The following is a 55,976-nucleotide window of genomic DNA, read 5'->3' on the forward strand; positions in this document are numbered from 1 at the left end:
GATCTTCAGTGCACTTAATTTTTGATCGAATTGAATGCGCTGTCGGTTTGCACCGGAGTCCGGACATGTCGCTGCGGTGAGCCGACCGACGCGATGGGTCAAAAGGGGCGGTTCGGCAGCTCGGCTGCAGACTTCCGTCTGCCCTTGTCGGCCGAAATGCAGCGGCACCGCGTCAAAGGAGGCGATGGGCCACTTCCAGACATCGCCGATGGGTATATAGGATCATCGTCCACCGCGGAGAACAGCAAGTGGCCCGAATAGAAACCTTCGTATGGATCGTAACGACTTTCATAGTCATTATGGCCGCCACTCCACCACGGGCTTTGGCAACACCAGAAGCGTCTGCATGCGGGTACCTCGCTGGTCTGATCGATAAGGCACCGCCAGGGCCGTTGTTCTTGCCCAGCTATCCGACCGTGGAATCGGGGCCTCTCCATGGCGCCGCATACCTTTATGACAATGCGGTGGCCGCCATCGCATTAGTCGGTTGCGGTGAGCGGGACAAAGCACGTCGGATCGGCGCGGCGATTCTCTGGGCCATCGATAACGACCGGACCTGGCATGATGGACGGCTCCGGAACGCTTACGCCGCGGGTGCGGTGGCGAGTGGCTCCGCAAAACTTCCGGGTTGGTGGGACAATACTCAGAACAAGTGGTTAGAAGATCGATATCAGGTGGGCAGCGATAATGGCAACGTTGCATGGGCAATGTTGGCTTTGCTGTCGATTGACGATGTGAGCGCCAGCTCTGGGTTCCGCGATGGTGCGGCACGGCTTGGCACCTGGGTCGCGCAATGGGCCGACACGCGCGGTACTGGCGGTTTCACGGGCGGTACTTTTGGGCACGAACCGACGCCCGACGTACGGACGTGGAAATCGACTGAACACAATACTGACCTCGCCGCCGCGTTTGGCCTTCTTGCAACCCGCACAGGCGATTCGCGCTGGCGTGATATGGCAACAGCTGCTGAGCACTTCGTAGATACGATGTGGGATCCGGCGTGCGCCTGTTTCGCCGCAGGCACCGCCGAAGACGGCGTCACGCGCAATCCGATTTTGGCGCTGGATGCTCAAGTCTGGCCCTTATTGGCGCTCCCCGGAGCGGCGAAGAAATTTGCATCGGCAATGACTACCGTCGAACGGCGAATGAGTGTCGACAAGGGCTTTTCTTACGGTGAAGACCGAGATGGTGTGTGGACCGAAGGGACGGGCCAAATGGCTCTCTTGCTGGAATTGCTCGGTAGGACTGGGGAAGCAAAATCGTTGGTCGCTGTAATCGAATCCCAGAGGTCGCCGGATGGCGGGTTCTATGCCACAAGTGTCCGAGGGCTACCGACCGGGTTCATGTTAGATACCGATCCGGCCAAGCCACGACTCTATTTCCGATTGCCACATCTTGGCGCAGCTTCGTGGGCTGCTCTTGCAGAACGGGGGTTCAATCCCTTTACGGCGACAAAAAGACTTCCGTAGTTAAAGGCCGCAGTGGCGCCCGTCTCAGCCCTTCAGTTTCATCCAGGCTAAGTGCTTTTTCGATTTCGATAAGTCCGAATTGGGTCAATAGCGTCGATTTGCCCGTCGGCCCGTGACTTCCGGTTTGCACCGGAGTCCGGACATGTCGTTGCGGTGAGCCGACCGACGCTCCGGGTCCACAGCGGAAGGGAGCGTGCTCACCCAATCACCTCGTCGGCAGTCGCCAAGAGGGAAGGCGGAACGGTGAGGCCGAGCGTCTTGGCGGTGTTCAGGTTAATCGCCAGTTTGAAGCGCGTGGGCTGTTCGACCGGGATATCAGCAGGCTTTGTGCCTCTCAGTATCTTGTCGACGTCGGCGGCGGCGCGGCGGAAAAAATCGGGGAAATCCTGCCCATAGGACAGCAGAAGACCGTGAGGGACCATCTCCGCGATAAACGACAACGCTGGGAGCCTGTGTGCCAGGGCCGATGAGCCAATACGGGCGCGCTCATTGAACAGCATCGATCCGGCTCCCAAGATCACCCCGTCGGCGCGGTCTTGAGCAATCTTGGAAAACGCGGGCTCAATGTCATTCGGCGTCGATACCTCGGCCGGCCACAACGAAATTCCCAGCGCCTCGGCGGCAGCCTGATTCGCCTTGACCGCGCGTTGCGTGAACGGATCTGTCGCATCGACCAGAAGTGCTACACGCGACAGGTTGGGAACCGCTTCCTTCAATAACGCCAAACGTTTCCCGCTCAGGTCAATTGCCATGAGTGATAGACCTGTGGCGTTGCCACCGGGCCGCGCAAGACTCTCGACAAGGCCGCTACCTACCGGGTCGGACACAATGACAAATACGATCGGAATAGTGCTGGTCGTCCGTTTCGCCTCCTTTGCACCCAAGGCTGTCACCGCGACAATCGCGTCGACTTTGTCCTCGACTAGCTCGCGTGCGAACATCTGAAACCGTTCTGGCTCCTCGGCGGGAAATCGATGGAAGAACCCGATGTTCCTGCCTTCGACATAGCCGAGATCGCTAAACGCCTTTGTTAGAACGTCTAAATAGATCTTCTCTTGATCCGCATTGCCGGCGTGCCAGAGGACACCAACCTTCGCAATCTTTGCGCGTATTGCATTTTGCTGCGCACGTACCATCAAAGGCCAGGCTGCCCCTGCTGTGGCAATCGCAATGAACTTCCGCCGTTCCATATCAGACTCCGAGGTGCCGCAGTCGCGACCACCAAAGCATGCTCAAATCTTCATTGCTCTTGCCGCCTGCTCTAAACTGGCCGGCACAATCACGCGATGAAACGGTGCTATCGTGCTGAGATAGATACGCCCAAGTCGGTTATGGCAATGCACGACGGTACCCGCGACCAGCTCGCGCCCATTTGCTGCATCGGCGCGAAGTTGGATGCTGACGCGGAAGTCGAGATGCCAGTCATCCGCGCCCAGCACCAACTCCGTCGCGCTCTTTGACAGCACCGGGAAGAAGCCGATAACCGGCCCACGCGCCGCTGCGGCAACACCGACGGCGCGCGACGATTTGACGGCGACGGTCGCCATCACCACATCGCGGACACGCGTGAGCGCACGAATCCACCACGCCTGTCGCTCGAGCGCGGCGCGTGCCAGCACCTCTACCTCATTGCTGGCCCCCGCCGGCAGTTGAATTGCAAACGCATCCAAAAGGTCCGCGCCAGCGTAGAGCGGCGCGAGCACGCTGTTGCTGGGCATGGGCACGGCGCGTGCTTTGGTCATGCGATCAGGTACCGGATGCGGGGGAGGTCGGCGGGATGATGCCATCGTGCGCCTGTTTTGCCCGACGTGTCAAACCTCGCGACCGCAGGGCCCGTGATTGCGCCAGGCAAGATTCCTCAATGATTTGTACTGTGCATGGGGTTGTTTTAAGGGTTTTGGTCTCCGCCCCCTGAGCGGGCGAATTTTTTTAGCCCCGCACGCGCCTGAGCATCTGCTCGACATGGGTGATCGGCGTCTCCGGCTGGATGCCGTGGCCGAGATTGAAGATGAAGCGGCCTTGCGCAAAATTCGCCAGCACGTTGTCGACCGCGCGGTCGAGTGCCGCGCCCCCCGTGATCAGCGCCAGCGGATCGAGGTTGCCCTGCACGGCGACGCGGCTCTGCACCCGCTCGCGGATGAAGGCGGGCTCGGCAGTCCAGTCGATGCTGACGGCGTTGACGCCGGTCGCCTCGACATAGCCGGGCAATTGCGCGCCGGCGCCGCGAGGGAAGCCGATGATCTTGGCATCCGGCACTTTTGCACGCACGCCTTCGACGATGCGACGCGTCGGCTCGACCGACCAGCGTGCGAACTCGGCGGGCGGCAGCACGCCGGCCCAGGTGTCGAAAATCTGCAAGGCGTTGGCGCCGGCTTCGAGCTGCGCGAGCAAATATTCGATCGAGCTCTCGACCAGCACGTCGATGATTTTCGAAAACGCATCCGGGTGCCGGTAGGCCATCATCCGCGCCGGCGCCTGGTCCGGCGTGCCGTGGCCCGCGACCATATAGGTCGCAACCGTCCACGGCGCACCGCAGAAGCCGATCAGTGCGATCTTGGGGTCGAGCGCGCCGCGCACCAGCTTGAGTGCCTCGAACACCGGCTTGAGCTTGCCGAAGTCGGCCTGCGCGGCGAGCGTTCCGACCTTCGCCGGATCATCCAGCGGCTCGAGCCGCGGGCCTTCGCCGACCTCGAAGCGCACCGAGCGGCCGAGCGCGTACGGGATCACCAGTATATCGGAGAAGATGATCGCCGCATCGAAGCCGAACCGGCGGATCGGTTGCAGCGTGACCTCGGCAGCCAGTTCCGGATTGAAGCAGAGATCGAGGAAGCCGCCGGCCTTGGCGCGCACCTCGCGGTACTCCGGCAAATAGCGGCCGGCCTGCCGCATCATCCACATGGGCGGGACGGCTTGCCGCTGGCCGGAGAGCACGTCGATGAAGGGCTTTGTCGCAGACTGGGGCACGAACGTTCCTGACGCAGAGTTGAGGTTCCTGATACACCGGGCGCGGCCCGAGCGGAACAGGGGAACCAGCGCAATTGCGCCGCGTTGACCGGGCAATGGAGGAGGAATCCCATGGCTCAGAGATTCAATCCCGCGCCACACGACAAGCACGCCGACAACCTTCACGAGGCGCTCGCGGCCGACCGCCACGCCAAGCTCGATACCGGGTTGGAAGATACCTTCCCCGCCTCCGATCCCGTAAGCGCCACGCAGCCGACGCCGTCGAAGGCCGACGCGGAGGCCGACCATCCCTCGCTCTGGAACAAGGTCAAGTCGATCTTCAGCTAGGGCCGCCGGTTTCCGATAGGCTTGATAAGACCTTGTTAGCGATCTGCGGAAGCCCCGGTCCGTAGGAGTACGGAAAAACCCGTAGATGAATGCGAATCCCGGCAAGCGCTTCAGGGTTCAATAAGAGAAGCGGCAGAGTTTCCGTCTATTGGAGATTACTGCCGCATGAACGTCATCTCACAGAGAGCCGGATGGAGCCGCCTGCCGCTGCGCGCGGCGGCTTTTGTCGCGCTCACCTGCGTGGCGATCCTCGGCGTCAGCGGCTGGCGTGAATGGGTCGCGCGGGACGCGGTGCTCAAGGGCGCCGAAACCGAGATGGCGAACGTCGCCCGCTCGCTTACGCAGCATGCCGAGGACAGCCTTGATTTGCTGGATTCCGGCGTCGTCGGCGTCGTCAGCCGGCTGGAGATGGATGGCGCCGATCCCGCCACGATCGCGAAGCTGCGCAACCTGCTGGAGGCGCGCAAGAAGGCGATGGAGCGCGTCCACAGCCTCGCCATCATCGACGACCAGGGCAACTGGCTGACCTCGCCCGGCACGATCGCCTCGACGCTGAGCGACGACACGTTCTTCCGTCACCACCAGCTCTCGCCCAAGCGCGAGGCCTATGTCGGCCGTCCCGTGAAGAGCCTCGTCGACGGCGAATGGGTCGTCACCCTGTCGCGCCGCTTCAACAAGCCCGACGGCAGCTTTGGCGGCGTGGTGCTCGCGGCCATCGGCTCCAAGTACCTGTCGCATTTCTACGAGCAGTTCGAGATCGGCCGCAACAGCTCCGTGACGCTGATGTACGGCGGCGGCATGATCATCGCGCGCAACCCGAACAACGAGAAGTTCGTCGGTCGCAGCGTCGCCGACACGGCGCTGTTCCGCGACGCCAGCCTGCAACAGCCGAGCGGCGCCCATCATTTCAAGTCGCCGCTGGACGGCGCCGAGCGCGTCAGCTTCTTCAAGCGCAGCGCCCGCTATCCGCTCGTGCTGCTCGCAACCGTCGACAAGGACGAGCTGCTCGCGCCGTGGCGGGCAGCCGCGATCTCCCGCATGCTCTACGTGGTCGCGCTGGTGATGCTGATCGCGGTGATCGGCGCGGTGCTGGTGCGGCAGCTGCAGCGCGGCCAGCGCATGGCCGCGGCCCTGATCGAGAAGGAGGCGCATTTCCGCCTGCTCGCGGAAGGCTCCAGCGACATGGTCACCCGCATCGGGCTCGACGAACGGCTGCGCTACGTCTCGCCGTCATCCAACCGCGTCGTCGGCTGGCGCCCCAATCAGCTCATGGGCACAGACGCGCTTGCTGGAATCCATCCGGAGGATCGGCCGCATGTGCAGGCCATCGTCGATGCCATGAAGCGCGGCGAAACGGACGAAGCGCGGCTCACCTACCGCAACGTGCACCGGCAGAAGACCGAGGTCTGGCTGGAATCGACCATGCGCGTCACGCGCAAGGACAACGGCAATGTCGACGGCGTCGTCGCGATCTCGCGCGACATCACCGAGCAGAAGAAGCTGGAGACCCGGCTCGAGACGCTCGCGATCGAGGACAGCCTCACCGGGCTTGCCAACCGCCGCCGTTTCGACGAGCGGCTCAAGGAGGAATGGGCGCGGGCCTATCGCGATCGCTCCAGCCTTGGCTTGCTGATGATCGACGTCGATCACTTCAAGTCCTACAACGATGAATATGGCCATCCCGCCGGCGACGCTTGCTTGCGCGTGGTCGCAAAGATCATCGCGGCCGAGATGCAGCGGGTCGGCGATCTCGCGGCCCGTTACGGCGGCGAGGAATTCGCCATGCTGCTGCCGAACACCGATGCCGCCGGCTGTGCCCGGATCGGCGAGCGGATCCGCAGCGCCGTCCACGATGCGGGCCTGATTCATGCTTCCAATCCGACCGCGCCATGCGTCACCGTCTCGGTCGGTGGTGCGGCCTGCCGGCCGGCCTTGGAGCGCACCGCGGGCACGGGATCGCTGGTGGAGGCCGCCGACCGTGCGCTCTACGCCGCCAAGGACGCAGGCCGCGATCGCCTGATGATGTCAGGCGAGGTGATGAATATGCTGAAGGCGTCTGGTCAGTAAAAGGGCTCAATAATGCGGCGGAGGCTCGTTGGCGGGGCCCGGCGCATTCGACTCGGCCTCCTGCAGCCGTTCGTTGAGCTGCGCGAGCTGTCGCGTCAGCACGTCGATCTGCTTCCACTGCGCGGTGATGGTCTGGTTCAGCGTCTCGATCGTGTCGTCCTGATAGGCCAGGCGCGTCTCCAGCGCGTCGATGCGCTCGGCGAGCGTCTTGATGTCATTCGTCACGTGCGTGCCCCAATTCTTGCTCGCGCAGGCCCCGTTCGCGCAATCCGTGACCAAGCGCCATGCGCTCGTCGAACACAAAACATTCGCCGCGCCAGCGGCTCTGCGCCTCCGGCACCTCTTCCAGATATTTCAGAATACCGCCTTTGAGGTGATAGACCTCTGCAAAGCCGCGCGCCAGCAGATGCGCGCTCGCCTTCTCGCAGCGGATGCCGCCGGTGCAGAACATCGCGATACGCCGGTGCTTTGACGGATCGAGCTTCTCGGCGGCGAAATCCTTGAACTGGCCAAAGCTCGTGATGTCAGGATCGACCGCGCCCTCGAACGTGCCCATCGCTACCTCGAAGGCGTTGCGGGTGTCGAGCACCAGCGTGTCGGGCGAAGAAATCAGCGCGTTCCATTCGGCGGCCTCGACATAGGTGCCGACCTGCCGGGTCGGGTCGGCGGCTGGATCGCCAAGCGTGACGATCTCCTTCTTCAGCCGCACCTTGAGCCGGCCGAACGGCATCGCTTTCGCGGTCGAGCATTTCAGTTCGAGATTGTCTAGCCGGCCGCCGAACATCGCCCCGTGCCCGAGCTCGTGCGCGAAGGCGTCGATCGCCGCAGGTGAGCCTGCGATCGTGCCGTTGATGCCCTCCTGGGCCAGCAGCACGCTGCCCCTCAGGGACAGGCCGGCACAGAGTGCGCGCAGCGGCTCGCGCAGCTCGCGGTAATCCGGCAGGGCAGCGAATTGGTAGAAGGCGCAGACCTTGTAAATCATGCGCCCGTTTAGCAGGCGGCCGGCGCCCAGAAAACCCGCAACCGATAGCTCTATTCCCAGCGAATGGCAGCCATTTCCCTGGTATGCCAGCATTGCCCGGGCGGGCTGGAATGTGTCATGTAGGCCCGGTTTTCCCGAGATCGCGGCGCACGCGCCCAGAGACTTAGCCCACACGCCCAAGAGAGCAAGAATTCGATGAGAAACTTCCATTTCCCCGGCAGGTCCACGGTCCACGCCACCAACGCGATGGTGGCGACCTCGCATCCGCAGGCATCTCTTGCCGCGATCGAGGTGCTGCGCGAGGGCGGCACGGCGGTGGACGCGGCGGTGGCGGGTTCTGCCCTGCTCGGAGTGATCGAGCCACAATCGACCGGCATCGGCGGCGATTGCTTTGCGCTGATCCAGCCGCGCGGCGAAGGCAAGATCATCGCCTATAACGGCTCCGGCCGGGCGCCGAAGGCGGCCAACGCCGACTGGTATATCGAGCGCAAGATCAAATCCGTGCCGCTGACCTCGGCCCATGCGGTTTCGATCCCCGGCGTGATCGACGCCTTCGACACCGTGCTGCGCGACCACGGCAAGTTCGGTTTCGACCGCCTGCTGCAGCCCGCGATCAAGGCGGCCGAGGAAGGCTATGTCGTTGCCCCCCGCATCGCGTTCGACTGGAAGAACCAGTTCGAGAAGCTGAAGGGCGGCACCAACACCGTTCGTTACCTGTTGCCTGGCGGCAAGCCGCCGGTGGCCGGCGACATCATCCGCCAGGCCGAACTCGGCAAGACGCTACGCGCAATCGCCAAGGACGGTCGCGATGCCTTCTACAAGGGCGAGATCGCTGAGGACATGGTCGAGACCTTACGCGGCATCGGTGGCCTGCACACGCTCGACGATTTCGCCGCGCACACGACCGAGACGACGACGCCGATCGGCACGATGTACAAGGGCTACGACGTCTGGCAGTGCCCGCCGAACGGGCCCGGCGTCACCGCGCTGCTGATGCTGAACATCCTGTCGCGCTTCGACTTGACCAAATACGCGCCGCTCAGCGTGGAACGCTTCCATCTCGAGGCGGAAGCCGCCCGCATCGCCTACATGAATCGCGAGATGCACGTCGCCTCTCCCGAGCACATGAAGATCAACGTCGCCGAGATGCTCGAAAAGGGCTTTGCCGACGAGTACATCAGCAAGATCCGCCTGGACGGAATGCTCGACCTGCCGAACGTCGCGCCGCCGATGAATCCCTCGACCATCTACATCACGGTCGTGGACAAGGATCGCAACGTCTGCTCGTTCATCAACTCGATCGCACATTCCTTCGGCTCGGCGATCGTCTCGAACAAGACCGGCGTGCTGTTCCAGAACCGCGCCGGCGGCTTCCGCATTCAGCCGGGCCATCCCAACTGCATCGAAGGCAGCAAGCGCCCGCTGCATACGATCATGCCGGGCCTGCTTACCAAGGGCGGCCGTTCCACGATGTCGTTCGCAGTGATGGGCGGCCAGTATCAGCCGACCGGCCATACCCATCTCTTGACCAACATCCTCGACTACGGGTGCGACGTGCAGGAGGCGATCGACATGCCGCGCGGCCTGCATTACGAGGGCCAGTATCAGCTTGAGGACAGCGTGCCGTCTGACATCGTCGAGGGCCTCAAGAAGCTCGGCCACAAGACCACGAATGTGGTGGGCCCGCTCGGCGGCGCCCAGGCGATCTGGATCGACTGGGACAAGGGCACGCTCACCGGCGGTTCCGATCCGCGCAAGGACGGCTGCGCGTTGGGCTATTGAGCCTTCGCGAGGTTCCGCACAAGATCAGGAAAAGTTGACGAAGGGGCGGCGCGACGCAGGCTGCGCCGCCCTTTCTTATTCGGAACTGAGCTCGTTACTCCAAGTTATGGGGCGATGAGCGGTGCAGGCGTGCGCTGCCTTGTTTTCGAAGCGGCGGAGGCCGTCCATGTCCGATACTTCAAGTTCCCGACCATCAGGATTCCACCGGCGCGCTTTCATCGCCGGCGCCGCAGGCAGCGCGCTTGTTCCGCTGACGGCGCGCGCGGCCGTGCAGGATGCGCAAGCGCCCGTGGCGCAGGATCCGGCGCTTCCCGTCGATGTCACGCTGCGGGTGAATGGCCAGGACAAGCGCCTCAACCTCGACGCCCGCACCACGGTGCTGGATGCGCTGCGCGAGCATCTCAAGCTCACCGGCAGCAAAAAAGGCTGCGATCACGGCCAGTGCGGCGCCTGCACAGTGCTGATCGGCGATCGGCGCGTGGTGTCGTGCCTGACGCTTGCGCTCGCGGCCGAAGGGCAAGAGATCACGACCATCGAAGGACTCGCGACCAACGACCGCCTGCATCCGATGCAGCAGGCCTTCGTCGACAACGATGCCTTTCAGTGCGGCTATTGCACGCCCGGCCAGATCATGTCCGCGATTGCATGCGTGAAGGAGGGGCATGCCGGCTCCGACGCCGACATCCGCGAATACATGAGCGGCAACATCTGCCGCTGCGCCGCCTATCCCAACATTGTTGCCGCCGTGAAGCAGGCCGCGACCGAAATCATGAAAGGCTAGGCGCATGCGATCGTTTTCATATCAGAGGGCGACAGACCCCGGCATGGCCGTGCAGGCGCTCAGCGCCGACGCGGCAGCCAACAATCCGCTAACGCAGGCCACAGCACAGCCACTCGCCGGCGGCACCACGCTGATCGATTTGATGAAGCTCGACGTGATGCGGCCCGCCGCGATCGTCGACATCAATCCGCTCGCGCAGGGCTGGTCGGCGATCGAGCCTGGGAGCGGGAACCTGTGGCTCGGTGCGCTCGCAAAAATGTCCGACGTCGCCGCGCATGAGGACATCCAGCGCAACTATCCAGTCATTGCAGATTCCCTGAAGCTCGCCGCCAGCGCGCAGCTGCGCAATATGGCGACGCTCGGCGGCAACGTGTTGCAGCGGACGCGTTGCAGCTATTTCCGCGACGTTTCCTACGAGAATTGCAACAAGCGCAATCCCGGCTCCGGTTGTGCCGCAATGGATGGCGTCAATCGCATGCATGCCGTGCTTGGCACCTCCGAGCAGTGCATTGCGACCTATCCCGGCGATTTCGCCCAGGCGCTGATCGCACTGGACGCCACGGTCGAGGTCACCGGCAGGTCCGGGACCCGCAGCATGCCTTTTGCGGAATTGCATAAGCCCCCCGGCAACACGCCCGAGATCGAGACCTCGCTCCAACCGGGCGAGCTGATTTCCGCCTTCGTCATTCCCGGCCGCTGGCCGCGCTCCGTCTACCTGAAGGCGCGTGACCGGCAATCCTATGAATTCGCGCTGTCCTCCGCCGCCGTCGCGCTCGATGTACAGGACGGCACGATCAGGGATGCGCGCATCGCGTTGGGTGGTGTCGCCACGGTACCTTGGCGCGCGCGAGAGACGGAGGCGCTGCTCAAGGGCCGGAAGTTCGATGACGGTCTGGCGCAGCGCGCTGCGGACGCCGCATTCGCCGACGCCAAGGGGCGTCGGCACAACAGCTTCAAGATCGCGCTCGGCAAGCGCGTGGTGGCGCACGCGCTCCAGCAGGCCGTAACGATGGAGATCTGACCATGACTGCTGCTGCTCCCGAGCCCAAGGCGACCATGGGCCAGCCCGTGCCGCGCTATGATGCAACGGCAAAAGTCACGGGGCGGGCGACCTACGGGTCCGATATGCCGCTGGACAATCCTGCCTATGCGTTCCTGGTCACCAGCGCGATTGCCAGGGGCCGCATCAACAGCTTTGATCTCGGCGATGCCAAGCGTGTCCGCGGCGTGATCGACATTGTCACGCACGAGAATGCGCCGAAGCTGAAGGAGTCAAAGCTCTTCAGCAATGGCGGCTATGCCGGGACCACGATCCAGCCGTTGAAATCGGCCGACATTGCGCATGACGGCGAGATCATCGCTGTGGTCGTTGCAGAGAGCTACGAGGCTGCGCGCGAGGCCGCCAATCGCGTCAAGGTCAGCTACTCGGCGGCCACCCCGAGCGCGAGCTTCGACTCGCCGGGAACCACGAAAGCTGCCGCGAAAGGCCAGAACGCGCAATTCAGGGAAGATCCGCAGGTCGGCGATTTCGCCAAGGCGTTTGAGGAGGCCGAGGTGAAGCTCACCGCTTCCTACGACACGCCGACCCAGCATCACAACCCGATGGAGCTATTCTCGACGAGCTGCGCCTGGATGGGCGACGACCTCGTCATCTATGAGCCGAGCCAATATGTCTACGGCTTGAAGAACGGCGTCGCCGAGCAGCTCAGCATCGATGCTGACAAGGTGAGGGTGGTCAATCCCTATGTCGGCGGCGGTTTTGGCTCGCGCGGCTCAATGACGCCGCGCACCGCGATCATCGCCGGCATCGCCAAGGGGCTGAACCGGCCGGTCAAGCTGGTCCCGACCCGCGACCAGGGTTTTACCATCGCAACTTATCGCGCCGAGACCCGCCACGAGATCAAGCTCGGCGCCAGCCGCGACGGCAAGCTGGTTGCGCTCAGGCACGAGGGCGCAGAAGTATCCTCGCGCGCTGACGCCTATTGCGTCGGTGGCACCAAGACCACGACGCGGCTCTATGCCTGCCCGAACGTCGACAGCCTCGTGTCGATCGTGCGTGCGGATCGAAACACGCCAGGCTTCATGCGCTCGCCGCCGGAGGTGCCGTATCTGTTCGCGCTGGAGAGCGCGATGGACGAGCTCGCGGTCAAGCTCAACATGGATCCGGTCGAGCTCCGCCGCGTCAACGACACCACCAATGAGCCGATCGGCGGCAAGCCCTATACCTCGCGATCGCTGATGGCGTGCTTCGACGCGGCGGCCAAAGCCTTTGGCTGGTCGCAGCGCTCGGCCGCACCCAGATCGATGTCGGATGGCGACTGGCTGGTCGGCTATGGCTGTGCCTCCACTTGCTATCCGACGCAGATGGGGCCGTCGGCGGCACGCGTGCGCCTCCAGCGCGACGGCCGTACCCGGGTCGAGATCGCCGGCCACGAGATCGGCACCGGCGCCTACACCATCATTGCCCAGACCGCGGCTGATCGGCTCGGCGTGCCCTTGGAGAAGGTCTCGGTCTTTATCGGCGACAGCGATCTGCCGCCGGCGCCGGTCGCGGGCGGCTCGAACTCGACCGCGAGCGCCTGCTCGGCGGTGATGATGGTGTGTGACCAGGTCCGCCAGAAATTGTTCAAGGCGGTGATGCCGAACGAGAGTCTCACGGACAAGGCCAAGGAAACGGTCGGCATCGGCCAGACGCCGACGACGCAGGCGGCGAAGAGTGACCGGCCGCTTGATCTGGAGAAGGCATTCGACGCGCTCGGTGCCAGCGTGGTCGAAGAATATGGCGAGTGGAAGCCGGACGGCGCGCCGCTGGATTCCTTCAAGGCAATGCATAGCGGCCACGTGCGCCTCGTCGGTGGTGCCGCCTTGAAGGACAAGATCGCCTACGCTTTCGGTGCGGAGTTCGTCGAGGTCAGGATCAACCGCCTCACACACGAGATCCGCGCGCCACGGCTGGTCGGTGCGTTCGCAGCAGGCCGCATCATGAATCCGCGGACAGCGCGCAGCCAGCTGATGGGCGGCCTGATCTGGGGCATGTCCTCGGCGCTGCTGGAAGCCACGGAGATCGACGAGCGCACCGCGCGCTACGTCAACGACAATTTTGCCGACTATCTTGTCCCCGTGAATGCGGATGTGCCCGGGGTCGAGGTGATCCTGCTCTCCGAGCAGGACGATCACATCAATCCGGCCGGCGCGAAAGGGCTCGGCGAGCTCGCCAATGTCGGCACCAATGCAGCGATCTGCAACGCGATCTATCACGCCACCGGCCAGCGCATCCGCAAGCTGCCGGTGCGGCTGGAAAATATCGAGGCCTGAGGGGTGGAAACCGCATGCTCGTTGCGCTAGACACCTCCCGCCTCAAACGGAAGGTGTTCTATGCAGCGTTTCCAGCGCATGCTCCTCGCCATCATGTCGGCCCTCGCGATCACTGTGATCGCCAGCGTGTCGACATTCGTCCCCACCACGGCATCGGCCCAGACCGCAGGAAAACCCATGACCACAGCTTCAGGCTTGCAGACTATCGACAGCGTCGCCGGCACCGGCGCTTCGCCGAAGCCCGGCCAGATTTGCGTGATGCACTACACCGGCTGGCTCTATGAGAACGGCCAGAAGGGCAAGAAATTCGACTCCTCGGTCGATCGCAACGAACCATTCGAATTTCCCATCGGCAAGGGCCGCGTCATCGCCGGCTGGGACGAGGGCGTTGCCACGATGAAGGTCGGCGGCAAGCGCACGCTGATCATCCCGCCGCAGCTCGGTTACGGCGCGCGCGGCGCCGGCGGCGTGATCCCGCCAAACGCGACCTTGATGTTCGATGTGGAATTGCTCGCGGTGAAGTGAAGACTTTCGCCGTCAGTGCGGATGGATAAAAAAAGACCAGCCTCGCGGCCGGTCTTTTTGCTTTCAGTCTCGATCGTGCGCGCGTTACTCCGCCGCGCGGCGTGCCGCCGCAGCGGCGCGATCGATCGCTTCCTTCGCGGCGTCCTTGGCATCGCCCGTGGCCTTCTGGCCCTTGCCCTTCACCTCCTGGACCGCGCCTTCGCCCTGCAGGTGTTCGGAACCGGTGGCTTCGCCGATGTCCTGCTTGGCCTTGCCGATCGCTTCGTTGGCGGCGCCCTTGATCTTGTCGCTCGTGCTACCCATGAAACTCTCCTTCCGGTTTTCTTGCCGGGACAACAGCTGACGCGCGCGAGGGTTCCTATTTTGGTATGGCTTGATGTCGCGGCTTTGGTTAGCTTGCCCCGCACGGAACCAACAGAAAGCAAGATCAATGACCGGCCATGACCACTCGCATTCCCAACATGCACACGATCATGACGATCGCTGGAAACATGACGGCGTGCGTGTCATTCCCGGCAATCAGCTCGATACCAACGTGCCGTCGACGGCAGGCATGGACCGTGCGGCCGCGATCAATTTCGCCCGCGTCGGCGCACAGAAATTGTGGGCGGGCACGGTCAGCATCAAGCCGGATGCGAAGACCGGCGCGCATCATCACGGTCATCTCGAAAGCGTCATCTACGTGGTGAAGGGCAAGGCGCGGATGCGCTGGGGCGAGAGCCTGCAATTCACCGCCGAGGCCGGTCCCGGCGATTTCATTTTCGTGCCGCCCTACGTGCCGCACCAGGAGATCAATGCCAGCCGCGACGAGGTGCTGGAATGCGTGCTGGTGCGCAGCGACGGCGAGGCGGTTGCGATCAATCTCGACATCGAGCCGGTCGAGAAGCCCGAGACCGTGCTGTGGATCGATCCGGTGCACCGGGATCCGAACGAGAAGAAGTAAGGCCGAAGACTGCGCCGGGTTCGGTGGGACAGAATCCCGCAGCCGGCGGCCGGGAAAATATCTCGGAAGCCGTGTCGGATGGCGGTCCAGCCATCCGTCCTTGGGAAGAACCCCGCCCCAAGGAGCTTTCGATGCCCAGGATGATTTTCCTCAATCTGCCGGTGACCAACCTCAAGCGTGCGACCGCCTTTTATGAGGCGATCGGCGCGACCAGGAACCCGCAGTTCAGTGACGACACGGCGAGCTGCATGGTCTTTTCGGAGACCATCTACGCGATGCTGACGACCCATGACAAATTCCGTCAGTTCACGTCCAAGCCGATCGCTGATGCAAAGACCTCGAACCAGGCGCTGTTCTGCCTGTCCGCCGATAGCCGGAATGAGGTCGACGATATCGTCGGCAGGGCCGAGGCTGCGGGCGGAGTGGCCGATCCCAGCCCGAATGACGAATACAGCTTCATGTACGGCCGCAGCTTCGAGGATCCGGATGGTCATATGTGGGGTGTGAACTGGCTGGACATGGCAGCCGTCCCCCCGAAGCCCGCCATGGCGAACGCCTGATCGAAACCCTGAAGAGGAGCATTCGCAATGTCCAAGCTCGTGCCCTGCATGTGGTTCAACGGCGACGCCGAGGAAGCCGCGAAGTTCTACGTCTCGCTGGTGCCGAATTCGGCGATCACGCACGTCCAGCACAATGTTGCGGACAACCCGTCCGGCAAGGAGGGCTCGGTGCTCGTCGTCGAGTTCACGGTGGCCGGCCAGCCACTGGTCGCGCTCAACGGTGGCATGAAGGTGGAATATACCCACGCGCTGTCGCTGATGATCCATTGCGACGATCAGGTCCAGGTCGACAGCGTCTGGAATGCGTTCCTGGCCAACGGCGGCAAGGAGCAGCAGTGCGGCTGGATCTATGACCGCTACGGCGTGTCCTGGCAGGTGGTGCCGAAGGTGATGTTCGACTTCCTGTCGAGCCCCGACAAGTCAGCCGCCGCACGCGCGATGCAGGCCATGATGAAAATGGTGAAACTCGATGTCGAGGCGCTGCGGCGCGCGTTCGAGGGCAAGTCGGCGGCGTGACGTCAACATCGGTGCCGTAGGGTGGTGCAAAGGCGCGACAGCGCCGTGCCCACCATCCGTCTCCGGTTGAGAGAGAAGTGGTGGGCACGCTCCGCTTTGCCCACCCTACGAGACTGGGGCTCGCGGCTAGTAACTAATCCTCAACCCCACGCCGCCGTGGATGGTGTTGCCGACCGGCTGCGGGCCTAGCGTCCCGTTGGCGAAGAGGTCCACGATCCAGCCCTTCTGCACGCGGAAGCCGAGGCGGCCGCCATATTCGAACCAGCCCTGGTTGCCCATCGTCGGCACCACCATGCCGTCGCCGGTCACGGTGGCGACAATGCCGCTATGACTGGCGAACGACTGCACCCAGCCGCCGTTGATGTTGGTCTCGATGTTGCCTGCGAAGAGATGGGTCCACTGGCCGCCGATCTTGATCAGGCTGGTGCGGTCGGTGCCGGTCGCAATGCTGGCGTCGAACGGATTGAACGCGACGGTGTTGTCCGCATAGCCCGATACGCGCTGCCAGAGCTGCCAGACCTCGACGGAGGCCGCGACCTCGTCGCGCGGTGACAACCGGCTCATCCAGCCGGCGCGGCCATAGACCGCGTAATTCGCGGCGTTGGTCGAGCTGGTCACGCTCACCGGGCCGAGGCTGGTGTTGTAGCTGCGGGTGTAGCGCGCCTTCTCCCACGGTGTCAGGATCGTGCCGACGTCGAAGAATGGACGCGACGAGCCCCAATCGGTGAAGTCATAGCGCAGCGCAAAGGCGCCGACCGGTGCGCTGGTGATGTTGTAGCCGCCCTCGCCGTATTGCGTGTAGGCGAGGCCGGCGAGCAGCGACAGATTGGGCGTCAGCTCCTTGCGGCCATGGATGCCGGCCGAGAACGAGCCGGCCGAGCCGAACGCGCTGATGCAGTCGCTGCAATTGACCTGCTCGTTGACGCCGAGCAGCACGTTACCGAGCACGCGGTTGGTGATCATCTGGTTGAAGCGCTGGTTGGCGAGGCCGTTGACCGAGTTGCCGCTGGAATCGGAGCCGGTCGGTGTCGGGCTCGGCGATGGTGACGGGCTTGGCGGCGGAGACGGGCTTGGAGACGGAGACGGGCTCGGGGACGGTGACGGATAGGGGCTCGGCGAGGGCGAGTATGTCGGTGACGGGGAGGGTCCCAGCCCGCCGCACTCTGATTCGCAGCTCGCCTGGGCTGCGGCCGGACCGGCGTCGAGCGCAAACAGCGCAAGCGCAGCGGATGCGCTCAATGCACCAGCCAGGACGAAGCGTCTGAAGCCGAGCTTCCCCACCATCAGCGCCCGCACAGCATGCCATCGTCATGGACGGCGGGCGAGATGGTCGGCGAGGCGTCGGCATACTGGTTGACGGAGCAAAGCCCGGCATTCGCAGCGCAGTTGGCGGCGAAAGTCCAGGGCGGGATGTTGGTCTTGGTGATGCTGGCCTTGCCGCCGGTCGAGGTGATGACCGCGGTATCGCCAGGCTGGGTGAGCTGGATGCATTGGAAGTTCAACGTGCAGACGCTGGCCGCGCCCTCCTGAAGCACGACGACCGAACGGCCGCGCTGCGACAGGATGTCGAGCGTGGTGCCGCGCACCCCGATGGTCGCGAGCGGCGTCGTGATCTTGTAGGCGGTTTTCTCCGAATGTCCGGTGACGAAGCGGAATGCTCCGGTGGTCATGCGGATCGCGACGTCGCGATAGCTGTGCTCGTCGTTGAAGACGGTGCGGTCGAGCTTCAGCGTCGCGCCCGGTCCGAGCGACAGATTGGTGCTGTCGGCCATGACGAAGCGCGCTGCGCTGTCGGCGCCGGTGCGCACGGTCTCGTCGCGCAACATGCTGTCGCCGACGCTGATCGGTGACGTCGTCGCGGCGACGCGCACCACTTCGTTCTGAACCAGGACGGCTTCGCCGACGCGCGTTTGAGCCTGCGCGCAAGGCGCAGCGCACAATGTGGCCGCCAGCAGTGAAGGGAAAAACAGAAAACGAAAATTCATATCATACCCGATCGAAATCCCTGATCGCGCACCCGTGTTGTGGCAGAATTATCGCAAGCGGCGCGGGACGAGCGTAAGCTTAGTGACAGTTGCGGCAGAATGCGTTCAATGGATCGGCTGAGTTATTTTTTATTCGCGGTGACGCAGATTTGCCACGCAAAGTAGCCCTACAGCAGTCGCTTGAAGCACACGCGGTTCCGAATTTGTCGCGAAGCGCAGTGATCGCTGTCGCGATCTTCCTGGCTGCGCATCTCGCGCTGCTGATCGGGCTGGTGACGCCGGAAAAGTTCGTGTTCGACGAGGTGCATTACGTGCCGGCTGCGCGGCAGATGCTGGGCTCCGGGACGTCGCAGCCGGTGCTAAATCCGATGCATCCGCCGCTGGCGAAAGAGCTGATCGCGGGTTCGATCGCAACATTCGGCGACAATGCGTTCGGCTGGCGCTATCCGGCGACGCTGTTCGGCGCGCTCGCGATCGTCGCGGTCTATCTCTGCGGCCTCGCGCTGTTCGGTTCGCAAGGGCCTGCGATCGCAGCAGCGCTGATCGCGGCGTTCAACCAGATGCTCTATGTGCAGGCGCGCATCGCGATGCTCGACATCTTCGCACTCGGCTTCGGTCTGCTCGCCATCGCCGCCTTCATGCACGGCTTTCGACGAGAGCGGCCGCAGGCGCTGTTCGCGCTCGCAGGTAGCTTGTTCGGTCTCGCCGCCGCCTGCAAATGGAGCGGCCTGTTTCCGCTCGGTGTCTGCATCGTCATTGTTGCGGTGATCCGCCTGATGCAGGGCTGGCACGCGCTGTTTGCCGACGCCGAGCCGAGCGACTGGTATCGCCCCGATCTCTGGCCAGAGTTCAGAGCACATCATGCTGCGCTCTGCTTTGCGCTGTTGCCGGCCGTGACCTATCTCGCCGCCTTCGTTCCGCTCTACGGGGTGTCGTTGCCGGATCTGATAGAGGCGCAGCGTCGTATCTTTGCCGACAACACCACCACCTCGATCGCCGGCCATACTTACATGAGCTCGTGGCCGTCGTGGCCGCTGCTCGCGCGTCCCGTGTGGTTCCTGTTCGACAAGACCTCGGACGACAATGTCGCGGCGGTCGTTTTCCTCGGCAATCCTCTGGTCGCATGGCCGGCGCTGCTCGCGCTCGTCGTGGTGTTGCGTGACTTCATCGTTGCGCGTCGCTGGGATGCGTTCCTGATTGCGGCGTTCTATTTCGGCCTCTGGCTCGCCTGGGCGCTGCTGCCGCGCACGCTGGGCTTCATCTATTATTATCTGCCGGCCGCAACCGCGGCTTCGCTCGCGCTGGTCTATGTTCTGCACAGGGAGGGCCTGCCGCGCTGGCTGTTGTGGGCCTATGTCGGCGGCGTCGCGATCGGCTTTGCGGTGATGCTGCCGATCTCGGCCGCCTTCATCGGGACCTCGATGCAGACGTTCAACCGGCTGATGCTGTTCCAGAGCTGGATCTGACAACAGAAAGCCGCCTGCCACTCTCGCGGCAGGCGGCTTGTCGTTTGCTGCAATCACTTCTCAGATCATTTGGACGCGGTCTTGGTGTCCATGTTCACGACCTGGACGCGACGGTTGATCGGGTCGGCGCCGTTGGCGGTGTCCTTCAGCTTGGTCTTGCCATAGCCGACGGTGACAAGATCGTTGCCGCTAAGGCTGTAGTTCTGCACCAAATACTTCTTGATGGTGTCGGCGCGACGCTCGGAGAGGCCCTGATTGTATGCTTCGGTGCCGATCGCGTCGGTATGGCCGGCGACGACGAAGGTCGAGCCCTTCAGCGACGGGTCGGACAGCGCCTTGCCGAGCGCCTGCACCGACGGCACCGAGGTCTTGGCGATGTCGGCCGAGTTGTAGTCGAACTGAATCTCCAGATCGATGTTCGGCTTGGTCGCCGCGAGTTCGGCGATCTGATCTCGCTCGCCCATCGACAGCGAGCGGGTCTGCCGGTTGCGCACGGTGTTCAGGAAGGTCGCTTCCTTGGCCTGCGCCGTCGGATCGGCCTGCGGACCGACGGACAGGCCGCGGGTGATCGGCCTGGGCTTCAACGCATCCAGGATCTGGTTGGTGGAGACGTTGGTGTCGCCGGCGAAAGCCAGGCTCGCCGTCATCGACAGCGCGGCCGTGAGTGTCATCGCCTTCAGTCCAAAAAACTTATTGAAATGGGTCATCTTCGTATCCTCGCTGTGACGCCTGATGCCGATTTGATGCTGCAAGCATAGGGTAGGTTCAAAGGCTTGGATGTGATCCTCGTCACGTTGGGTGGCCAAGGGCCTCCGAGCCCATTTTAGTTGGCGCCCTGCGCAGATCGATCGTCGCAAAGCCGTCGCCGCATGGCCTGCTCGCGAACAAGAAATCGGCCAGATGCGCGCCTAGCAGACACCCTTCGTCAGACATCGCCAGGTGAGGGAGCCGAGTTCCATCCAGTGCCGAGGCCAAGTGACTATCAAGTCTATCGCAGCGGCCCGCCGGATCGGACTGTGTCTCTGAATCCCATGCCCATTTATATTGGCGCCGCGATGATTGCGGTGGCGATCCTGCTCTCGACGCTGATCACGGGGGTGACCTCCCGCTATGTCGGCCTCGAAGCTCCGACCGACGAGAGCATGTGGCTGGTCGATCGGCTCACCGGCAGCGTCTATCGCTGCCAGGCGGAGGGGCGCGGCAGGGCGTCCTGCGAGCCCGATATCGCCACCGGTAGCCTCAGTGACAGGCCCAGGGCGCCGAAGGACGGCCGCTGAGGCCGATTCCCTTCGCATTGCAGCAAGAAAATTATCTTCTCCGCGAAACGTTCTCGCCAGAGAATACGTATTGCGAATGCCGGCATGACGCCGGTTTCGTTTTACTTCAGGAGATATTTCGATGAAGACCTTGCTCACCGCCGCAGCCTTTGTCGCGTTCGCTTTTTCAGTTTCGCCCGCATCCGCCGCGATGATGGCGTGCACCAGCGATAACATGATGAAATCGACGGCCATGATGACCGGCCCGGCCGACACGCCCGCCAAGACGGCCGCGAACAAGGAAATGGCCATGGTCAACACCGACATGAGCATGGGCAAGATGAAGGGCGCCTGCATGCACTACATGAAGGCGCAGAAGGCGATGATGATGAAGTAGGCCTCGGCCCGCACCATCCAGCCGCGCTGTCAGCAGATGGCAGCGCGGCTTTTTCTTTGGCAGCCTGCTTCTTTCTCCCGGCGCGAATCTCGCTACATTGCCTTTCGCAATGTCCCGCGCACCAAAATCCCTTCCGCTCCCGACGACACAGGCCCGGCAGATCTGGCTGCGCGCCCAGCGGCTCGACACGCGCGCGCCGTTCGGGGAAGGCGCGCAGGCCGTGGCTGATGCGGTCTCCCATCTCGGCTATGTGCAGATCGACACCATCAACGTGATCGAGCGCTGCCATCACCACATCCTGTTCAACCGTATCCCGTTCTACAGCCGCGCCGACCTGCGCCATGCCCAGAGCGTCGACAGGAGCGTGTTCGAATACTGGACCCATGCGCTGTCCTATGTGCCGTCGAACGATTTTCGCTTCTTCCTGCCGGCGATGCGCGAGCACAAGCGCGAGGGGCACAGATGGTATGCCTCGGTGACGCCGGGCGACACGCGCAAGGTGATGCGGCTGTTGCGGGCCGGCCCGCTGACGATCCGCGACATCGAGGACGACGTGCTCACCGAGAAGGAGCATCTGTGGCAGAGCCGAAAACCCTCGAAGCGCGCGCTCCAGCTTGCCTTCTACACCGGCGTCGCGACCATCAGCGCGCGCCAGGGCATGCTCAAGACCTATGATCTGATGACGCGGCATTTCGGCTGGGACAAGCTGCCGAAGCCGGCCTCGGCCAAGGAGATCACGGCCTATCTGCTCGACCGCGCGTTACGCTCGCAAGGTGTCGTCAGCCTCGATTCGGTCTGCCATCTCGATGCGCCGAGCAAGAAGGCGGTGGCAAGCCTGATCGCCGCGCGCGTTCGCCGCGGCGAACTCATGCCGGTCGCGATCGAGGGCGCCGGCAAGCAGGAGCATTGGGCGCAGCCGTCCGCGCTGGAGCCGCATGAGGTGTCGCCGGATCTTGTCCACATCCTGTCGCCGTTCGATCCGCTGATCATCCAGCGCAAGCGCACCAATCTCATCTTCGGCTACAACCATCTGTTCGAGGCCTATGTGCCGAAGGCCAAGCGCAAGCTCGGCTATTTCGCGCTGCCCGTGCTGGTCGGCGACGAGATCGTCGCCGCGCTCGACCTCAAGACGGACCGGCAGGCCAAGAAGCTCTTGATGCAGAAATGGACCTGGCTCGGGCAGGCCAAGAAGATGGCGGGGCGCAAGGAGCTCAAGCAGAAGATCGAGGATGAGCTTGATCGCTTCGAGCGGTTTCAGCTCGCGGAGTAAAAAGTCAGGCCCGCACTTTACGGCCCCTTCTTGAGCTCGCCGCGCGAGCCTCGTGGTTCGCCTCCATGGACGGACACCACATGCGCATAACGGTCCAGCACGTCGTCGGCCGAATAGCCCGGGCGTCGCGCAAATTCCTGCCGCAAGCCCAGCCGCGCAGAGACCTTCAATCGTTCCGCCGTTGCGGTCGTCATCAGGGGGTCGAAGCCCAATTCCCGCAGGCCCTCCACCACGCCTTCCATTTCCACGGCGCGGCGCTCGGCATGCAGCACGTCGGAGCGGACGCACATGTCCAGGAACTTGCTGAACGTGGTGGCATCCATCGACGCGCAAAGCCCGCGCATGGTTTCCTCGCGCACGCCGGCGAGCGTTGCGGCGGTCAGGGCCTCGACCAGCAGCGCTTCCATGCCCTTCGTCACCACGCTCCGCAGCATCTTCACGGCCGCTGCTGTTCCAGCTTGTGGACCCGCCACCTCGATGCGAAAACCGAGTGGCTTGAAAATGTCTGAGAAGCGCTCGGCGCCGCTGCCGGACGCATAGAGCGGGACCGCGGCGCCATAGAGGTCGACCGAACCCATCAGATTCGTGTCCGCGAACACGCCGCCGCGCGCCTCGACGGCTTCGGCGACACGCCTTTTCGTTCGCGGGCTCGCGGCATTGATGTCCGCCACGAGACAGCCGGGACGTACGATTCTGGATATTGCCTCGCCGGTCTCGGCTGCAACCGCAACGACGACCGCGGAAAAGATCACGTCCGCGTCCGACAAATCGTCAAGTCGCTCGACCAGCGTGACGCCGCAACCGGCCGCCATCGCGCGAAAGGCCTGCGAGTAGGGCGGTGCATTCGTCTTGCCCTGACAGAACGCGACCATCGGCGCATCGGTCTGCGCCGCGAGATGCTTGGCAAAGCATTGTGCGGCCTCGCCAAATCCAACAAAGGCGACCTTGGGCTGAGGCATGGCTCTTCTCCGGAATCGTCCGATCGAGAGGATGGGATCTCCTCGTGCGGCTTTCAGCGTTGCCGCCATTGTGCCAAGTCCGGCGCCAGAGTCAATGAACCGGTTCATAAGAGACTCGAGGGGCTTTGTGCGAGCGATGGAAACTTCTACAATTTCTGCCAAAATCCTTGTCCCATATGATGAACCGGTTCATATAACCGGCATGTTGTCACAGCCACGCCGTTCGCAAACTGTAAAAGTCAGGGACGTGGCCCGAGAGGCCGGTGTCGCGGTCGGCACTGTATCCCGTGTGCTCAATGATCATCCTACGGTGGCCCGGGAGCTGCGCGAGCGCGTCGAAAGGGCCATGGCGCATCTCGGCTATGAGGTCGATGTCACGGCGCAGAGCATGCGCGCGGGACGCTCGCGGCTCGTGGCCTGCGCGATTCGCGATTTCGACATCCCGCGCTTCGCGTTGTTCATCAAGGAGGCCGAGGCGGTTCTACGCGAGGCCGGATACACCTTGCTTCTGGCGAGCACGACCAACCGCCCCGAGGTCGAAATCGCCTTGCTGCGGGCCTTCCGTAGGCGCCGGGTGGATGGCGTGATGATGACGCTGAGCGACGAGGAGCACCGCGACGTGCGCGAAGCGCTGTCGGAGGCGCCGATGCCGGTCATGCTCATCGACCGCGATCGCATCGAGGCGCTCGATCGCGTCACGGCCGATCATCGCCAGGGCGCGCGGCTTGCGACGAGCCATCTGCTCGGCCTTGGGCATCGGCGGATTGCCATGCTCGTCGGCGACATAAAGGCCTTTCCGTCGCGAAGCCGCCTGGAGGGATTTCGCGCGGCGTGTTCGACGGCGGGCATCACGCCGGACCCGAGATTGTTGCGAGACAACGTGCTCTCGAGCGAAGACGCCTATCGGGCGACGGCGTCGCTCATGAGTCTCGCGAATCCCCCGACGGCGCTCTTCGTCGCGGCGATGGACATGCTCGGCGGCTGCCTGAGGGCCCTGCGGACGATGAGCATTGCCGTCGGTGACGGGATTTCGGTGGTGGCTGGCAGCGACTCCGACCTGGCCGAATTGCACACGCCGCCTATCACGGCGATCGAGTGGGATCTTGCGGCCATGGGCCGCCACGCTGCGACTATGCTGCTGGAGCGGATGCGCGGCGACGAGATTGAATGTGGCCGTGCTCTCACCGTGCCGACGGAGCTGATCATTCGCGGGTCGAGCCGGCCTGTTGCGAATTGAGTTTGCGACATCGAGGCAGGATCCGATCTTGGGCGAAGCTCGCGACACGGCTGTCGAGCCAGACGCCGGCCACGATTCCGATGAGGTAGGCGACCAAATTCCACAGCGAAAAGATTCGGCCCAACAGCAACGCACCCGCTGTGGTCAGCCGGAACGCATCGAGCCAGGGCGTATGCACCAGCCGCGAAAGCTCGACAACGATCGCAATCACCATCGCGATGGCCGCAAGCTGGCTCCGCGACAGCCGTGGTGCCAAAACTCCGACCAGCAAGAACACCATCGTCGCCCATAGCAGCGAGCCGCCGTACTTCACCACGAAGGCGGGGAGGCCGAGCGGGAAGCCGTACCAGCGTAGGGACAGCCCGCAGGCGATCACGATCAAAGCCAGGGCGGTGCGGAGCAGCATGCTCTGTCGCAGCGCAATGGTGTTGACCGGCTGCGCTCCGTGCATGGCTTCCATTGACTCTTTGCCCGTGATGCTGAAAACCGCCTTTTAGCTCACAAAAGCAACAAATCGGGGGGAAGCCATGAGCCAGGCCACAATTTATACCGGTTCCGCGGGGGCCGAGAATACAACCAAGTCGGACATCGAGACTTCGACCATCCGCGCCATCTCCTGGCGCCTGATCCCGTTCCTAGTTCTGGCCTATTTCTTCTCCTATCTCGACCGCGTCAATCTCGGCTTCGCCGCACTGACCATGAACGCCGAGTTGAAGTTCACGCCGCTGATCTTCTCCTGGGGCGCCGGCATCTTCTTCATCGGCTATTTCATCTTCGAGGTGCCGAGCAATCTGGCGCTGGAGAAGTTCGGCGCCAGCCGCTGGATCGCCCGCATCATGGTGACGTGGGGCATCATCTCGGCACTGATGGCGCTGGTGAACGGCGTGACCAGCTTCTACGCCCTGCGCTTCCTGCTCGGCGTCGCGGAAGCCGGCTTCTTCCCCGGCATCATCCTTTATCTCACCTATTGGTACCCGGCCGAATATCGCGGCCGCTTCCTTGCGGCTTTCGCGATCGCCGTGCCGGTCTCGACCGTGATCGGCGCGCCGATCTCGGGCCTGCTGCTCGGGCTCGACGGCGCGATGGGTCTGAAGGGCTGGCAGTGGCTGTTCATTCTCGAGGGCATCCCCTCGGTGCTACTCGGCATCGTCACCTGGTTCTATCTCACTGACAAGCCGGAGAAGGCGGACTGGCTCTCGGCCGAGCAGAAGGCCTGGCTCAAGACCAGACTCGATTCCGAGATCGCTGCCAAGCAGGCGGTGAAGCACCTGTCGCTCGGTGAAGCGCTGTCGTCGCCGAAGGTGATCACGTTGAGCCTGGTCTATTTCGGCTTCGTCGGCGCGCTCTATGGCATGCAGTTCTGGCTGCCGCAGATCGTCAAGGCGTTCGGGCTGAGCAACGCCCAGACCGGCTTCGTCACCGCGATCCCCTATCTGTTCGGGACGGTCGCCATGATCCTGTGGGCACGGCATTCGGACGCCACGCGCGAACGCGTGATGCATGTCGGTGCGCCAATGATCCTGATCGCGGTCGCGCTCGCCATCTCCAGCTACATCTCCGATCCCACCATGACGATGGTGGCGCTGACCTTCGCCGCGATCGGCGTGTTCTGCGTCTTCGGCGTGTTCTGGACCTTGCCGACCTCGTGGCTGTCGGGCACCGCGGCCGCCGGCGCCATCGCGCTGATCAACTCGATCGGCAATCTCGCCGGCTTCGGCGGACCCTATCTGATCGGCTGGGTCAAGGAAGCCACCGGCCAGACCTCGACGGGTCTGCTGGTGCTGGCCGTGCTGCCTCTGCTCGCCGGCATTCTGGTGTTCATCGGCGGCCACGAGACCAAGCACGAGTTCGCCGAACAGGGGCGGTAATTATCTCTCCGACCTAGCTAGCCCGGATTTCGCTGAAGCCAAATCCGGGCTACCGGCTAATCTGCGCCGGCGCCTTTCTGCGAACCGGCCAATCCGAGAAACACCAGCAGGGCGCGGCTGAGACGCAAAATGTCCTCGTCGTCGAGCCGTCCCACAAACTTTCCGATCTTGGACCTTGGCACGGTGGTGATTTTATCCACCATCAGGCGGGAGCGTACCCGTAGACCATTGCGTTCGGTCTGGTCGACCGGCAGGCGGAATAGCGGCGCTTCAGTCTCGTTGGTCGTGAATGCACAGACCGTAACGGAGTTCGCTGTGTCGAAACCGTCATCCTGGACGATGACCACGGGACGCGGTTTTCCCGCATAGTCTTTGCCCCCCGCGAGTGTCCAGATCTCGCCCCGCTTCATTCGTCATTCAAAATGGAGACGGAATCGATGAAAGCCTGATCGTCATATTCCTGAGCGCTCGATGAGACCGCCAGTGACTGGCGATGGGCTTCCGCCTTGAAGGACGCTGAACGCACATCCGGAACCCAGATCTGGATCGGACGGAGCCCCTGCGCGCGCAGCCGCTCTCGATGCTCGCGGACCTTCGCTCGCGATGACCTTGGCTTGGAAGAGGACGGCACGGGTTCCTCCATTCGGTTACATGTAACCATATCAGGATAAGGGAGTTCCGCCAACCGCATGACTCCTTACCACCCCTTAACGATCACGCTTTTCTGATGACTGACGATTATTGACTTTTATCAGTGATTAGTCGACATTCCTCTCATTGCAGACGCAGGAGTGTCCTCCGATGTTCGTTCGGTCCGTTTTGTCCAGCTATTCCAGGCTCTTGGCAGGTGTGTCGCTGGCCCTGATGGCCGCTGCGCTGGCCGGGTGCAATGATACCGTGGCGCAAAAAGCCGAGCCGCCGCGGCCGGTCCTGGTCGCAACCGCCCACTATGATGCCGAGACCCCGGAGCGCAGCTTCGTCGGCACCGTCAGGCCCCGGATCGAGAGCGATCTGGGCTTCCGCGTCGCCGGTAAGGTCGCAAAACGCCTCGTCGAGGTCGGCCAGACGGTCGAAGTCGGCCAGCCGCTCGCCACCCTCGATGAGGTTGACCTGAAACTCCAGGCCGAGCAGGCCGTCGCCGAGCAGACCGCGGCCACCGGCGTGCTGGCGCAGGCTGCCGCGGCCGAGCAGCGCGCCAAGGATCTGAAAGCCAAGGGCTGGACCACGGACGCAGCGATGGATTCGAGCCGCGCCGCCGCCGACGAAGCCCGTGCGCGCCTCGACCGCGCCGTCCGCTCGGTCGAGCTGACCAAGAATTCCCTCTCCTACGCGACGCTCAACGCCGACGCCCGTGGCGTCGTCACCGCAACGCTGATCGAGCCGGGCCAGGTGGTTGCCGCAGGCCAGACCTCGATCCGTGTCGCCCGCTTTGCCGAAAAGGAAGCGGTCGTCGCGATCCCTGAGACGCTGGTCGGACGTGCCAAGTCGGGCGCCGCCAGCGTCACTCTTTGGTCGGAGCCGGACAAGAAGTACACGGCGAAGCTGCGCGAGATCGCCCCCACCGCGGATTCCGCGACGCGCACCTATCTTGCAAAGTTCTCGCTGCCCGAGGCCGACGACAAGGTTTCGCTCGGCATGACCGCGACGCTGACGCTGTCGGACGCTGCTACCGAGCGTGTCGCGCGGCTGCCGCTGTCGGCGCTGTTCAACGAAGGCGGCAAGCCGTCCTTCTTCGTCGTCGACGACAATGGCGCGGTCACGCTGAAGCCGGTGGCGGTGAAGTCCTACGATAGTAACGACGTCGTCATCACCAGCGGTGTCGACGAGGGCGCCAAGATCGTCACGCTCGGCGTGCAGAAGCTCGATCCCGGCCAGAAGGTGCGGGTCGTGTCGTCACTGTCGTTCTAGAGATTACGAGTTACGTCGTGTGAGGTGAGTTTCGGCCTGTGCCCCTACGCAAAGGCTGAAGCGGCGAAGCGATCCAGAACCTGCCCAGCCCCCTGGATTGCTTCGCTGCCTCGCGACGACGCCCTGAACAGAGTGGCTGTCGTTTTTGGCAATTGGATCGTTTTTTCCGGAGAGTGCGATGAAGCGCTTCAATCTTTCGGCCTGGGCCGTCAGCCATCCGACGCTGGTCCTGTTCTTGATGCTCGTGCTCGGCGTCGCCGGCTTCTTCTCCTATCAGAAGCTTGGCCGCGCCGAGGATCCGTTCTTCACGGTGAAGGTGGTCAACGTCTCCGTGATGTGGCCGGGCGCGACCGCGCAGGAGATGCAGGCCCAGGTCGCCGACCCGATCGAGAAGAAGATCCAGGAGCTGCCCTATTTCGAGAAGGTGCAGACCTATTCCAAGCCCGGCTTCACGGCGCTTCAGGTCACCTTCCGCGACTCCACGCCGCCCAAGGACGTGCCGTATCTCTTTTACTTGCTGCGCAAGAAGCTGGTCGACGTGCAGGGCCAGTTGCCCGCAGGCATTCTGGGACCCGTCGTCAATGACGAATTCTCTGACGTCGATTCCATCCTCTACATGATGACCGGCGACGGTGCCGATTACGCCCAGCTCAAGAAGGTCTCCGAAGGTTTTCGTCAGCGCCTGCTCAAGGTGCCCGGCGTGACCAAGGTCGACGTCTACGGCAATCAGGACGAGCGCATCTTCGTCGAATTCTCGCACGCCAAGCTCGCCACCCTCGGCATCACGCCGCAGGCGCTGTTCGATTCGCTCGCCAAGCAGAACAACGTGACGCCGGCCGGTACGGTCGAAACCTCGTCGCAGCGCGTGCCACTGCGCGTCACCGGTGCGCTTGACGGCGCCAAGGCGGTGGCCGAGACCCCGGTCGAGAGCGACGGCCGCGTGTTCCGCCTCGGCGACATCGCCACCGTCACCCACGGCTATGTCGATCCGCCGAGCTTCGTCGTCCGCCAGGAAGGCAAGCCCGCGATCGGTATCGGCGTCGTCACCGCCAAGGGCGCCAACATCCTCGATCTCGGCAAGGAGGTCGAGAAGGCGACCGCGGAATTCATGAAGGCCGTGCCGCAGGGCGTCGACGTCAAGCTCATCGCCGATCAGCCCAAGGTGGTCGAGCACGCCGTCAGCGAGTTCGTGCATTCCTTCATGGAAGCGCTGGTGATCGTGCTGTTCGTGTCGTTCCTCGCGCTCGGCTGGCGCACCGGCATCGTGGTCGCGCTCTCGGTGCCGCTGGTGCTCGGCATCGTCTTCATCGTCATGAACACGATGTCGCTCGACCTGCACCGTATTACGCTCGGTGCGCTGATCATCGCGCTCGGCCTGCTCGTCGACGACGCCATCATCGCGGTCGAGATGATGGTGGTGAAGATGGAGCAGGGCTGGGACCGCATGCGCGCAGCGTCCTTTGCCTGGGAATCAACTGCGTTTCCGATGCTCACGGGAACGCTGGTCACGGCCGCTGGCTTCCTCCCCATCGGCTTTGCCAATTCCGCGGTCGGCGAATATGCCGGCAGCATCTTCTGGATCGTGGCGATCGCGCTGGTCGCCTCCTGGTTCGTAGCCGTGATCTTCACGCCCTATATCGGCGTCATGCTGCTGCCCAACATCAAGGTGCATCACAATCACGATCCGCACGCGGTCTACGAGACCCGCATGTACCGCGGCCTGCGCGCGATCGTGCAATGGTGCGTCAATCACCGCATCACCGTGGTGGTCGCGACCGTCGGCGTGTTCGTCGCCTCGATCGTCGGCTTCGGCCACGTCCAGCAGCAGTTCTTCCCGCTGTCGGAGCGGCCTGAGCTGTTCCTCCAGCTGCGCCTGCCCGAAGGCACCGCCTTCAACGTCACCGAGAAGGCCGTGAAGAAGGCCGAGACGCTGCTCAAGGACGACAAGGATATCGAGACCTATACGTCCTATGTTGGCCAGGGTTCGCCGCGCTTCTGGCTCGGCCTCAATCCGCAACTGCCGAACGAGGCCTTTGCCGAGATCGTCATCGTCGCCAAGGGCGTCGAGGCGCGCGAGCGCGTCAAGGCCAAGATCGAGGGTGCTGTCGCCGACGGCACGCTGACGGAGGCCCGCGTGCGCGTCGACCGTTTCAATTTCGGTCCGCCGGTCGGCTTCCCCGTGCAGTTCCGCGTGATCGGCCCCGACGCCAACAAGGTGCGCGAGATCGCCTACCAGGTCCGCGACGTCATGCGGGAGAACAAGAACGTCAAGGACGTCCAGCTCGACTGGAACGAGCAGTCGCCCTACCTCAAGCTCGTCGTCGATCAGGATCGCGCTCGCGCCATGGGTCTGACCCCGCAGGACGTCTCACAGGCGCTGGCGCTGCTGATTTCGGGCTCGCAGGTGACGACGGTACGCGACGGCATCGAGAAAGTCGGCGTGGTGGCCCGTGCGGTTGGCTCCGAGCGTCTCGATCTCGGCGGCGTCGGCGATCTCACCATCACCTCGCGCAATGGCGTCGCCGTACCGCTGCAGCAGATTGCCAAGATCGAATATGCCCACGAGGAGCCGATCCTGTGGCGGCGCAACCGCGACATGGCGATCACCGTGCGCTCCGACGTCGTCGACGGCGTGCAGGCGCCCGACGTCACCGGCCAGATCGCGCCGAAGCTGCAAGCCATCAAGGACCAGCTCGAGCCGGCCTACCGGATCGAGCCGGGCGGGGCGTTCGAGGAGTCCGCCAAGGGCAATGCCTCGATCTTCATCCTCTTCCCGCTGATGGTCATGGTGATGCTGACGCTGTTGATGATCCAGCTGCAGAGCTTCTCGCGCCTGATCCTGGTGTTTTTGACCGCACCGCTCGGCATCGTCGGCGCCTCATTGGGGCTCAACGTCGCCAACGCGCCGTTCGGCTTCGTGGCGCTGCTCGGCCTGATCGCGCTCGCCGGCATGATCATGCGCAACGCGGTCATCCTGGTGGACCAGATCGAGACCGACGTTTCTCATGGCTTGACTCGCCGAGAGGCGATCGTGGAGGCGACCGTCCGCCGCGCCCGTCCAGTGGTGCTGACGGCGCTCGCCGCCATCCTCGCCATGATCCCGCTGTCGCGCTCGGCATTCTGGGGCCCGATGGCGATCACGATCATGGGCGGCCTGTTCGTCGCGACCTTCCTGACGCTGCTGTATCTGCCGGGCCTCTATGCCCTGTGGTTCAGAAAGAGCCTGGACGAGGCCGGCACCCCCGAGCAGCCTGCCGCGCCGCAGCATGGGAGCGATGACCAGGAAGCAATTCCGCTTGCTGAAGCGGCTGAATAAATGAGAAGACTACCGACAGACGAGTCCTGACAGATGACACTGGTTGCGGAACATATCGAGGGCGACACCCGGGATCGTATTCTCGAGGTGGCTGAGCGGCTGTTCCGCGTGATCGGCTACCAGAAGACCACGGTCGGGGACATCGCCAAAGAGCTCCGGATGAGCCCCGCCAACGTCTATCGCTTCTTCGAATCGAAGAAGGCGATCCACCAGGCGGTGGCGCGGAGCTTGATGGGTGAGGTCGAGCTGGAGGCGCAGCGGATCGTGGCGAGGCCCGGTCCGGTGCTCGAGCGCTTCCGCGAGCTGCTCACCACCATCAACCGCATGAACACCGAGCGCTATGTCGGCGACTCCAAGCTGCATGAGATGGTCGAGATCGCGATGCAGGAGGACTGGGACGTCTGCGTCACCCATATGGAGTGCATTGCCGGGGTCATTGGCCAGATGATCGCCCAAGGCGCCGCCACCGGTGAATTCGAAGTGCCGGACCTGCAACTGGCTTCGTTGTGCGCCTGCACCGCCATGATGCGGTTCTTCCACCCCCAGATGATCGCCCAGTGCGCCACCAAGCCTGGCCCGAGCATCGACCAGATGATCGATTTCGTCATCGCGGGTCTGTCGCCGCGCCACTGACAGGGCGCTGGAATTCCTCCTATAAGTGGATCTGCCGCCCCCGCGAGACGATGGCGGGCAAGGACGGATCAACAATCTCCGTCATTGCGAGCGCAGCGAAGCAATCCAGTCTGCGTCCTGCGGAGGGATTCTGGATTGCTTCGCTGCGCTCGCAATGACGATCAGGGGAAGCCAGCGTGACCGACAAAGACCCTACTTCTACGAGCCCTCCAAGGGCCACGGCCTCAAGCACGATCCCTTCAACGCCATCATCGCGCCGCGGCCGATCGGCTGGATTTCCTCGCGCGACGGCAAGGGCCACGTCAATCTGGCGCCCTACAGCTTCTTCAACGCCTTCTGCTACGTGCCGCCGATCATCGGCTTCTCCTCCACCAACTGGAAGGACTCGGTCGAGAACATCCAGCAGACCGGCGAATTCGTCTGGAATCTCGCTACGATGGATCTCGCCAAGCACATGAACGCGACCGCCGCGCATGTTGCGCCCGAGGTCGACGAGTTCGAGATCGCAGGCCTCACCGCCGTGCCGGGCAAGCTCGTCAACGTGCCGCGCGTGGCTGAGAGCCCCGTCGCTTTCGAGTGCAAGGTGTCTGACGTCGTCCGCCTCAAGGGCGCCGATGGCAGGGAGGCCGACGCCTGGCTGACGCTGGGCGAGGTCGTCGCCGTCCATATCGACAAGGCCATGATCAAGGACGGCGTCTACCAGACCGCCGCCGCCCGCCCGATCGTGCGCGCCGGCCGCCGCGGCGATTACTTCGAGATCAAGCCGGAAAACATGTTCGAGATGGTCCGGCCGGACTGATCCAGGCTACTGCTCGTCCCACCTATTCCGTCCCCGGAACCGCCCCCACGCCCCTGCCGTTATGGTCCGGGTGGCCGCCCGGCCGCGTCAATTCGCTTCTTTTTGGGCGCGAAGTGTTCACTTCCGCCGGCCACTTTCCGCTAAAATGCCCTGTAACCGCGCCGTTGCATGAGGTCCGCCATGAGCTTCCGCCGCGACACCCTGACAAAACCGATCTTCTCCTGGGCGCGCGGCGTGCTGCCGGCGATGTCCGATACCGAGCGCGAGGCGCTGGAGGCCGGTGACGTCTGGTGGGACGCCGATCTCTTCACCGGCAATCCCGACTGGTCAAAGCTGCTGAGGATTCCGCAGGCAACGCTGACGGACGAGGAGCGGGCTTTCCTCAACGGTCCCGTCGACGAGCTCTGCGCCATGCTCGACGAGTGGAAGATTTTTTGGGAATGGCGTGACCTGCCGCAGGAGGCGTGGGCCTTCATCAAGCGCGAGAAATTCTTCGGCATGATCATCCCGAAGGAATTTGGCGGCCTCGGCTTCTCGCCCTATGCCCATTCGGAAGTGGTGCGGAAAATCTCGACCCGCTCGATCGCCGCCGCCGTCACGGTGATGGTGCCGAACTCGCTCGGCCCCGGCGAGCTCCTGATGCGCTTCGGCACAAGTGAGCAGCAGGAGCGCTGGCTGCCGCGCCTCGCGGATGGTCGCGACATTCCCTGCTTTGGCCTCACCAGTCCGGAGGCCGGCTCCGATGCCGCCTCGATGGTCGACACCGGCATCATCTGCAAGGGCTTCTTCGAGGGGCAGGAGGTCTTGGGCCTGAAGCTCAACTGGCACAAGCGCTACATCACGCTTGGTCCCGTCGCGACGCTGCTGGGTCTCGCCTTCAAGGCCTACGATCCCGATCATCTCGTCGGCGATCAGGAAGAGCTCGGTATCAGCGTGGCACTGATCCCGACCAATCTGCCCGGCGTCGAGATCGGCCACCGCCATCTGCCGTCGATGCAGGTGTTCCAGAATGGCCCGAACCGGGGCCGCGATGTCTTCATCCCGCTCGACTATGTCATCGGCGGTGAGGCACGGCTCGGGCACGGCTGGAAAATGCTGATGACCGCGCTCGCCGCCGGTCGCGGCATTTCGCTGCCGTCGCTCTCAGCGGCCGGCGCCGCCTACGCGGCGCGCACCACCGGCGCCTACGCCCGCATCCGCGAGCAATTCGGCATCTCCATCTCAAAATTCGAAGGCGTCGAGGAGCCGCTTGCGCGTATCGTCGCCACCGCTTATCAGCTCGACGCGGCGCGGCGAATGACCTGCGCTGCGCTCAACGCCGGCGTGCATACCGCCGTGATCTCCGCCATCATGAAGCTGCACGCGACCGAGCGGATGCGCGTTGCGGTCGACGACGCCATGGACATCCACGGCGGCAAGGCCGTGATCGACGGTCCGCAGAACTATCTCGGCAATCTCCACCGCGCCGTGCCGGTCGGCATCACGGTCGAGGGCGCCAACATCCTCACCCGCAATCTCATCGTGTTCGGGCAGGGTGCGATCCGCGCCCATCCCTATCTGCTCGACGAGATGAATGCGCTCGCCGATACCGATCGCGAGCGCGGTCTCGCCGCGTTCGACAAGGCGTTCTGGAAGCATGTCGGCCATAGCTTCCGGACGCTGTTCCGCGCCTTCGGTCGAAGCTGGACCTTTGGCGCCTTTGCGCTTGCGCCTGATGCAGGCGACGCCACGCCGTTCTATCGCCAGCTATCGCGCTACTCCGCGGCGTTCGCGCTCTGCGCCGACATGGCGCTGCTGACGCTCGGCGGTGCGCTGAAGCGCAAGGAGATGCTGTCGGCGCGATTCGGCGACATCCTCTCCGAACTGTACCTGCTCTCTGCCGCGCTAAAGCGCTGGCAGGACGAGGGCCGGCAGAAGGAAGACTTTGCCGCGCTGGAATGGTGCATGGCGACCGGATTCCGGACGATCGAGAACCGGCTCGCCGAAATCCTCGCCAACCTGCCGAACCGCTTCGTCGCAGTGATTCTCAAGCTCGTGGTCCAGCCCTTCGGTGCCCGCGTGCTCGGCCCGTCCGACCGCGTCGTGCACCAATGCGCAAGCCTCGTGCTGGAGCCCACGGCCGCACGCGAGCGTCTCACGCCGGATCTCGCCCATGTCGACGACGACAGCGGCTTCGCCCGGCTGGAGCGCGCATTCAAGCTGGTGACGAGCACCGACGCCATCGCCAAGCGCATGCGCGCTGCGCGTATCCGCGACGCCAAGGACGCCGTCGCCAAGGGCGTGATCACGCAGGCCGAAGGCGAGCAGGTCGCGGCCGCTCATGAAGCCGTCACAAAAGTCATCGAGGTCGACGATTTTGCGCCGGAGGCGCTGTCGCCGATTTACAAGAAAACCGGCGGCGTGCATCAGTTCTTCCAGGAACTCGGTGAACAGAGGGCGGCGAGCTGATGGCACGACCGGTATTCATCGTCGACGGCAGCAGGACGCCGTTTTTAAAGGCGCGCTCGGGGCCCGGCCCGTTCACGCCGGTTGATCTTGCCGTGCAATGCGGCCGGCCGCTGCTGGCGCGCCAGCCGTTCTCGCCCACGACTTTCGACCAGGTCATCCTCGGCTGCGTCAACGTGATCGCGGACGAGATGAACCCGGCTCGTGTCGCAGCACTTCGGCTCGGCATGGGTGAGGACATGGTCGCCTTCACCATGCAGATCAATTGCGGCTCCGGCATGCAGTCGATCGACACCGCCTACCGCTACATCCGCGAGGGCCACGCCGACATGATTTTGGCGGGCGGCACCGAGGCGCTGAGCCACGCGCCGCTGGTCTGGCCGAACTCCGGCGTGCGATGGTTTGCCGGTCTTGCCACGGCGAAAGGCATTGCCGCGAAGGCCGCCGCTGCCTTCAAGCTGCGTCCGCGCTATCTCAATCCGATCATCGGCCTCGAGCGTGGGCTGACCGATCCCATCACCGAATTGAACATGGGCCAGACCGCCGAGGTCGTCGGCCATCTCTTCGGCATCACCCGCGCACAGTCGGATGCCTATGCTGCCGAGAGCCATCGACACCTTGCACACGCGCAGGCCGAGGGCTTTCTGAAGGGCGAGGTCGAGACCGCCTTCTCCCGCGACGGAAAATTCTTCGACCATGATGACGGCGTGCGTCCGGACTCGACAGCCGAGACGCTGGCAAAACTCAGGCCGGTGTTCGAACGTCCCTGGGGCCAGGTCACCGCGGGCAATTCCTCGCAGATCACCGATGGCGCCTCGTGGGTGATCCTCGCCTCCGACGCGGCCGTCGCAAAGCACGGACTGAGGCCGAAGGCTGCGATCGTCGATAGCAACTGGGCCGCGCTTGATCCGAGCATCATGGGGCTCGGCCCCGTGATGTCGGCGACGCCGCTGCTCCAGCGCAACAACCTCACAATCCAGGACGTCGAGACCTGGGAATTGAACGAGGCCTTCGCAACGCAGGTGCTCGGCTGTCTCGCCGCCTGGAACGACGACAAATTCTGCCGCGAGATTTTGGGCCTCGACGGTGCCGCCGGCGAGATCGATCGTGAGAAGCTCAACGTCGATGGCGGCGCGATCTCGCTCGGCCATCCCGTCGGCACCTCCGGCAACCGCATCGTGCTGCACCTCGTCAACGCCATGAAGCGGCTGGGAACGCGACGCGGGATTGCCACCGAATGCATCGGCGGCGGGCTCGGCGGTGCCATGCTGATCGAGGCGGTGTGACCATGGATTCGAAGATCATGACCGCGCTCGGCGACCGCGTGCTCTCGCTCGGACCTCAGCCCGCGGCTGATAGTCCGTACAAGAACTTCAAGCTGACGCGCGACGCCGACGGCGTTGCCTGGCTGCTGTTCGATCGCGCTGATGCCAGCGCCAACACGCTGTCCGCCGAGGTGATGGAAGAGTTCGACGCCGTGCTCGCCGCGATCGAGACCGAACGTCCCGCCGGTCTCGTGATCCGCTCGGCAAAACCGTCGGGCTTCATCGCGGGCGCCGACGTCAACGAATTCCGTGGCGCAAGCGATTCCGCGATGGTCGAGACCCGCATCCACGCCGCGCATGCGGCGGTCGATCATCTGGAGGCGCTGAAGCTGCCGACGGTCGCGGTCATCCACGGCTTCTGCCTCGGCGGTGGGCTCGAGGTCGCGCTGGCTTGCCAGTCGCGCATCGCCATCGACGGCGCGCGCTTCGGCTTCCCGGAGGTGATGCTGGGCCTGCATCCCGGCCTCGGCGGCACCGCGCGCTTCACCGCTCTGGTCAATCCGACCCAGTCGATGGCGCTGATGCTGACCGGCCGCACCATCGATGCGAGCCGCGCCAAAGTGCTCGGTCTCGTCGACACCGTGACGCAGGAGCGCCATGTCCATAACGCGGTGAAGGACGCGCTGTTTGGCCGGCTGAAGAAGGCGCGCCCGAACCTCCTTGCGCGGGCTGCCAATTTCGGACCGGCGCGTGGGCTGCTGGCAAAGCGTATGCGTCGCGAGGCGGCGAAGGCCGCGCCCCGCGAGCATTATCCGGCGCCCTATGCGCTGATCGATCTCTGGGAGACCCATGGCGGCAGCAAGTCCGCGATGCTGAGGGCGGAGCAGGCCTCGTTCGCCAAGCTGATGGTGACGCCGACCGCGCAGAATTTGATACGCGTGTTCTTCCTGCGCGAGCAGATGAAGAAGGCGGCGGGCAGCGGCAACACGGTCAAGCACGTCCATGTCATCGGCGCCGGCGCCATGGGCGGCGATATCGCGGCCTGGTGCGCGGGGCAGGGGCTTCGCGTCTCGCTCGCCGACATGAAGGCTGAGCCGATCGCAGGTGCGGTCAAGCGCGCTGCCGAGCTCTACGGCAAGATCATCCGCAAGCCGACCGAGGTCCGCGACGCGCTCGATCGCCTGATCCCGGACATGGACGGCGAGGGCGTCCGCAATGCGGACCTCGTCATCGAGGCGGTGCCGGAAAAGCTCGAGCTCAAGCAGAAGGTCTATGCCGGCCTCGAGCCGAAGATGAAGCCGGGCGCGATTCTCGCCACCAACACCTCGAGCATTCCGCTTCAGGATCTGCGCACCACGTTGTCGCGGCCGGAGCGGCTCGTCGGCCTGCATTTCTTCAATCCGGTGTCGCGGCTGCAGCTCGTCGAGGTCGTCAGCCATGACGGCAACGACGCGGAAGTCCTGAAAGAAGCGCTCGCCTTCGTCGGCGCGATCGACCGGCTGCCGCTGTCGGTGAAGAGCTCGCCGGGCTTCCTCGTCAACCGCGCGCTGACGCCCTACATGCTGGAAGCGATGGTGATGCTGGACGAGAAGATCGACCAGCGCCTGATCGATGCTGCCGCGGAACAGTTCGGCATGCCGATGGGGCCGATCGAGCTGGCCGACCAGGTTGGCCTCGACATCTGTCTCGACGTCGGCGACATGCTGCGCACCAGGTTCGGCGATCTCCTGCCGCCGACGCCGGCCTGGCTGCGCGAGAAGGTTGCTAAGGGCGAACTCGGCCGCAAGACCGGCAAGGGGTTTTATACCTGGAAGGACGGCAAGGCGGAGAAGACGCCATTGCCCGAGACCGGTCCGCGCGTCACCGACCAGATGATCGACCGCCTGGTGCTGCCGATGTCCAACGTCTGCGTCGCGTGCCTGCGCGAAGGCATCGTCGACGATCCCGATGTGGTCGACGGCGCCATGATCTTCGGCACGGGTTATGCGCCGTTCCGCGGTGGGCCGCTGAACTATGCGCGTGCACGCGGCGTGGAGAATGTCGTATCCACCATGCGCGCGCTGGCCGAACGATTCGGCGAACGCTTTGCGCCCGACCCGGGCTGGGACAGTTTCAAGTGAGCAGATGTCACGCGAGAGAAGCATGAGCGAACAGGGGACTACCGAGCCGAGCGGCGATCTCTGCATCCGCACGCTGGCGATGCCCGCCGACACCAATGCCAATGGTGACATCTTCGGGGGCTGGCTGCTCAGCCAGATGGACGTCGGCGGCGGCGTGTTTGCCTCGAAGGCCGCCAAGTCGCGTACCGTCACGGTCGCGATCGACGCGATGAATTTTCGCAAGGCGGTCTATGTCGGCGATCTCGTCTCGGTCTACGCCAATCTCGTGCGTGTCGGTCGCACCTCGCTCACCGTCCATCTCGAAGCCTGGGCGCTGCGGCGGCGCGAGTTGCAGCCGATCCTCGTGACCGATGGCAATTTCACCTACGTCTCGATCGACGATAACGGCCATCCGCAAGCGATTCAGTGGGATGATCCGCCGATCGCGACGTAATTTCGCGCGGCGCCTTGTCCCATCTCACGAAACAGCACCGTGAAACGCGGCGCTGGTGAGTGAGCATGCCGCGGCATTGCCAACAACCAGTCATAAAACGGATGAGGTTCCGGCGTACTCAAAAGCGCGTCGATTCGGGGTGGAAACGGCCGATTTGCCCTTGGGAACCTTTGGGCAAAACCGTCGTTATTTGCCCGCACTGAGGAATCTACGGGCCATGCCGGACAGCTACATCATCGAAGTTAACTCTCAGACCGCGGGCATCGTCGTCCGCGGCGACGGAGGTTATTGCTTCTTCGCCTCGTCTCACCCGTTCAATCGCCTCGAAGGCCAGATATTCCGCAATGCGCGCGAAGCCGAACGCGCCGCGCGCAAGCTGGTTAGCGGCGATGTGGAGGAGGCGGCGTAACCTCTGTCATTCCGGGTCGTGCAAAGCGCGAGCCCGGAATCCATTTCGGCTGAGAATACGTCGCTCGATGGATTCCGGGCCCGCGCCCTTCGGCGCGTCCCGGAATGACCGCATTGGTCACAACTTCGTCGCTGCGCGCGACAAGAGTTTCCACTCGTCGCCCTGCTTTTGCCAGTTCATCAGGATGTGAAGGTTGGTCGGCACTTTTTTCCCATCGGCCGCCATCTCCTGCTCCGCGACCCAGTGGAAGCGCACGATCGCGGCCGGGCCGACGACCTTGATGGTCGGGTCCTGATAGGCGATCGAGAGAAACTTCGATTTGCCGTCGGTGGCATTGGTGATGAAGGTCGCCTTGTCCTCGACCTTGCCGCTGGAATGGCTGTAGCTGAGATCGTCCCAGCACAGTGCGCCGAGCGCCTTCGGGTCGGCCGCGATCTGGGCGAGGCGGAAGGCCTCGACCTGCTTCGCCACGGCTTCTTCGTCCGCTGAAGCAGCGAGCGCCGGTGTCGAGAGCGCAAGCGCGGAGACGGCGAGAGTCGAGAGAGCCAGATCGCGTCGGTTGATCGTCATCGTTTCCTCCTTTTTGATCTTGCATGGAGTGTTGCAGCCGCGCGCGGCTTTGTCGAGTGGCGCGTAGTCGTCATGCGCATGCGTCATTGCGCGCGCGAGGCTCTATTGATACGTCTTCGGCATTGATGCGTGTCGCATTCGGGAAGGTACGGACATGATCGAGAGTCTCGGCAGGGCATTGCTGTTCGACATCGACGGCACGCTTGCCAACACCGACCCGCTGCACCTGAAGGCGTTCAACCAGGTGCTCGGTCCTCACGGTCATGTTTTCGACCACGCGCGCTTCTCCAGGGAGCTGCAGGGCTTCGCCAACGTGTCGATCGGGCAGCGTTTTCTGCCCGATGAAACGTTGGAGCGGCGCGCAGCGATCCTCGGTGAAAAGGAAGAAGTGTTCCGCACGCTGGTCGTGGGGCAGATCGAGCCGTTGCCGGGCCTGACGGCGCTGCTCGACCGCGCGGATGCCGCCGGCATACCCATGGTTGCCGTCACCAACGCGCCGCGCCTCAACGCCGAGCTGCTGTTGTCCGGCCTTGGCATTACGCAGCGCTTCAAGGCGCTCGTGATCGGCGACGAGCTGCCGCACGGCAAGCCGCATCCGCTGCCCTATCAGGAGGGGCTGCGTTTCGTCGCCGCCAGCGCCTCTGCCTCGATCGCCTTCGAGGATTCCCGCTCCGGCGTGCAGTCGGCGGCCGCCGCCGGCATTCCCACCATCGGCATCCGGACCAGCCTCAGCGACGCTGACCTTGTTGGCGCAGGCGCGGTTGCCTCCGCGAGCGCCTTCGACGATCCCGAGTTGCTCGTGCGGCTCGCAGCTGCGATGGCGTGGTGAGGGCTTCATCCATTAACCGTGATCGGCGCGCGCATTGACCGCGCGCGCGAACCGCCGCACCATGCATCGTTCTGATTTGAGGCCATTGCCGTGACCGGATTGACCCATCGCCAAGCCGAAATCCTCAACATCGCCCGCGCCTCCGGCCGCGTCATGGTCGACGAGCTGGCGCGCCGGTTCGAAGTCTCGGCGCAAACCATCCGCAAGGACCTCAACGATCTCTGCGAGCGCCGTTCGCTGACCCGTGTCCATGGCGGCGCAATCATCGCCTCGGGCGTCGAAAATCTCGCTTACGAGGCGCGCCGCTTCGTTGCCGCCGACGAGAAGAAGGCGATCGGCGCGGCCGCCGCCTCGCTGATCCCGAACGGCTGCTCGCTCTTCATCAACATCGGCACCACCACGGAGGAGGTCGCGAGCGCGCTGACCTCGCATGAGGATCTCCTCGTCATCACCAACAACCTCAATGTCGCCATGCTGCTCTACCGCCATCCCCGCATCGAGGTGGTCGTGGCCGGCGGCACGGTGCGGCGCGCCGACGGCGCCGTGGTCGGCTCGACCGCAACGCAGCTGATCGGGCAGTTCAAGGTCGATTACGCCATCATCGGTGCGTCCGCGATCGACGAGGAGGGCGCTCTCCTCGACTTCGACTATCGCGAGGTGCAGGTGGCGCAGGCCATCATCGCCAATGCCCGCAGTGTCATGCTGGTGGCCGATTCCACAAAACTTCGCCGCAGCGCGCCGGTCCGCATCGCCCATATCAGCCAGATCCAGACCTTCGTCACCGATCAGGAACTGCCCGAGCGCCTCTCCACCATCTGCCACGGCAAGGGCATCGAGGTGGTGGCGGCGATGCCGAAGGCGGCGGGCGATATCGATGAGGCTCAGGCCGAAGCGCAGGAGGCGGCGCCGGAAGCAGCACCTGTGGTGCGGCTGCGATAGCGCCTCAGGCGTTGCTCCACGGGTTAAACAGCGCCACGCCCGTGGGTTCGAAATCCCCCACATTGGGTGTGACGACTGTCAACCCGTGAACAAGCGCGGTTGCTGCAATGAGAGCGTCTCGTTCAGCCCGCGGATCGGGAACGTGAAGTTGCGCACAGCACAGCGCCACGGCCGTATCGACGGCCAGGATCCGCCCCTCAAAGCGAGCCAGCACTTGATCGTCGATCCACGAGCGCAAGACAGCACCTTGCGCATCGTCCTTGCGCTCGATCAGGCGCGCGCCAAGTTCGATCTCGAGGATCGAGATGACAGACATGAAGAAATTCGCCGCGGGGACCGCATTGGCCCAGACGACGACATTGCGATCGGCTTTATCCGTTCGCCTGAGCTCGGAAATGACATTGGTGTCCAGCAGAAACATTAGTCGAGATCGGCGGGCTTGAAGACCCCGTCGAATGTGCGAGGCGGATCGAAATCAAAGTCCGCGTTCGCTTGTGCCAGCGCCTCGGCGAGGCTCATGTGTCCGCCGCTCAGACGCAAATAATCGTCGATCGTCAGCAGCACATGGGCTGGGCGGCCACGATCCGTAATAAAGACCGGCCCTTGCGACGCAGCCTTTTTCGCACCGCTGGTGTCCTGATTGAATTCTCGGCTGGTGAGGGTGGTCACCATCGTCAGTGCTCCTCATTGCGCGGTGCCATACGTGCCCCGAAGTATATGTAGCGATGTTGCTACATTCAAGGTGCTATCGCCCGAGTTGGCTCCGGAGTGTCCACATGCCGTCCAATCACGCCGATTGGCTTTGAATCCGTCCGTCCATCTGCCTATTTCTGCGCCATTCTGGCGGTCAAAAAGTTCCGCTTTCGCTTCTTTCCGCCTCTCTTTCGTCTTGCTTTCGTTTTTCGGTGTGATCTAATCAAAAACGAAAGTAACCCACTCGACGGAACGAGTGGTCGCCCGGGGGAAGCGTCTGTTGGAGCGTATTTTCGACCTCGCCATCATTGGAGGCGGTGTTAACGGTTGCGGCATCGCGCGCGATGCCGTGGGCCGCGGAAACACTGTTTTCCTGTGCGAAATGAACGATCTGGCGAGCGGGACATCGTCCTGGTCGACCAAGCTGGTGCATGGCGGCCTGCGCTATCTCGAATATTACGAGTTCCGGCTGGTCCGCGAAGCGCTGATCGAGCGCGAAATTCTCTGGGGCATCGCGCCCCACATCATCCGTCCCCTGCGTTTCGTCTTGCCGCATCACGCGGGCCAGCGACCGGCCTGGCTGCTGCGCCTTGGCCTGTTCCTTTACGATCACATCGGCGGTCGTCATTTGCTGCCGGCGACCCGCTCGGTCGATCTCGGGCGTGACGAGGTCGGCCGCCCGCTGATCCCGAATCGCTACAGTCGCGCGTTCGAATATTCCGACTGCTTCGTCGATGACGCCCGCCTCGTTGTGCTCAACGCGCGCGACGCCGCCGACAAGGGTGCAGAGATTCGCACCCGCACCCGTGCGACGGATATCAAGCAGTCCGACGGCGTCTGGACCGTCGGTATGATCGACACGCTGACCGGCGCGCGCTCGCAGGTCCAGGCTCGCGCGCTGGTCAATGCCGGCGGCCCTTGGGTCGAGGACGTGCTCGGCCGCGGCGCCGGCGTCAATGCGAAAGCAAAGGTGCGCCTGGTGCAGGGTTCGCACATCGTGGTCAAGAAGCTCTACGACCACGACCGCGCCTACATGTTCCAGAACGCCGACGGCCGCATCATCTTCGTCATCCCCTATCAGGACGATTTTACGCTGATCGGCACCACCGACCGCGACTATGACGGCGATCCCTCCAAGGTGAAGGCCACCGCGGAAGAGATCCAATATCTCTGCGCTGCTGCCAGCGAGTATCTGGCCAAGCCGGTAACATCAGAGGATGTGGTCTGGACCTATTCCGGCGTGCGGCCGCTTTATGACGACGGCGCCAGCGAGGCCAAGGCTGCGACCCGCGATTACGTGTTCGAGCTCGACACGCCCGGCGGTTCGCCGCTGCTGTCGATCTACGGCGGCAAGATCACGACCTATCGCCGCCTCGCCGAAGAGGCGCTGGAACGGCTCGCGCCCTATCTTCGCAGTGCGAAAGCGCGCGAGGGCTGGACCGGCAAATGGCCGCTGCCGGGCGGCGACATGGATGTGTCGGCCGTCGAGGGCCTGATCGGCGAGCTCCAGCGCGGCTATCCCTTCCTAAGCCATGAGCATGCGCGACGTCTCGCGCGCGCATATGGCACCCGCGCGATCAAATTGCTCGGCGACGCCAGATCGGCCGCCGATCTCGGCCAGGCCTTTGGCGCAACTCTGACCGAACGAGAGGTTCGCTACCTGATGACCAACGAATGGGCGGTGACCGCCGAGGATATCGTCTGGCGCCGCTCCAAGCTTGGTCTGCGGCTATCTGCCGACGAAATTGCCACCCTGGACGACTGGATCAGGACCCAAATTGTGTCGCAAAGTCCTCTGCTGGAAGCAGGAGGACGCTCATGAGCGTGACACTCGATCACGTGACCCGGACCGTCGACGGTATCGAGCACATCCGCGACGTCTCGCTGACGCTGGAGAGCGGCACGCTCAACGTGCTGCTCGGGCCGACGCTGTCGGGCAAGACCTCGATCATGCGGCTGCTCGCCGGCCTCGACAAGCCGACCACGGGCAAATTGCTGGTCAACGGCAAGGACGTCACTGGCGTCGACGTGCGCCAGCGTTCCGTCGCGATGGTCTATCAGCAGTTCATCAATTACCCCTCGCTCACGGTCTATGAAAACATTGCTTCGCCCTTGCGCGTGCAGGGCAAGCCGCGTGAGGAGATCGAGGCGCGCGTGGCGGAAGCCGCCCGGCTGCTTCGGCTCGAGCCGTTCCTGAAGCGAACGCCGCTCCAGCTCTCCGGCGGCCAGCAGCAGCGCACCGCGATGGCGCGCGCGCTGGTGAAGGGCGCCGATCTCGTGCTGCTCGACGAGCCGCTCGCCAATCTCGACTACAAGCTGCGCGAGGAGCTGCGCACCGAGCTGCCGCGCATCTTCGAGGCCTCCGGCGCGATCTTCGTCTATGCCACCACCGAACCGACCGAAGCCTTGCTGCTCGGCGGCAACACGGTGTGCATGTGGGAAGGCCGGGCGCTCCAGATCGGCCAAACGCCCGGCGTTTACCGCCGTCCGCAGACGCTACGCGTCGCGCAGGTGTTTTCCGATCCGCCGCTCAATCTCGTTGGCATCGAGAAGAAGAACGGTTCCGTGCAATATGCCGGAGGCATCGCCGCGCCGGCCTCTGGTCTTTATTCCCCTCTCGCCGACGGTGCCTATCGTGTCGGCTTTCGCGCGCACCAGCTTGCACTCGCCAATGGCGAGACTGACCGCCATGCCTTCCATGCCACAGTGACGGTGACCGAGATCACCGGTTCGGAGAGTTTTGTGCATTTGACCCGCGACGGATCGAACTGGGTTGCGGTGCTGCACGGCGTGCACGAGTTCGAGCCCGGCCAGACCATCGATGCCGTGCTCGACCCCAATAATGTCTTTGTGTTCGACGCGGCCGACCGTCTGGTCGCCGCGCCGAGCTCATGAGGGAGGTGCGCCATGGCTCGCATTGACCTCGTCGATCTCGCTCATTCCTACGGCGGCAATGATGCGCCGCAGGAAAGCTTTGCGCTGAAGCCGGTGACCATGACCTGGCGGCAGGGCGGCGCTTATGCGCTGCTCGGCCCGTCCGGCTGCGGCAAGACCACGCTGCTCAACGTCATCTCCGGCATCATCACGCCGTCGCGGGGGGAAATCCTGTTTGACGGCCAGGACATCACACCGCTGTCAACCCAGAAGCGCAACATCGCCCAGGTGTTCCAGTTTCCGGTGATCTACGACACCATGACGGTGGGGCAGAACCTGGCGTTTCCGCTGAAGAACCGTGGCGTGCCGAAGGCCGAGATCGACAAGCGCGTTGCCGAGATCGGCCGCCTGCTCGACCTCGAGCCCTATCTGAACCGCAAGGCGACCCGGCTCACCGCTGACGCAAAGCAGAAGATTTCGCTCGGCCGCGGTCTCGTCCGCTCCGACGTCGCCGCCGTTCTGTTCGACGAGCCGCTGACGGTGATCGATCCCGAGCTGAAATGGCAGCTCCGCTCCAAGCTGAAGGCGCTGCATCGCGAGCTCGACCTCACGATGATTTACGTCACCCACGATCAGACCGAGGCGCTCACCTTCGCCGACACCGTCGTCGTCATGCATGACGGCCGTGTGGTGCAGAGCGGCACGCCGGCCGAGCTGTTCGACAAGCCAGCCCACACCTTCGTCGGCTATTTCATCGGCTCACCCGGCATGAATATCCTGCCGGCCGAGGTGAAGGGACGCGAGGCGCGGATCGACGGCCACGTCATCGCGCTCAAACGCGCTTACGACAATCTGCCGGCAAACGCCAAGATCGAGATCGGCGTACGTCCGGAATTCGTCGAGGTCGTCGCGCCAACACCCGGCCTGCTCACCGCCAAGATCGAGCGCATCGACGATCTCGGCCGCATCCGCTTTGCGCGCGCGCATCTCGGCGACGCCAAGCTCGCGGCGCGGGCGCCTGCGGGCTTCACCAGTTCGGACGGCACGGCCGGGCTGAAATTCGATCCGGCGCACATCCACGTCTATGCCGACAGCCTTCTGGTGGAAGGAGCCGCCTGATGGACAAGACCATCAACCAAAAAGCCTGGTTCCTGGTGCTGCCGGTGTTCCTGGTCGTCGCCTTCTCGGCGGTGCTGCCGTTGATGACGGTGGTGAACTATTCGATGCAGGACACCTTCGGCAACAACCAGTTCTTCTGGAACGGCGTCGGCTGGTTCAAGGAATTGCTCGATCCCTCGACCGATCTCGGCGGCCGCTTCCTCGCGTCGCTCGGTCGCAATCTGTTCTTCTCGCTGGTCATCCTCGCCATCGAGGTTCCGCTCGGCATCGTCGTCGCGCTGTCGATGCCGCGCCAGGGCTGGACGGTGGCGGCCTGTCTCGTCACCCTCGCGCTGCCGTTGCTGATTCCGTGGAACGTGGTCGGCACGATCTGGCAGATCTTTGGCCGGCCTGACATCGGCCTGCTCGGCTATGTCCTTAACCACATAGGCCTCGACTATAATTACGTCTCAAATGACATCGACGCCTGGGTCACCGTCATCGTCATGGACGTCTGGCACTGGACCAGCCTCGTTGCGCTCTTGTGCTATGCCGGCCTGAAGTCGATCCCCGAGGCCTATTACCAGGCCGCCCAGATCGACGGCGCCTCGCGCTGGGCCGTGTTCAAGGCGATCCAGTTGCCGAAGATGAACCGCGTGCTGCTAATCGCTGTGCTGCTGCGCTTCATGGACAGCTTCATGATCTACACCGAGCCGTTCGTCGTCACCGGCGGCGGCCCCGGCAACTCGACCACCTTCGTCTCGATCGAGCTCGTCAAGATCGCGCTCGGCCAGTTCGACCTCGGCAAGGCGGCTGCGCTCTCGCTTGTGTACAATCTGATCATCCTGATCGTCTGCTGGATCTTCTACACCGCCATGACCAATGCCGGCAGCGAACGGAAACCCCAGAAAGGAGCGGCGTGATGCACTCGATTCCCGGCCGCCGGCTCATCATGGGGCTGTTCCTGATCTTCCTGCTGTTGCCGATCTACTGGCTCGTCAACATGAGCTTCAAGACCAACGGCGAGATCATCTCGACGATGACGCTGTGGCCGCACGCCCCGACGCTGCAGCACTACAGGCGTATCTTCACCGACGAGAGCTGGTATTCCGGCTATATCAATTCGCTGGAATACGTCGTTATCAATACCATTATCTCGATTTCCGTGGCGTTGCCGGCAGCCTATGCGTTTTCGCGTTATCGTTTCCTGGGCGACAAACATCTGTTCTTCTGGCTGTTGTCGAACCGGATGGCGCCGGCGGCGGTCTATGCGCTGCCGTTCTTCAACCTCTATTCGGCGATCGGCCTGTTCGATACCCCGTGGGCGGTAGCGCTCGCGCACTGCATCTTCAACGTGCCGCTGGCGGTGTGGATCCTCGAGGGCTTCGTCTCCGGCGTGCCGCGCGAGATCGACGAGACCGCCTTCCTCGACGGCTACTCCTTCCCGCGCTTCTTCGTCCGCATCCTGGTGCCGCTGATCGCGAGCGGCATCGGCGTCGCCGCCTTCTTCTGCTTCATGTTTTCCTGGGTCGAGCTCTTGCTCGCGCGCACGCTGACCTCGGTCAACGCCAAGCCGATTGCCGCCGTGATGACCCGCACGGTGTCGGCGGCCGGCATGGATTGGGGCCTGCTGGCGGCCGCCGGTGTGCTCACCATCATCCCGGGTGCGCTCGTGATCTGGTTCGTCCGCAACTACATCGCGCGCGGCTTCGCGCTCGGCCGGGTGTAGGAGGTTTTCATGGACTCCATTGCATGGATGGCATGGACGCTGCCGACCGCAATCTTCTTTGTGGCGCTCGGCTGCACGCTTGCCGTCATGACCTGGCTCGCCGCTGCCTATCCCGAGGCCGAGCGCGTCGGAATCCTGCGCATCCCGACCACGCGCGGCGACCGCCTGTTCATTTCGCTGATCGTGGCCGCCGTCATCCACCTGTTGTGGATTGGCCTCGTCGGTACCGATCCGATCGGGACGATTCCGGTCGGAGAAGAGGGATATGAGATAACGAGCCTGTGGCTCGCAACCGTGATTTCGCTTGTTTCAGGCGCGGTGATTTTTCGCACCGTCTGAGGCAGGCGAGAAAGAGCAGATCCGGGGTCTACCCGGGCCTGAATTAGTTTGTCGCTGCAACCGGAGGAAATTAGATGCGACACTTGACGACCAAGGACGGTCTTCTGACCATGACCAGCGCGGTGGCGCTGATCGCGGCTTCGATGACGATTGCCGCGCCGGCGCGCGCGGACGAAGCCGCTGCCAAGAAGTGGATCGATAGCGAATTCCAGCCGTCGACCTTGTCGAAAGACGACCAGATGAAGGAAATGCAGTGGTTCATCAAGGCCGCTCAACCCTTCAAGGGCATGGAGATCAACGTCGTCTCAGAGACGCTGACGACCCACGAGTATGAATCCCGCACGCTCGCCAAGGCGTTCGAGGAAATCACCGGCATCAAGGTCAAGCACGACATCATCCAGGAAGGTGACGTCGTCGAGAAGATCCAGACCCAGATGCAGTCCGGCAAGAATGTCTATGACGGCTGGATCAACGACTCCGACTTCATCGGAACGCACTTCCGCTACGGCCAAGCCGTCGATCTGACGGACTGGATGGCCAAGGACGCCAAGGATGTCACCGACCCGATGCTCGACATCAACGACTTCATCGGCAAGTCGTTCACGACGGCGCCGAACGGTCACCTCTATCAGCTGCCCGACCAGCAGTTCGCGAACCTCTATTGGTTCCGCTACGACTGGTTCACCAACCCCGACTACAAGGCCAAGTTCAAGGCCAAGTACGGCTACGACCTCGGCGTTCCCGTGAACTGGTCGGCTTACGAAGACATCGCTGATTTCTTCACCAACGACATCAAGGAAATCAATGGCGTCAAGGTCTACGGCCATATGGACTATGGCAAGAAGGACCCCTCGCTCGGCTGGCGCTTCACCGATGCGTGGTTGTCGATGGCTGGTAACGGCGACAAGGGTCTCCCGAACGGCCTTCCGGTCGACGAATGGGGCATCCGCATGGAAGGCTGCCGTCCGGTCGGCTCGTCCGTCGAGCGTGGCGGTGACGTCAACGGCCCGGCGGCGGTCTATTCGATCGTCAAGTACCTCGACTGGATGAAGAAGTATGCCCCGCCGCAGGCGCAAGGCATGACCTTCTCCGAATCCGGTCCGGTGCCGTCGCAAGGCAATATCGCTCAGCAGATCTTCTGGTACACCGCTTTCACCGCCGACATGGTGAAGCCCGGTCTGCCGGTGATGAATGCGGACGGTACGCCGAAATGGCGCATGGCTCCGTCGCCGCACGGCTCCTACTGGAAGGAAGGCATGAAGCTCGGTTATCAGGACGTGGGTTCGGCGACGCTTCTGAAGTCGACCCCGGTCGATCGCCGCAAGGCAGCCTGGCTCTATCTCCAGTTCATCGTCTCCAAGACGGTGAGCGCGAAGAAGAGCCATGTCGGTCTCACCTTCATCCGTGAATCCGACATCTGGGACAAGTCGTTCACCGAGCGTGCGCCGAAGCTCGGCGGCCTGATTGAGTTCTACCGCTCGCCCGCGCGTGTGCAGTGGACCCCGACCGGCAACAACGTGCCTGACTATCCGAAGCTTGCGCAATTGTGGTGGCAGAACATCGGCGATGCGTCGTCCGGCGCGAAGACACCGCAGGCCGCGATGGACTCGCTCGCCGCTGCCCAGGATTCGGTGATGGAGCGTCTGGAGAAATCCGGCGTGCAAGGTGCCTGCGGACCGAAGCTCAACAAGAAGGAAACGGCTGAGTACTGGTTCGCGAAGTCGGCCAAGGACGGCACCATCGCTCCGCAGCGCAAGCTGGCGAACGAGAAGCCGAAGGGCGAAACCGTCGACTACGACACGCTGATCAAGTCGTGGCCGGCCTCTCCGCCGAAGCGTGCTGAAGCGAAGTAATTCGCAGACATCATGATGGCCGGGTTCGTCCCGGTCATTCGGTAGCAGGAGGCCGGGAGAGATCCCGGCCTTTTGCCTTGTTGGCCTATTGCCTTATCGACGGCCTTGATCTGAATTGGCGAGCCGAGATCCGGAAGCGAGACTTCGCCATGCGCATGACGTTCCGTTGCGATCCCAAATTGGCCGACCATCTGGTGCGGCCGTATCCTGCGCGCACGGCCTTGCCCGACTGGCTGCGCGCGATGCCCGCGAAAGCGCATTCGGACATCCACGGCCGGGACATACGCACGGTCAAGCAATGTCCGCCCTTTGTCGATGCGATGGCCTATGGGGTCATGATTCCCCTGCCGTGCGACATCAAGATCGAGGCTGGACGATTCACGTGGGATTGGGACATTCCCGAGCCAGCGGCGTCCGGACATCCACGTGCGCCTCTAAGCTTTCATCCCGCCGCACAATTCGCTGCTGCGCCTTTCGCGAACGGACGGTCCGCGATCAAGTTCAACAGTTTCTGGACTATCGAGCTTGAACCCGGCTGGTCGCTGTTCGCGATGCATCCCGTCAACCGCGACGATCTGCCATTCCGCCTCGTGTCAGGTCTGGTCGATGCGGACCGGTTTCACGACGGCGGCATCAATTTTCCGGCCGTATGGACCCAGCCTGATTTTTTCGGCGTTCTCGAAAAGGGCACGCCGGTTGCGCAGTGTTTTGCGGTGCCGCGTGAAGCGCCCGAGCTAGTGTTCGAGGCCTTTGATGACGCCCACCAGCAAGCTTATGCGAAGGTCGTCGCCGATGTGTTGGCTGCGCCCAACGTCTATCGCAAGCACTTTCGCGCGAAGCGTGGGCGGCTAACTCGCTAAGGCGCGCCGCAATCCATCCTCGTCAAGCCAGAGCCGGCCGTGCGACGCCGAGGTCAACGCCATCGCAATGGAGCCGAAGAGCTGCGGGCGCAGGCGGTAGGCTTGCGCAAAGGCGCGCATGGCGGCGTCGACGTCTCCACCCTCCTGCATGGCGATGCCGAGATTGAGTGCGGCCTCGGCATGGTCGGGCCTGAGTTCGAACGCCTTCCGGTAGGCGCTTGCGGCGCCGGCGTGGTCGCGCAAATCCTGTCGCGCGACGGCAAGATCAAACCACACCGAAGCGGGCGCGCCCGGTGCTGCCGCTTGCGCGAGCAGGCTTGCGGCGGTGGCGGGATCGCCATCCTCCCACGCTAGCCGGCCGAGCCGTGCTGCGGCTTCCTGGTGGCCGGGAATGACGTTCAGGATCGCTCGCCAGGATTCGCGCGCTTGAGCCCTCAGACCAGCCTGATCGAGCGTTCTCGCCTTCTCGACGAAGAATTCTCGTTGCGGGCTGATAGCGATCGCGGAATCGATGTGCGCTAGCGCGACGTCGAAGTTCCCTTCGCTGCGTGCAATGCGGGCGGCAAGGAGCCGGGCTGCGGCATTGGCCGGGCGCTTGGCCAGGCTCACGTCGATATGCGCATGAGCAGGGGCGACGGCATTCCTGGAGAACAACACCGCGGCCAGCAGATGATGCAGCACCGGATCTCCGGGCAAGCGTGCAAGGCCTTGTTCGCACAGACGTTGCGCCTCATCCGGCTTGCCCGAATTGAACGCTTCAGTCGCGCGGCGAACGAGTGTCTCGCTGTCATCCATCGCCGCATTAGAGCAAAGAAGCCGACAGCCAACAATCTGCGCGCCTCTCGCGCGTACGGCCTAGGGCCCACAACCGCCGTGTCTGTTCGCCGCGATCACCGGGAGCCGACCGCTATGACCCCGCTTGACTCGGCCGGGCTTCGGAATCACTATCAGCATAATGCGATTGAAGTAATCGTATTGCGATTACTTGCGCGGACGCCGTTTGGGCCAGTATCGGCCCGTCCCGGAGGCTGGTGATGGCATTGATCGAGGCGTTCAGGCAGTTGCTGGGCGGCACGGCCGTGCTGACTCGCGAGGAGGATCTCGCGGGCCTCACCGAGGATTGGCGCGGCCGTTTTCGCGCGGCGGCGCTCTGTGCGGTAATGCCATCCACCACGGAGCAGGTCGCGGCCATCGTCCGCCTTTGCGTCGCGCATGAAACGCCAGTGCTGCCGCAGGGCGGCAACACCAGCCTGTGCGGCGGAGCGACGCCATCGGGGCAGGGCAAGCCGCCGGTCATCGTCGCGCTGACGCGCATGCGCCGGATCCGTTCGCTCGATCCCGTCAACAACACCATGGTGGTCGACGCCGGCTGCGTGCTCGCAACCATTCAGGATGCCGCCGCTGCTGCGGGCCGGCTCTTTCCGGTGAGTCTCGGCGCCGAAGGGTCCTGCCAGATCGGCGGCAATATCGGCACCAATGCCGGAGGCACGGGCGTGCTGCGCTACGGCAATACCCGCGACAATGTGCTCGGGCTAGAGGTGGTTCTGCCGGACGGATCGGTCTGGGACGGCCTCTACGCGCTGCGCAAGAACAACACCGGCTACGACCTCAAGCATCTCTTCATCGGCTCCGAGGGCACCCTCGGCATCATCACCGGTGCGGTGCTGAAGCTGCATCCGCTGCCGACGGCGGAGGCCGTCGCCTGGCTCGCTGTCGATCATCCGCAGAAGGCGCTGGACGTGCTGGGCCTGTTCCAGGCCTCTTGCAGCACGCGGCTCTCAGCCTTCGAGTTGATGAATGCGAAGCAGATCCGGCTCGTACTGGAGCAGGTGCCGGGCCGGCGCTGTCCGGTCGCGGAAATCGACACCTGGCACGTCCTCGTCGAATTGTCCGACACCGGCGATGCCGCGGCGCTCGCGACGACGATGCAAACGGTGCTCGAACAGGCGCTCGAGGCGGGACTGGTCAGCGACGGCGTCGTCGCCGCAAGCGAGGCACAGCGCAAGGCAATGTGGCTGGTGCGTCACGGCGTCTCGGAAGCCAACAAGAAAGCAGGCGTGGGCCTCACGTCGGACACCGCGGTGCCGGTGTCGACCGTGCCGGCCTTCATCGACCAGGCGATGGCCGCTGTGCGCGCGGTCGTGCCGGATCTGCCGTTCGTGATCGTCGGCCACATGGGCGACGGCAACATTCATCTCATTCCCTTCTTCAGCTTTGCCGAGTGGGAAGCCATGCCGGAGCGCGACACCGTTGCGCAGCGAATCCGCCGCGCCATGAACGATGTCGCAAGCTCGCTGCGCGGCACCTTCAGCGCCGAGCACGGCGTCGGACGCACGCTGACCGGCGAGATGTCCCGCTACAAGCCGCCGGTCGAGCTCGCCTTGATGCAGGCGGTGAAACAGGCGTTCGATCCGCAGGGCCTCTTCAATCCTGGCCGCGTTCTGCCACCACCACCCATTGCAACATCATAGAGGGGACTGACATGACCAATCTTCCGAAGATCATCACTTCCCGCCGCCGTCTGCTGCTCGGTGCGGGAGCCGGCGCCGTCGCGCTCGCCGCGCCCTCGGTCTGGTCGCCTTCCCGCGCCGCCGGCAAACGGATTGTCGTGCGCGACGACGGCGGCATTTACACCAAGGCCTATGGTGCGGTGTACTACCGGCCCTTCACGGAAGCGACGGGAATCGAGGTCGTCGGCGTGCAGGCCAATGCTGAGCCGGTCGCTCAGATCAAGACCATGGTCGACACCAAGAGCTACACCTGGGACATGGCCAAGATCTCCTGGCCCGCGATCCAGCTCCTGACCACCGGCGGCAAGCAATATCTCGAGAAGCACGGCCTCGAATCCGAGCCCGTCGTCAAGTCGATCCCGGCCGAATACGCCTCGCCCTACGGCGTCGCGACCAACGTCTACACCACGGTGCTCGCCTATCGCACCGACGCCTTCAAGGGCCGCAAGGCGCCGCAATCTTGGGCCGATTTCTGGAATGTGGCGGACTTCCCCGGCCGCCGCTCTGTGCGCAAGCATCCGTTCGACACGATCGAGGAGGCGCTGATGGGAGCCGGCGCCCCGACCGCGCAGGTCTATCCCTGCGATCTCGACAAGGCCTTTGCCTCGCTCGACAAGATCAAATCGTCGGTCGCGGTGTGGTGGACCAGCGGCGCGCAGGTCGAGCAGATGCTGACCTCGGGCGAGATCGACATGCTGCCGACCTGGGTGTCGCGTGCGCAGTCGGCACAGGCGGCAGGCGCTCCCGTCGAGATCGTCTGGAACCAGGGGGTCTGGGGCGCCGACAACTGGTCGATCCTCGCCGGCTCGCCGAATGCGGATGCCTGCCGCGAGTTCATCAAGTTCGCCTCCGATCCGAAGCGGCAGGCAGCCCTGGTGGAATATTTTCCGGCCGGCCTCACGCAGCCGGAGGCCTTCAACTACGTCAAGCCGGAGGTCGCCAGGAACTGCCCGACCTATCCGGACAACATCAAGGCCGGGCTGAAGATCGATCCGAAATACTGGTACGACAACCAGGCCGCCGTCATCGAGCGCTTCAACAGCTGGATACTGGCTTGACCGGCGCCCAGAGAAGCGCGAAGCGATCGGAGCGGCCCATGGTCTCGTCGAGCCTGCGCATTCACGAGCTGTGCAAGCGCTATGGCGACTTCGTCGCGCTGGCGCCGACCAGCCTCGACGTCGCCAGCGGCGAATTTCTGACCCTGCTCGGCCCGTCGGGATCGGGCAAGACGACGCTGCTCAGCCTGATCGCAGGCCTCGCCCATCCTGACGAGGGGCGGATCCTGATCGACGATACCGACGTCACGCACAGCCCGGCTTATGATCGCGATATCGGCGTCGTGTTCCAGAACTACGCGCTGTTTCCTCACATGACGATCGAGGACAACATCGCGTTTCCCCTGAAGATGCGGAAGGTGGCCGACGCTGAGGCGCGCCGGCGCACGGCCGAGGCGCTGGAGACGGTGCGACTGCCGCACGTTGCAAAACGCTATCCGCGCGAGCTCTCCGGCGGCCAGCAGCAGCGCATCGCGCTGGCGCGCTGCATCGTCTATCGGCCCGCCATCATTCTGATGGACGAGCCCTTAGGCGCGCTCGACAAGAAGCTGCGCGACCAGATGCAGCTCGAGATCAAGCGCATCCATCGCGAGCTCGGCACCACGATCGTCTACGTCACCCACGACCAGG

56 protein-coding genes (1 of these 56 running past the window's edge) are annotated in these 55,976 nt (G+C 63.7%); 39 read left to right on the forward strand and 17 right to left on the reverse strand.

The window, feature by feature from the left end:
• Window positions 1-398: 398 nt before the first annotated feature.
• Entirely contained in the window at window positions 399-1,469 is a 1,071-nt protein-coding gene (locus FXB38_RS35225) for a hypothetical protein (protein WP_246230372.1), read from the forward strand.
• 197 nt (window positions 1,470-1,666) lie between these two features.
• Here the strand turns inward: FXB38_RS35225 and FXB38_RS35230 are convergent, their stop codons facing one another.
• The 3 genes from FXB38_RS35230 to hemE form a co-directional block, all read right to left on the reverse strand.
• Window positions 1,667-2,659, reverse strand: coding sequence for an ABC transporter substrate-binding protein (locus FXB38_RS35230; RefSeq protein WP_148755548.1), 993 nt, complete (start codon window positions 2,657-2,659; stop codon window positions 1,667-1,669).
• Between the two features lie 42 nt (window positions 2,660-2,701).
• A complete protein-coding gene (locus tag FXB38_RS35235) occupies window positions 2,702-3,211 on the reverse strand; it encodes a DUF2867 domain-containing protein (RefSeq protein ID WP_148755549.1) in 510 nt (169 codons plus the stop codon).
• Between the two features lie 187 nt (window positions 3,212-3,398).
• Window positions 3,399-4,433, reverse strand: coding sequence for a uroporphyrinogen decarboxylase (hemE, locus tag FXB38_RS35240; RefSeq protein WP_148755550.1), 1,035 nt, complete (start codon window positions 4,431-4,433; stop codon window positions 3,399-3,401).
• A gap of 111 nt (window positions 4,434-4,544) precedes the next feature.
• Between hemE and FXB38_RS35245 the strand changes: the two genes are divergently transcribed.
• Entirely contained in the window at window positions 4,545-4,760 is a 216-nt protein-coding gene (locus tag FXB38_RS35245; protein ID WP_148755551.1) for a hypothetical protein, read from the forward strand.
• Window positions 4,761-4,925: 165 nt separating this feature from the next.
• Window positions 4,926-6,827 carry a diguanylate cyclase gene (locus FXB38_RS35250; protein WP_148755552.1) on the forward strand — a complete coding sequence of 634 codons (1,902 nt, stop codon included), beginning with the start codon at window positions 4,926-4,928 and terminating at the stop codon, window positions 6,825-6,827.
• A 6-nt stretch (window positions 6,828-6,833) separates the two neighbouring features.
• Here FXB38_RS35250 and FXB38_RS35255 read toward each other — a convergent pair whose 3' ends face one another.
• Window positions 6,834-7,052: a SlyX family protein gene (locus FXB38_RS35255; protein ID WP_148755553.1), complete on the reverse strand. Its 219-nt coding sequence runs from the start codon at window positions 7,050-7,052 to the stop codon at window positions 6,834-6,836.
• Window positions 7,042-7,809, reverse strand: a complete 768-nt coding sequence (gene trhO, locus FXB38_RS35260; protein ID WP_148755554.1) for an oxygen-dependent tRNA uridine(34) hydroxylase TrhO — start codon at window positions 7,807-7,809, stop codon at window positions 7,042-7,044. Before trhO ends, FXB38_RS35255 begins: the two co-directional genes overlap by 11 nt.
• A 195-nt stretch (window positions 7,810-8,004) precedes the next feature.
• Between trhO and ggt the strand changes: the two genes are divergently transcribed.
• The 5 genes from ggt to FXB38_RS35285 all read left to right on the forward strand — a co-directional run bounded on the left by ggt (window position 8,005) and on the right by FXB38_RS35285 (window position 14,212).
• Window positions 8,005-9,591: a gamma-glutamyltransferase gene (gene ggt / locus FXB38_RS35265; protein ID WP_148755555.1), complete on the forward strand. Its 1,587-nt coding sequence runs from the start codon at window positions 8,005-8,007 to the stop codon at window positions 9,589-9,591.
• A 166-nt stretch (window positions 9,592-9,757) separates the two neighbouring features.
• Window positions 9,758-10,372, forward strand: a complete 615-nt coding sequence (locus FXB38_RS35270; protein ID WP_148755556.1) for a (2Fe-2S)-binding protein — start codon at window positions 9,758-9,760, stop codon at window positions 10,370-10,372.
• A 4-nt stretch (window positions 10,373-10,376) separates the two neighbouring features.
• Entirely contained in the window at window positions 10,377-11,393 is a 1,017-nt protein-coding gene (locus FXB38_RS35275; protein ID WP_148755557.1) for an FAD binding domain-containing protein, read from the forward strand.
• A 2-nt stretch (window positions 11,394-11,395) separates the two neighbouring features.
• On the forward strand, window positions 11,396-13,687 hold the full coding sequence (locus FXB38_RS35280) for a xanthine dehydrogenase family protein molybdopterin-binding subunit (RefSeq protein WP_148755558.1): 2,292 nt from the start codon (window positions 11,396-11,398) through the stop codon (window positions 13,685-13,687).
• A 60-nt stretch (window positions 13,688-13,747) separates the two neighbouring features.
• On the forward strand, window positions 13,748-14,212 hold the full coding sequence (locus FXB38_RS35285) for an FKBP-type peptidyl-prolyl cis-trans isomerase (protein ID WP_148755559.1): 465 nt from the start codon (window positions 13,748-13,750) through the stop codon (window positions 14,210-14,212).
• An 84-nt stretch (window positions 14,213-14,296) separates the two neighbouring features.
• Here the strand turns inward: FXB38_RS35285 and FXB38_RS35290 are convergent, their stop codons facing one another.
• Window positions 14,297-14,515 (reverse strand): CsbD family protein, encoded by a 219-nt coding sequence (locus FXB38_RS35290; protein WP_148755560.1) that lies wholly within the window; start codon window positions 14,513-14,515, stop codon window positions 14,297-14,299.
• A 127-nt stretch (window positions 14,516-14,642) separates the two neighbouring features.
• Between FXB38_RS35290 and FXB38_RS35295 the strand changes: the two genes are divergently transcribed.
• The 3 genes from FXB38_RS35295 (at window position 14,643) to FXB38_RS35305 (ending at window position 16,231) form a co-directional block, all read left to right on the forward strand.
• Window positions 14,643-15,155, forward strand: a complete 513-nt coding sequence (locus FXB38_RS35295) for a cupin domain-containing protein (protein WP_148755561.1) — start codon at window positions 14,643-14,645, stop codon at window positions 15,153-15,155.
• A gap of 131 nt (window positions 15,156-15,286) precedes the next feature.
• Complete coding sequence (locus FXB38_RS35300; protein WP_148755562.1) at window positions 15,287-15,715, forward strand: VOC family protein; 429 nt, start codon at window positions 15,287-15,289, stop codon at window positions 15,713-15,715.
• Window positions 15,716-15,742: 27 nt separating this feature from the next.
• On the forward strand, window positions 15,743-16,231 hold the full coding sequence (locus FXB38_RS35305) for a VOC family protein (RefSeq protein WP_148755563.1): 489 nt from the start codon (window positions 15,743-15,745) through the stop codon (window positions 16,229-16,231).
• 126 nt (window positions 16,232-16,357) lie between these two features.
• Here the strand turns inward: FXB38_RS35305 and FXB38_RS35310 are convergent, their stop codons facing one another.
• Complete coding sequence (locus tag FXB38_RS35310) at window positions 16,358-17,515, reverse strand: hypothetical protein (protein WP_187435362.1); 1,158 nt, start codon at window positions 17,513-17,515, stop codon at window positions 16,358-16,360.
• On the reverse strand, window positions 17,515-18,216 hold the full coding sequence (locus tag FXB38_RS35320; RefSeq protein WP_187435363.1) for a FecR family protein: 702 nt from the start codon (window positions 18,214-18,216) through the stop codon (window positions 17,515-17,517). Before FXB38_RS35320 ends, FXB38_RS35310 begins: the two co-directional genes overlap by 1 nt.
• Window positions 18,217-18,434: 218 nt before the next feature.
• Between FXB38_RS35320 and FXB38_RS35325 the strand changes: the two genes are divergently transcribed.
• A complete protein-coding gene (locus tag FXB38_RS35325; protein ID WP_246230374.1) occupies window positions 18,435-19,682 on the forward strand; it encodes a phospholipid carrier-dependent glycosyltransferase in 1,248 nt (415 codons plus the stop codon).
• A 65-nt stretch (window positions 19,683-19,747) separates the two neighbouring features.
• On the opposite strand, the gene FXB38_RS35330 is transcribed toward FXB38_RS35325, so the two are convergent.
• Window positions 19,748-20,389, reverse strand: coding sequence for an OmpA family protein (locus FXB38_RS35330; protein WP_148755567.1), 642 nt, complete (start codon window positions 20,387-20,389; stop codon window positions 19,748-19,750).
• A 324-nt stretch (window positions 20,390-20,713) separates the two neighbouring features.
• Here FXB38_RS35330 and FXB38_RS35335 point away from each other — a divergent pair, with 324 nt between their 5' ends.
• The 3 genes from FXB38_RS35335 to FXB38_RS35345 all read left to right on the forward strand — a co-directional run bounded on the left by FXB38_RS35335 (window position 20,714) and on the right by FXB38_RS35345 (window position 22,605).
• On the forward strand, window positions 20,714-20,959 hold the full coding sequence (locus FXB38_RS35335) for a hypothetical protein (protein ID WP_148755568.1): 246 nt from the start codon (window positions 20,714-20,716) through the stop codon (window positions 20,957-20,959).
• A 121-nt stretch (window positions 20,960-21,080) separates the two neighbouring features.
• Window positions 21,081-21,335 carry a hypothetical protein gene (locus FXB38_RS35340; protein ID WP_148755569.1) on the forward strand — a complete coding sequence of 85 codons (255 nt, stop codon included), beginning with the start codon at window positions 21,081-21,083 and terminating at the stop codon, window positions 21,333-21,335.
• Window positions 21,336-21,444: 109 nt separating this feature from the next.
• The gene (locus FXB38_RS35345; protein WP_148755570.1) at window positions 21,445-22,605 is read left to right on the forward strand and encodes a winged helix-turn-helix domain-containing protein; all 1,161 of its coding nucleotides are present in this window, start codon (window positions 21,445-21,447) and stop codon (window positions 22,603-22,605) included.
• A gap of 17 nt (window positions 22,606-22,622) precedes the next feature.
• On the opposite strand, the gene FXB38_RS35350 is transcribed toward FXB38_RS35345, so the two are convergent.
• A complete protein-coding gene (locus FXB38_RS35350; protein ID WP_148755571.1) occupies window positions 22,623-23,564 on the reverse strand; it encodes an NAD(P)-dependent oxidoreductase in 942 nt (313 codons plus the stop codon).
• Between the two features lie 202 nt (window positions 23,565-23,766).
• Here FXB38_RS35350 and FXB38_RS35355 point away from each other — a divergent pair, with 202 nt between their 5' ends.
• On the forward strand, window positions 23,767-24,801 hold the full coding sequence (locus FXB38_RS35355) for a LacI family DNA-binding transcriptional regulator (RefSeq protein WP_187435364.1): 1,035 nt from the start codon (window positions 23,767-23,769) through the stop codon (window positions 24,799-24,801).
• On the opposite strand, the gene FXB38_RS35360 is transcribed toward FXB38_RS35355, so the two are convergent.
• A complete protein-coding gene (locus FXB38_RS35360) occupies window positions 24,767-25,252 on the reverse strand; it encodes a ribosomal maturation YjgA family protein (protein ID WP_187435365.1) in 486 nt (161 codons plus the stop codon). The genes FXB38_RS35355 and FXB38_RS35360 overlap by 35 nt on opposite strands.
• Window positions 25,253-25,328: 76 nt before the next feature.
• On the opposite strand from FXB38_RS35360, the gene FXB38_RS35365 reads away from it, so the two are divergent.
• Window positions 25,329-26,669 (forward strand): MFS transporter, encoded by a 1,341-nt coding sequence (locus FXB38_RS35365; RefSeq protein WP_148755573.1) that lies wholly within the window; start codon window positions 25,329-25,331, stop codon window positions 26,667-26,669.
• Window positions 26,670-26,725: 56 nt separating this feature from the next.
• Here FXB38_RS35365 and FXB38_RS35370 read toward each other — a convergent pair whose 3' ends face one another.
• Both FXB38_RS35370 and FXB38_RS35375 read right to left on the reverse strand, forming a co-directional pair.
• Window positions 26,726-27,079: a type II toxin-antitoxin system PemK/MazF family toxin gene (locus FXB38_RS35370; RefSeq protein WP_148755574.1), complete on the reverse strand. Its 354-nt coding sequence runs from the start codon at window positions 27,077-27,079 to the stop codon at window positions 26,726-26,728.
• Window positions 27,076-27,360, reverse strand: a complete 285-nt coding sequence (locus FXB38_RS35375) for an antitoxin MazE family protein (RefSeq protein ID WP_347340256.1) — start codon at window positions 27,358-27,360, stop codon at window positions 27,076-27,078. Before FXB38_RS35375 ends, FXB38_RS35370 begins: the two co-directional genes overlap by 4 nt.
• Window positions 27,361-27,470: 110 nt before the next feature.
• On the opposite strand from FXB38_RS35375, the gene FXB38_RS35380 reads away from it, so the two are divergent.
• The 9 genes from FXB38_RS35380 to FXB38_RS35420 all read left to right on the forward strand — a co-directional run bounded on the left by FXB38_RS35380 (window position 27,471) and on the right by FXB38_RS35420 (window position 39,997).
• Window positions 27,471-28,577, forward strand: a complete 1,107-nt coding sequence (locus tag FXB38_RS35380; RefSeq protein ID WP_148755575.1) for an efflux RND transporter periplasmic adaptor subunit — start codon at window positions 27,471-27,473, stop codon at window positions 28,575-28,577.
• A gap of 178 nt (window positions 28,578-28,755) precedes the next feature.
• The gene (locus tag FXB38_RS35385; protein ID WP_148755576.1) at window positions 28,756-31,893 is read left to right on the forward strand and encodes an efflux RND transporter permease subunit; all 3,138 of its coding nucleotides are present in this window, start codon (window positions 28,756-28,758) and stop codon (window positions 31,891-31,893) included.
• Window positions 31,894-31,926: 33 nt separating this feature from the next.
• Window positions 31,927-32,526 (forward strand): TetR/AcrR family transcriptional regulator, encoded by a 600-nt coding sequence (locus FXB38_RS35390; RefSeq protein WP_148755577.1) that lies wholly within the window; start codon window positions 31,927-31,929, stop codon window positions 32,524-32,526.
• Window positions 32,527-32,680: 154 nt separating this feature from the next.
• Window positions 32,681-33,325 (forward strand): flavin reductase family protein, encoded by a 645-nt coding sequence (locus tag FXB38_RS35395; RefSeq protein ID WP_148755578.1) that lies wholly within the window; start codon window positions 32,681-32,683, stop codon window positions 33,323-33,325.
• Between the two features lie 180 nt (window positions 33,326-33,505).
• Window positions 33,506-35,773, forward strand: a complete 2,268-nt coding sequence (locus tag FXB38_RS35400; RefSeq protein ID WP_187435366.1) for an acyl-CoA dehydrogenase — start codon at window positions 33,506-33,508, stop codon at window positions 35,771-35,773.
• Window positions 35,773-37,056, forward strand: a complete 1,284-nt coding sequence (locus FXB38_RS35405) for an acetyl-CoA C-acetyltransferase (RefSeq protein ID WP_148755580.1) — start codon at window positions 35,773-35,775, stop codon at window positions 37,054-37,056. Before FXB38_RS35400 ends, FXB38_RS35405 begins: the two co-directional genes overlap by 1 nt.
• A gap of 2 nt (window positions 37,057-37,058) precedes the next feature.
• Window positions 37,059-39,155 carry a 3-hydroxyacyl-CoA dehydrogenase NAD-binding domain-containing protein gene (locus tag FXB38_RS35410; protein WP_187435367.1) on the forward strand — a complete coding sequence of 699 codons (2,097 nt, stop codon included), beginning with the start codon at window positions 37,059-37,061 and terminating at the stop codon, window positions 39,153-39,155.
• Window positions 39,156-39,177: 22 nt separating this feature from the next.
• Window positions 39,178-39,588 (forward strand): acyl-CoA thioesterase, encoded by a 411-nt coding sequence (locus FXB38_RS35415; protein WP_148755582.1) that lies wholly within the window; start codon window positions 39,178-39,180, stop codon window positions 39,586-39,588.
• Between the two features lie 217 nt (window positions 39,589-39,805).
• Window positions 39,806-39,997: a hypothetical protein gene (locus tag FXB38_RS35420; protein ID WP_148755583.1), complete on the forward strand. Its 192-nt coding sequence runs from the start codon at window positions 39,806-39,808 to the stop codon at window positions 39,995-39,997.
• A 117-nt stretch (window positions 39,998-40,114) separates the two neighbouring features.
• Here FXB38_RS35420 and FXB38_RS35425 read toward each other — a convergent pair whose 3' ends face one another.
• Complete coding sequence (locus tag FXB38_RS35425) at window positions 40,115-40,567, reverse strand: nuclear transport factor 2 family protein (RefSeq protein WP_148755584.1); 453 nt, start codon at window positions 40,565-40,567, stop codon at window positions 40,115-40,117.
• Between the two features lie 154 nt (window positions 40,568-40,721).
• On the opposite strand from FXB38_RS35425, the gene FXB38_RS35430 reads away from it, so the two are divergent.
• Window positions 40,722-41,396, forward strand: a complete 675-nt coding sequence (locus FXB38_RS35430) for an HAD family hydrolase (protein WP_148755585.1) — start codon at window positions 40,722-40,724, stop codon at window positions 41,394-41,396.
• Between the two features lie 90 nt (window positions 41,397-41,486).
• On the forward strand, window positions 41,487-42,335 hold the full coding sequence (locus FXB38_RS35435) for a DeoR/GlpR family DNA-binding transcription regulator (protein ID WP_148755586.1): 849 nt from the start codon (window positions 41,487-41,489) through the stop codon (window positions 42,333-42,335).
• Between the two features lie 4 nt (window positions 42,336-42,339).
• Here the strand turns inward: FXB38_RS35435 and FXB38_RS35440 are convergent, their stop codons facing one another.
• Together FXB38_RS35440 and FXB38_RS35445 are read right to left on the reverse strand one after the other, a co-directional pair.
• On the reverse strand, window positions 42,340-42,756 hold the full coding sequence (locus FXB38_RS35440) for a type II toxin-antitoxin system VapC family toxin (RefSeq protein ID WP_148755587.1): 417 nt from the start codon (window positions 42,754-42,756) through the stop codon (window positions 42,340-42,342).
• Window positions 42,756-43,007: a type II toxin-antitoxin system Phd/YefM family antitoxin gene (locus FXB38_RS35445; protein WP_148755588.1), complete on the reverse strand. Its 252-nt coding sequence runs from the start codon at window positions 43,005-43,007 to the stop codon at window positions 42,756-42,758. Before FXB38_RS35445 ends, FXB38_RS35440 begins: the two co-directional genes overlap by 1 nt.
• 301 nt (window positions 43,008-43,308) lie before the next feature.
• Here FXB38_RS35445 and glpD point away from each other — a divergent pair, with 301 nt between their 5' ends.
• From glpD to FXB38_RS35485, 8 genes are all read left to right on the forward strand, one after another.
• Window positions 43,309-44,850: a glycerol-3-phosphate dehydrogenase gene (glpD, locus tag FXB38_RS35450; protein ID WP_187435368.1), complete on the forward strand. Its 1,542-nt coding sequence runs from the start codon at window positions 43,309-43,311 to the stop codon at window positions 44,848-44,850.
• The gene (locus FXB38_RS35455) at window positions 44,847-45,923 is read left to right on the forward strand and encodes an ABC transporter ATP-binding protein (RefSeq protein WP_148755590.1); all 1,077 of its coding nucleotides are present in this window, start codon (window positions 44,847-44,849) and stop codon (window positions 45,921-45,923) included. The genes glpD and FXB38_RS35455 overlap by 4 nt, the downstream gene beginning before the upstream one ends.
• 12 nt (window positions 45,924-45,935) lie before the next feature.
• Window positions 45,936-47,021, forward strand: a complete 1,086-nt coding sequence (locus FXB38_RS35460) for an ABC transporter ATP-binding protein (protein WP_148755591.1) — start codon at window positions 45,936-45,938, stop codon at window positions 47,019-47,021.
• Window positions 47,021-47,923 (forward strand): carbohydrate ABC transporter permease, encoded by a 903-nt coding sequence (locus tag FXB38_RS35465; protein WP_148755592.1) that lies wholly within the window; start codon window positions 47,021-47,023, stop codon window positions 47,921-47,923. The genes FXB38_RS35460 and FXB38_RS35465 overlap by 1 nt, the downstream gene beginning before the upstream one ends.
• The gene (locus FXB38_RS35470) at window positions 47,923-48,729 is read left to right on the forward strand and encodes a carbohydrate ABC transporter permease (RefSeq protein WP_148755593.1); all 807 of its coding nucleotides are present in this window, start codon (window positions 47,923-47,925) and stop codon (window positions 48,727-48,729) included. The genes FXB38_RS35465 and FXB38_RS35470 overlap by 1 nt, the downstream gene beginning before the upstream one ends.
• Before the next feature lie 9 nt (window positions 48,730-48,738).
• Window positions 48,739-49,068, forward strand: a complete 330-nt coding sequence (locus tag FXB38_RS35475; protein ID WP_148755594.1) for a DUF2160 domain-containing protein — start codon at window positions 48,739-48,741, stop codon at window positions 49,066-49,068.
• Between the two features lie 74 nt (window positions 49,069-49,142).
• The gene (locus FXB38_RS35480) at window positions 49,143-50,921 is read left to right on the forward strand and encodes an ABC transporter substrate-binding protein (RefSeq protein WP_148755595.1); all 1,779 of its coding nucleotides are present in this window, start codon (window positions 49,143-49,145) and stop codon (window positions 50,919-50,921) included.
• A 179-nt stretch (window positions 50,922-51,100) separates the two neighbouring features.
• Window positions 51,101-51,781 (forward strand): hypothetical protein, encoded by a 681-nt coding sequence (locus FXB38_RS35485; RefSeq protein WP_347340257.1) that lies wholly within the window; start codon window positions 51,101-51,103, stop codon window positions 51,779-51,781.
• On the opposite strand, the gene FXB38_RS35490 is transcribed toward FXB38_RS35485, so the two are convergent.
• Window positions 51,770-52,576: a tetratricopeptide repeat protein gene (locus FXB38_RS35490; RefSeq protein ID WP_148755597.1), complete on the reverse strand. Its 807-nt coding sequence runs from the start codon at window positions 52,574-52,576 to the stop codon at window positions 51,770-51,772. The genes FXB38_RS35485 and FXB38_RS35490 overlap by 12 nt on opposite strands.
• A 239-nt stretch (window positions 52,577-52,815) precedes the next feature.
• Here FXB38_RS35490 and FXB38_RS35495 point away from each other — a divergent pair, with 239 nt between their 5' ends.
• The 3 genes in view from FXB38_RS35495 to FXB38_RS35505 are tightly spaced (at most 38 nt apart) and all read left to right on the forward strand, a layout consistent with a single transcriptional unit that may run on beyond the window.
• Window positions 52,816-54,252 carry an FAD-binding oxidoreductase gene (locus FXB38_RS35495; RefSeq protein WP_148755598.1) on the forward strand — a complete coding sequence of 479 codons (1,437 nt, stop codon included), beginning with the start codon at window positions 52,816-52,818 and terminating at the stop codon, window positions 54,250-54,252.
• Window positions 54,253-54,263: 11 nt separating this feature from the next.
• Entirely contained in the window at window positions 54,264-55,349 is a 1,086-nt protein-coding gene (locus FXB38_RS35500) for an ABC transporter substrate-binding protein (protein ID WP_148755599.1), read from the forward strand.
• A 38-nt stretch (window positions 55,350-55,387) separates the two neighbouring features.
• Window positions 55,388-55,976 carry the 5' portion of an ABC transporter ATP-binding protein gene (locus FXB38_RS35505; protein ID WP_148755600.1) on the forward strand. Its footprint extends 521 nt past the window's final position, so only the first 589 of its 1,110 coding nucleotides appear in the window; its start codon is at window positions 55,388-55,390; its stop codon lies beyond the right edge, outside the window.

It is taken from the genome of Bradyrhizobium cytisi (assembly GCF_008123515.1).
Classification (GTDB): domain Bacteria; phylum Pseudomonadota; class Alphaproteobacteria; order Rhizobiales; family Xanthobacteraceae; genus Bradyrhizobium; species Bradyrhizobium cytisi.

Coding starts and splice junctions, on each gene's coding strand:
- FXB38_RS35230 (WP_148755548.1), bottom strand. CDS start 2,659: ATGGAACGGCGGAAGTTCATTGCGATTGCCACAGCAGGGGCAGCCTGG.
- FXB38_RS35235 (WP_148755549.1), bottom strand. CDS start 3,211: ATGACCAAAGCACGCGCCGTGCCCATGCCCAGCAACAGCGTGCTCGCG.
- FXB38_RS35245 (WP_148755551.1), top strand. CDS start 4,545: ATGGCTCAGAGATTCAATCCCGCGCCACACGACAAGCACGCCGACAAC.
- FXB38_RS35250 (WP_148755552.1), top strand. CDS start 4,926: ATGAACGTCATCTCACAGAGAGCCGGATGGAGCCGCCTGCCGCTGCGC.
- trhO (WP_148755554.1), bottom strand. CDS start 7,809: ATGATTTACAAGGTCTGCGCCTTCTACCAATTCGCTGCCCTGCCGGAT.
- ggt (WP_148755555.1), top strand. CDS start 8,005: ATGAGAAACTTCCATTTCCCCGGCAGGTCCACGGTCCACGCCACCAAC.
- FXB38_RS35270 (WP_148755556.1), top strand. CDS start 9,758: ATGTCCGATACTTCAAGTTCCCGACCATCAGGATTCCACCGGCGCGCT.
- FXB38_RS35275 (WP_148755557.1), top strand. CDS start 10,377: ATGCGATCGTTTTCATATCAGAGGGCGACAGACCCCGGCATGGCCGTG.
- FXB38_RS35280 (WP_148755558.1), top strand. CDS start 11,396: ATGACTGCTGCTGCTCCCGAGCCCAAGGCGACCATGGGCCAGCCCGTG.
- FXB38_RS35285 (WP_148755559.1), top strand. CDS start 13,748: ATGCAGCGTTTCCAGCGCATGCTCCTCGCCATCATGTCGGCCCTCGCG.
- FXB38_RS35290 (WP_148755560.1), bottom strand. CDS start 14,515: ATGGGTAGCACGAGCGACAAGATCAAGGGCGCCGCCAACGAAGCGATC.
- FXB38_RS35295 (WP_148755561.1), top strand. CDS start 14,643: ATGACCGGCCATGACCACTCGCATTCCCAACATGCACACGATCATGAC.
- FXB38_RS35300 (WP_148755562.1), top strand. CDS start 15,287: ATGCCCAGGATGATTTTCCTCAATCTGCCGGTGACCAACCTCAAGCGT.
- FXB38_RS35305 (WP_148755563.1), top strand. CDS start 15,743: ATGTCCAAGCTCGTGCCCTGCATGTGGTTCAACGGCGACGCCGAGGAA.
- FXB38_RS35310 (WP_187435362.1), bottom strand. CDS start 17,515: ATGGTGGGGAAGCTCGGCTTCAGACGCTTCGTCCTGGCTGGTGCATTG.
- FXB38_RS35320 (WP_187435363.1), bottom strand. CDS start 18,216: ATGAATTTTCGTTTTCTGTTTTTCCCTTCACTGCTGGCGGCCACATTG.
- FXB38_RS35330 (WP_148755567.1), bottom strand. CDS start 20,389: ATGACCCATTTCAATAAGTTTTTTGGACTGAAGGCGATGACACTCACG.
- FXB38_RS35335 (WP_148755568.1), top strand. CDS start 20,714: ATGCCCATTTATATTGGCGCCGCGATGATTGCGGTGGCGATCCTGCTC.
- FXB38_RS35340 (WP_148755569.1), top strand. CDS start 21,081: ATGAAGACCTTGCTCACCGCCGCAGCCTTTGTCGCGTTCGCTTTTTCA.
- FXB38_RS35345 (WP_148755570.1), top strand. CDS start 21,445: ATGTCCCGCGCACCAAAATCCCTTCCGCTCCCGACGACACAGGCCCGG.
- FXB38_RS35350 (WP_148755571.1), bottom strand. CDS start 23,564: ATGCCTCAGCCCAAGGTCGCCTTTGTTGGATTTGGCGAGGCCGCACAA.
- FXB38_RS35355 (WP_187435364.1), top strand. CDS start 23,767: ATGTTGTCACAGCCACGCCGTTCGCAAACTGTAAAAGTCAGGGACGTG.
- FXB38_RS35360 (WP_187435365.1), bottom strand. CDS start 25,252: ATGCACGGAGCGCAGCCGGTCAACACCATTGCGCTGCGACAGAGCATG.
- FXB38_RS35365 (WP_148755573.1), top strand. CDS start 25,329: ATGAGCCAGGCCACAATTTATACCGGTTCCGCGGGGGCCGAGAATACA.
- FXB38_RS35370 (WP_148755574.1), bottom strand. CDS start 27,079: ATGAAGCGGGGCGAGATCTGGACACTCGCGGGGGGCAAAGACTATGCG.
- FXB38_RS35375 (WP_347340256.1), bottom strand. CDS start 27,360: ATGCGGTTGGCGGAACTCCCTTATCCTGATATGGTTACATGTAACCGA.
- FXB38_RS35380 (WP_148755575.1), top strand. CDS start 27,471: ATGTTCGTTCGGTCCGTTTTGTCCAGCTATTCCAGGCTCTTGGCAGGT.
- FXB38_RS35385 (WP_148755576.1), top strand. CDS start 28,756: ATGAAGCGCTTCAATCTTTCGGCCTGGGCCGTCAGCCATCCGACGCTG.
- FXB38_RS35390 (WP_148755577.1), top strand. CDS start 31,927: ATGACACTGGTTGCGGAACATATCGAGGGCGACACCCGGGATCGTATT.
- FXB38_RS35395 (WP_148755578.1), top strand. CDS start 32,681: ATGACGATCAGGGGAAGCCAGCGTGACCGACAAAGACCCTACTTCTAC.
- FXB38_RS35400 (WP_187435366.1), top strand. CDS start 33,506: ATGAGCTTCCGCCGCGACACCCTGACAAAACCGATCTTCTCCTGGGCG.
- FXB38_RS35405 (WP_148755580.1), top strand. CDS start 35,773: ATGGCACGACCGGTATTCATCGTCGACGGCAGCAGGACGCCGTTTTTA.
- FXB38_RS35410 (WP_187435367.1), top strand. CDS start 37,059: ATGGATTCGAAGATCATGACCGCGCTCGGCGACCGCGTGCTCTCGCTC.
- FXB38_RS35415 (WP_148755582.1), top strand. CDS start 39,178: ATGAGCGAACAGGGGACTACCGAGCCGAGCGGCGATCTCTGCATCCGC.
- FXB38_RS35420 (WP_148755583.1), top strand. CDS start 39,806: ATGCCGGACAGCTACATCATCGAAGTTAACTCTCAGACCGCGGGCATC.
- FXB38_RS35425 (WP_148755584.1), bottom strand. CDS start 40,567: ATGACGATCAACCGACGCGATCTGGCTCTCTCGACTCTCGCCGTCTCC.
- FXB38_RS35430 (WP_148755585.1), top strand. CDS start 40,722: ATGATCGAGAGTCTCGGCAGGGCATTGCTGTTCGACATCGACGGCACG.
- FXB38_RS35440 (WP_148755587.1), bottom strand. CDS start 42,756: ATGTTTCTGCTGGACACCAATGTCATTTCCGAGCTCAGGCGAACGGAT.
- FXB38_RS35445 (WP_148755588.1), bottom strand. CDS start 43,007: ATGGTGACCACCCTCACCAGCCGAGAATTCAATCAGGACACCAGCGGT.
- FXB38_RS35455 (WP_148755590.1), top strand. CDS start 44,847: ATGAGCGTGACACTCGATCACGTGACCCGGACCGTCGACGGTATCGAG.
- FXB38_RS35460 (WP_148755591.1), top strand. CDS start 45,936: ATGGCTCGCATTGACCTCGTCGATCTCGCTCATTCCTACGGCGGCAAT.
- FXB38_RS35465 (WP_148755592.1), top strand. CDS start 47,021: ATGGACAAGACCATCAACCAAAAAGCCTGGTTCCTGGTGCTGCCGGTG.
- FXB38_RS35470 (WP_148755593.1), top strand. CDS start 47,923: ATGCACTCGATTCCCGGCCGCCGGCTCATCATGGGGCTGTTCCTGATC.
- FXB38_RS35475 (WP_148755594.1), top strand. CDS start 48,739: ATGGACTCCATTGCATGGATGGCATGGACGCTGCCGACCGCAATCTTC.
- FXB38_RS35480 (WP_148755595.1), top strand. CDS start 49,143: ATGCGACACTTGACGACCAAGGACGGTCTTCTGACCATGACCAGCGCG.
- FXB38_RS35490 (WP_148755597.1), bottom strand. CDS start 52,576: ATGGATGACAGCGAGACACTCGTTCGCCGCGCGACTGAAGCGTTCAAT.
- FXB38_RS35495 (WP_148755598.1), top strand. CDS start 52,816: ATGGCATTGATCGAGGCGTTCAGGCAGTTGCTGGGCGGCACGGCCGTG.
- FXB38_RS35500 (WP_148755599.1), top strand. CDS start 54,264: ATGACCAATCTTCCGAAGATCATCACTTCCCGCCGCCGTCTGCTGCTC.